The sequence below is a fragment of the Acetobacter sp. P5B1 genome (assembly GCF_018811985.1).
GTDB classification, from domain to species: domain Bacteria; phylum Pseudomonadota; class Alphaproteobacteria; order Acetobacterales; family Acetobacteraceae; genus Acetobacter; species Acetobacter cerevisiae.
In genome coordinates, this window is the sequence record NZ_JACRVS010000010.1 from 1 (window position 1) to 57,671 (window position 57,671).

Consider the following 57,671-nt stretch of genomic DNA (forward strand, 5'->3'; position numbering starts at 1 on the left):
AGTCCATGGCGGCAGATCGTTCGGCATCGCACGCCATGCAATGCCGTAACGGATCACATACCGAAGACCGTTGAACAACTCTCTCAGATTATGGTGTCGCTGGTCCGCATCTTCTTTCATCAAAAGGAGGTATGGAACAATCAGAGACCACTCTTCGTCACTGATATCAGACGGATACGGTTTGCGGGCAGTATTCATCCATCTGTTCTGGAACACTTACGCCAGAAAGTACATAACACCCTCTAGGCTTTTACTCAGCAAGCAACGGATTATGGGCAACGGCGGTTTCAAACCGGGTGAAGTTCTGCTCAAGATCAAGCTGGGTCCGGGCTTTTTCGCTTTGTGCTGTGAAGTCCTGACAGGTTTTGCTTGTCATGTCCTGACAGGCTGGTACCAGATGCCCGTCCGCCCAGAGGCTTTCTCCCGGTATGAAAGAATAGATCAGGCCATTCCGTGAGAGCTCTTTCATTTCCTGATAGCTCAGCGGCCATGTTGTCGCGGCGCGCAGATATTCCTGTGTCAGGTCTCCGCGGGATACGCCCTCATCATCGGTAGACAGCGCAACAGGCACACCGGCCCGTCTATACAGGGCGAAGGGGTGAGATTTTCCCTTAACATTTAGAATAACGTCATTACTCGTCAGGTTGATTTCAACCATGACCTTTTTCTGAGCCATCTCTGCCAACAGGCCTGTTGCATCCTGTTCCCACGCAATATCAATGCCATGCCCAATACGGCGTGCGTTCGCAATTTCCACTGCGGAACGGATGTGATGGGCCAGCCCTTCTGGCGGAACAAGACCGGGAGTGAGCTCACCCGCATGCAGGCTGAGTTTTACATCAGGATATTGAGCGTTGAGCGCCTGAAACATGTGCATATGCTGGTCATAATCCCGCATGGCTATCACGTTATCTTCCGGAGCAACGATATTCACCCCTACAAAACGCGCATCCGCCCGCACAACCTCGTACCCTGCATAAAGCTGAGCAAACACGACAGAAGGCTGAAAAGTGCGTACTGTCTGATATAAATATCGCACTTTTACGCCACAACCCGGATGCGCCTGAGGAGTACCGCACTGTAAAACATGTTGGGCCTGCTGCTCCATTTCATCGGTCTCATGCCGAACGTCTGTCACAAGTTTGGGCAGCAAAGGCTTGAGCGCCTGTTCTGCCTGCGCGTAATCTTCGCCCTTGAGGGGATGCGTCATCCCGGCAGCAATCATTCCGCCCAGACCAGGCGAGATCATCAGTTCAACATACTGCACATGGTCTTGCGCTGCCCGGTCTTTTACTTCTGCCAGACTGTCTCCTGCATGTTTTTGCGTGATGGGGAAAAAGCGACTGAAAGTTGCAAAGAAATGGTCATGCCCTGAGCGGTCATTCGCTGTGGGCACGAAATCACGCATGGAAAGGGCATCAATCATGTTATTTTCCGCATCCGGGTTACCAGCCAAAGCCGCCGCCGGCATTTCCCCTTTATCATGCCCCGTGCAGGCATGAGACAAAATCTGCCCATGATCCAACGCCACACATTCGCCATCCTGCGCAGCCCATTTCAAATAGCTTTCCGCATAAATGGCCCCCACCATGTGGTTATGAAGATCGGCCCCTTTGGGGAATTGACGCAGAAAGAGCGCAAGACGAGCCGGGTCTGATTGCAGTGTTGTAAAAATATGTGCCGTTTTCTGCTCATCTGTCGTTTGCGCCAGGCAAATATGAGCAGAAACCGGCAGAACTGCGCAGGCAAGAAGTAAAGAGCGGAAAAGCATGAAGCACCATTGATGAAAAAATTGACAGGTTTGAGAAAGAGGCCGGAAAAGCCCGATAGAGCGTTCTTAGAGTATAATGATAAAATTACCTCTTGTCGCAACCGTAACTAATGCCTCAGTCATTTTTCTGCGTTGCCCGTCGCTTCGTGCCAGAGCCATTTGCACCGTTTACACAAAGAGGTTCAACAGGCGGCTTCATACGCCTCCAAAATCCGAGTTTTTTTGGATGACCGAATTGAAGCACCTGTAAAGGGGTTTTGAAAATAGCTCATGGCCCTTCTTGCTGCATCAGCCGATCCAGCGTTGAAGGCAGAATGGGCAGGGGTGCATCCTTTTTTTCAGCCCCGGGCTCCCCTACTCCGGTCGCCAGCCATGCGGCAACGGTGCTGTCTCCGCCAGACGGAAGCCAATGTTCCGGCGTGTTTATCCAGCTCAGCATATCCTGCATCACACGAGCGCCCTGCCGATCGCGCAAGAGCAGATGGTGCCCACCGGGAATAAGATCCAGCCGGGTTCCTGTTGGCATGTTTTTCCAGACTGGCACCATAGCAGTGGGCGGGACAAGCTGGTCATGGTCACCATAGATACACAACACAGATCCATGCAGACGTGGGGCTGCTGTTGCAGCCTGCTTCATCAAAGTCACAAGGCCTTGCAGTGCTTTCAGTCGCGTGGCGCGCAGAGTCAGCGGATCATAATACAGACGGGCCAACGCCATTATGTTGTCACTGGCGACAACATGCACGGGGAGTTCCCGTCCGGTGACAAGAGAGTCTGGAAACAGGCGTGCCAGAACACGCAATGGTAAATCTGTCGCCCAGCCAAAATTCCACACAGCCGGAGCAAGCAGGATCGTGCCTGCCACATGCGGAGCATCCGGCTGCGCCATCAGTTGCATCAGCACAGCACCACCCATACTTTCCCCCACCAGATAAAGGGGCGTCTGGGGATAAGCCTGCTGAAGCTGTGCGGCTTCCTCCCGAACATCCTCCACCATCCGAGTGGTTCCGGCCCAGCCGCCCCGCTGGGGAGCCTGCCCGAACCCCCGTTGATCGGGCGCGACAACCGTGACCCCATGAGCCGTGAAAAACGGTGCTGAGGACTCCCATGCATCCCGGCTGTCATTAAACCCATGCAGGGCCAGCAGGATGGCGTGCGGCTGCGCAGAAGCCAGCCAGAGACGAGCCGGGATTTTCGCCCCATCAGAAAGCGTAAAAATCTTTTGTGGCGGCACCAGCAGCCCAAGCTGCGCAAAACGCGCCGGCGGCTTTGGCACAAGAGGCATTGTGGTGCTGCATGCCGGAAGCGCCAGCATTCCACAGGCTGCCAGCCACGACCGCCCTGCCTTTTGGAGCGCAGGAAACAGTGATCTGTTCAGCACCAACCGCAGCATTCTGCTCACGCGGATGGGAAGGAAGAAAGCATGGAAAAGCACATTTCAACCCGCTATCATTCCTCACAGATCCGCGCCAGTCAGGACTGATCCGGACTGTAAGCATGACGCGCTTTTGCGGACACTGCGTCCTGCGTCACCCTCAAGGATATGCCAGCATGCTTCTTCAAATTGCCAACCCTGTTCCCCGCCCCCAATTGGGGCATGTTGAGACGATTGTGGTCGATCATCGTAAAGTAGCGTGTGATGGTGGTCTGGGCGCGCTCGGGCACCCGCGTGTGTGGCTGGCTATTGGCGGGCATCAGACTGTTTGCCCCTACTGCTCCCGCCTGTTTGTTTTGCAGCCCGGTGCATCAGACGCGGGCCAGCATTAAAGAGCAACCACCGCGCTCTCTATTTCACTGTTAATTTATGTGAATTTAATTTTGCACGTATTTAATTGACATTTATCCTGTCCGCTTACTAGATAGGCTTCAGCACATTCGCAGCCTGACGGGCTGTGTGTCGCGCGTCTTCGGGCCGGAAAAGCGGCTTATAGATATTCAGCAAGGATCATTCTGCATGCGTTCTACCGCTTTTTTCCGCACCCTGCTGCTGGCAACCGCCCTGACTGCCCCGGCAGTTATTGGCATGGGGCAGTCTGCTGCGGCACAAAGCACGGTCTCCGGCGCAGCAACGGTGCCTGTGCCTCAGATTGGCGCAGCACCAATTACAGCGGTTGCGCATCCTTATGCAGAACCGGATGGCGCACAGGCCGCGGTCGATGCCGCCTTTGCAGAAGCTCGCAAAACAGGCCGGAAAGTGCTGATTGATTTTGGCGCAAACTGGTGCCCGGACTGTCGCGTTCTGGCAGGGGTTCTGACGCACCCGGCTGTCAGCCCATGGGTTGATCAGACCTTTTCCGTCGTGTCCGTCAATGTCGACCATTTCAACAAGAACATGGACATCGCCAAAAAATTTGGCATTACCATTAAGGCCATTCCGGTCGCTCTAATTGTCACACCGGACGGCAAAGTGCTGAACGGCGATGAAACACTGGCTCTGGGCGATGCCCGCCGCATGTCTGGTCAGGCTGTCGTGGACAAACTGGCGGCGTGGGCCCAACGCTCCTAAGCGGTAATCAGACAGGCGGCAGATACTGCTCAATCTGGTCCAGTTCACGCAAAACTGAGGCAATATCCAGAGGCTGTTCAGACTGAGCAATATGGTCGTCATCCTGTTGGCCTGTGGGCATGAGTTTACCCCAATAGGATAGCCCTGCCTGCATGCCCATCAGAAGATTGCATGGGTTCTGATGATGTTCAGCAACCAGTTCAAACATCACAGTTCCCGGCTGGCACCAGACACAATTGGCCATTCCAGACCCCAGCTGCCCCATAATCAATCTGGCGCGTTTGAAAGTCTGAATTTGTTCAGCCGCCGTCAACTTTTCTGCCCGAACACACAAAAAGCCCCGTGCCTGCAAAGCCGCTGTCAGCTCGGCTTCATTCGGAATTCTGCGGTTACTGGCAGGACCGCGCTCAATGAAAATACGCAGATCTCTGGGACCGGTTGGGGGCTGCGTGGCAGCCAGAGACTCGTACGCCGCCCGGGACAGAGGCGAGACCGAAAAATCAGCCGCTCCGCGGACATAATCCGCATAGAGCACCCGGCGGAACGCATATTGCTTACCATGCTCTGTCGGGATGCCTTTTTGGGCATCAAACCCGGACAGGGCCAGCGTATCAGCCTGCCAGGGGCGCATGCTGGCTGGCAGCATGAGGCGGGCCTCCTGATGTCCGGTGATACGTAAAGCATGCAAGGTGGGCAGCGTATGGGAGAGCCAATGGTAATAATTGCTGTTCCAGTGGTCACAACACACTGCCGCAGGGGCAGCGTGATCGGGTACCGTCACCAGATCGTCCGGCCGCACTGTCAGCGCCGCAACGGCAGCAGGGTCCTGCACATAGGCTGTTTCAAGCAATGGTTTCCCATCCTTGAGAAACACCATCAGGGAACGATCAAGCACAACATCCCGCAGTTCATACAGGCACAGGGTTGCCGGCTCGGAAACCCAGCCCTGGAACACAGAGGTTTCCCCCGCCCCCAGAACACCTCCATTCACCACAGACACGGGTACCGCCGGAACAGTTTCCAAAACCGTCACACTGCTGGCAACGTCTTTCAGGCTCACAGGGCCCGTGTCGCCTGTTCGCCTGAAGAATTTTCTGAAAAAGCCCATTGGTCTCTGCTCTTCCTTCCGCCTGTCCGTCGTGCGTGATCACATTTTCTGTGCGCCTTACCGTATTCTGGTCCGGCTCTGGACACAAATTCCCGCAGTCCTGTTGCAGTGCTGCGTTCTATCCCGCCAACGGACCATGCTATGGTGCGTTACCTTCCTGTCCTGTTGCTCTTTTTATCTGAGATCCTGCATGCCCCGTTTGTATTCTCCCCCTCCGGTTGTTTCTGCCACAGCCGCCACCCGCTCCCCGCGTGCACTGACGCACCGCATGGTGCGCTGCCTGTGGGGGCTCGCCCTGATGTTTACTGTGGGAGCAACCCTGAGTGGGGCCGATCTGGCAAGCGGATGGCAGCAGGCAAATGCAGCAGAAAGCGCGCCGGTTTCCACCACCGGCCACAGCGTTGCCACGCTGATTACGGATACAGACACCACAGACGGAAAGGCGCCGCTGCATGTTGCCCTTCGGCTGAAATTACAGGACGGCTGGCATACTTACTGGCGCAACCCCGGTGATGCCGGAGAAGCACCGGACGTGACCGTAACGGCAGACGGTGCCTTCAGCGGGAAAGCCTCTACTATTGTATGGCCAACGCCGCATCGCATCCCCGATGCCTCGCTGATGTCCTATGCTTATACGGGCGACGTTGTGCTGCCCATGGAGTTGCCTCTCCATCCGGCGGGCGCTCAGGCGTCCGGGCCAACAACACTCAAGGCCCACGCAACCTGGCTGGTGTGTGAAAATGTCTGCGTGCCGGAAGAAGCTGATCTGGCCGTGACTTTACAACCCGGCCCGGCTCATCCCTCCGCAGAGGCGCCCCTGTTTGCCGCCACGGCAGAGGCCACACCTGTTCCGTCCCCTTATGCGGCCACCGTCTCGGCAGATGGCGTGTTGGCCATCAAGGGGGCCGACCTCTCGGCCCGTTCCGTGCAGGATGCATGGTTCATGCCAGACCAGCCGGGCTTGATTGATCAGGCTGCCGCACAGAAGTTTACGGTGCAGGATGGGAATGTCGCCCTGCGCCTGAAGCGCCTGCCAGAATTTGTAGCGACGCAGCCACTCAGTGGCTTGCTGGTGCTGAAAGATGCAGCGGGAAGTGAGCGTGCTTTATCCCTCACGGCCAAACCTGTTCCTGCTCTGGCGGGTGCGCCGTCAGCAAGCGCACAGAACGCGACCTCTTCCCCACTCACCAACACACTGACGCAGGCCGGATTTTTGCAACAGGTGGTGTTTGCCTTTCTGGGCGGCCTGATCCTGAATCTGATGCCATGCGTCTTCCCCATTCTGGCCATGAAGGCTCTTTCTCTGGCACGGCTGGGCAAAGCGGAACGCCGCACGCAGGTCACAAGTGCCGCCTGTTACAGTCTCGGTGTCATGGTGACGTTTCTCGCACTTGGCGGCGTGATGATGGGCCTGCGTGTCGCTGGTGCTGCGGCAGATTGGGGCTTTCAGTTTCAGTCCCCCCTGTTTGTCACGCTGGTGACCTGGCTGCTGTTTGCCATGGCGCTTAACTTGCTGGGCGTGTTTGAATTCATGCCTGTCTCGGCAGGCAGTTCCCTGACGAACCATGCTCATGGCCACTGGCATGATGTCGTCACGGGCATTCTGGCGGTGGTAGTTGCCACGCCCTGCACGGCCCCATTTATGGGTGTCGCCATTGCCGGGGCGCTCTCCGGTCCGCCTGCCATGGGGCTGATTGTTTTTGCCGCCATGGGGCTGGGTCTTGCCGCACCCTATCTGCTGCTGACCACCGTGCCAGGACTGGCCGCGCGCCTGCCAAAACCCGGCGCATGGATGCAGTACCTTCGCCAGTTTCTGGCCTTCCCGCTGCTGGGTTCCTGCGTGTGGCTGCTATGGGTGGCATCATTAGAAGGTGGCGCGTCCGTTGTACTGCTGCTGGCGACAGGACTGGTGCTGCTTGGCTTTGCTGCGTGGATTTATGGCGTGGCGCAGGTGCGGCTTATTCAGCAAGGTCATACGCGCACCAGCACCGCTTTGCATGGGCTGGCTCTGCTGGGGTTGTTGGGGGCGCTGGCGCTGGTTCCCGCCCTTCGCCACCAGAGTGCCGCACCGACTACCAGCGGCAGCCTGACCTCCGGGCTACCCAAAGGAACGGAACCCTTTTCTGAAGCGCGACTGAAAGAACTCCACGCGGCAGGAAAACCCGTTTTTGTGGATATGACCGCAGCGTGGTGCATCACCTGTCTGGTCAATGAGCGGGTGGCACTGGATATTCCCAGCACGCAGGCAGCGTTTGCAGCCCATGGTGTTACGGTGTTGCGGGGAGACTGGACCAATCATGATCCTGCCATCAGCGCGTTTCTGAAAGCACATGGGCGAGACGGCGTACCGTTCTACCTCTATATGCCCGCCAACGGGCCGGAGGTTGTGCTGCCACAAATCCTGACACCGGGACTGGTTGCAAGCACGGTCGCGCAATAGCGTCGTTATCCGGGACGGAAAGCTCCGCCCGGAACGCCTGCCAAACACACGTTATCAGGCCCCCATCAAGAATGGGGGCCTGACCAAAAAGCCTTCTCTCTGAAAAATCAGGCTGACTGTGACAAACGAACGTCTGCTTCGGGGTAGCTCAGCAGATAAGGACCACCTGCCCGCACCTCCAGAAGCAGAAGGCCCATCCTGCCCTGTGTCATATGTTCACACAACGGCAGGGCGGCATTGCCATTTGTCCAGGCGCATGATTCGCCTTCTGCACCATACCATCCGTCCAACGTTTCAGTCTGCACATGCGAGGTTATCTCGTAGCTCTGGCTGTCTGAAACAAAGACGATTTTAGCAACCAGCACCCCAAGATAACGACGGTCATCCACAAAGGGACCAATCACATCTGAAGGCCGGCTGGCACGGGAGACCACACGCACGGACTTTGTATGCGGCGGCAGCATGAAGCTGTAATGCGTGCCATCATACCGCAGTGGGCGCACAGTTCTCCCTGCATCAATCACCAGATGTAAATCCGGATCACCTGTCTGCTCAGCCATTTCAGACACCGGCTGATCCTTACCCAGTGTTTTTGCGCGCTGCTCCAGTTTGCGAAACAACGGCTCCACAACGGCCCGATCCACACAAAGCGGAGCGGCTGCATCTTTTTCCCAGGTGCGGGAAATGCCATAGAGACGCGTTACCTTACCGGTCTGCTGGAAAGAAGGTCCGGAACGGGTATCAAGATAGCTTTCCGTCAGCACATTATCGGCCATGATGACAGAATGCTGCTCCGTTTCCACGTGATAATACGTGTAGGACGTGATGGACTTGTCATAGAAAACAGAGTTCCCGTTGACCAGCATCCGCACGGGTACAAAATTTCCCTCAAAGAACAGGCAATGTTCTGGCGTAATCAGCAGATCCTTAGACGGAACGCCTTCTGCAATGGCATTCTGGCACACACGGACCGGGTAACCCCCCCTATCGTCCGGCAGCGCGCTGTTCACCATAACAAACTGCCGTCCTGCCCAGATAACAGGCCGCGTTACAGTCTGCCCTTCGACATGAGCGACAAGAACATCCCCGACCTGGATATCTTCTACAGCTACGCATCCCTTGCTCGTCTCAATCATAGCCCCGGCAAGGAAGCATGCGCCCGTATCACTCTGCTCACCGAACAGAATATAGCCGTCCCGATAAATAGCTGTGGGAATTGCATTGCCATTCGTGTTTGTGACGAAGTTTTTCAGAGTGACAAGTGTAGTTGTATTGCCATTGACCGTCCCCTGAATAAGCAGATCATTCCCGCTTATGCTGGTTGATAGCGTATTCGAGCTATAATCAGTATAAGACTGAATTTTGATCTGATCCCCGTAGACGAAATTCTGTACATGCAGATCCAGATTGGACAAACTGGAAAGAGACGTATTTTCAATCTTCAGAAGACCGCCGGGGGTATTGTGGAAGTCAATTTTTGCAGTCCCACTGATGTCATCAATGAGATTGTAAAAATAGACAGACCCGCCCCTGATGTTGATCTTGGGCGACATCAGGTTTGAACATTCCAGACCAGCAACAAAAACGCCGCCGCTGTTTACGTTATAAACCCCCTCAAACCCTGTGAAAACATGGTTCACCACCAGCTTGCCATTGGTGATGTTGTAAACACCCGTACGACCGTTAAAGTCGTTACTGATCGAGAGCGTTCCGTTATTGATATTGATTGTGCCGCCAGCAGCATCCTGCAGGATACCGGCAGTATCTGAGTCGTCTCTTACAACCTGAACCGTTGCGCCCTCAGTAATATTGACGGTGCCCGCATTCAGATTGAGATAGCCTTTGATGGTGAGGGTGGCCCCGTTATTGACATTCAGAATGTCACCATTTGTGCCCAGCCCTACTGTGGCATCAGCAGGAGGAGCCTCCCAGCTTAGATTGCCATTGCCAGCCCAACTTCCCATTGACTGGTTTGTCGTAATGTTCGTGATAGACATTTTGATATCTTTCTTGTTTGGAAAATATCAATTTTCTGCATGCGGGTTCGACAGCGCTCTTCCGTGAGGGAAGTCCTGTGGAAGGAGGGAAGACGTAAAAGATATATGCAGAATGTTGATATTATCTCTTTATTTTAGACATCAATCCCCTACCGTAGATGAACTGAAAAGAATACATCAATAAATGTAAAATTCTCGTGAATTTGTTTGTTTTTATATTACTAAAAACATGGATATTTGATGCTTCTTTACAGTATTTTCTGTACTCAATATTTCAACATCACAATGAAGTAGTATGAAGCTTCCGGCGCCAGAGCAGTCTCAACAGGCATAACGCCTACGCTTTACACATGTATTAAATATTTTTTCTAAACATCAAAAAACCTCATATATATAAACACTTTTTAAAAACCAGTTTGAAGAGAAACATAGGCCCCGGTCTGATTTCGGTAGGTCGCAATGGTTCCAAGAGAGACATACGCTGCTGTAATGTTCAGATGCTTATTCACAAAATAGCTGGCATACACATCAAACCAGTTACTTTCAGGCGTAAAATTCTGGTTACGTGGTTTGGTCCGATATTCCACCCCAACAACCAGCCCGGGAATGAAGGATGGCAAATAACCAAGTGAGCCTTCAAACTGCGGATAGTAATTGTCGTTCCGATCACCACCAAAGCCGAGGATGCCCCACTGGTTGCCTTTGGTCAGGCGCATGGTGGTATCGACCAGCAGGCCAAGTTTGGGAAACAGTTTGGTGGCGGCAATATAAACGTCTGCGCCATCGGTATGTTTGGAGCCCACGGCGTGAATGACCTTTGCATCCCCATCATGCTTGTACATAGCCCCCACAGCGACCTGCGGCAAAAGGGTTTTGTCCAGCACATGGCCAAACAGGCGGACCTTGATACCCCCCGTATCCAGATCGAACTGATAACCGTGGCCAATACCCAGCTTGCGCCCTGTCGAGCCAGTGCGGAAGAAGTTATGGGCGTAGGAAATTTCCACGCGGTCATAAAATCCCATAACGGCGCCAACATTCTGGTCCGTATAGTTGGTCAGGCTGACATAGCTGTAATGGAAAGCCATCCCCATGCTTTTCTTGCTGCCATAGCCCCCAATCGTGGCCCAACTGGCAATACCGCCGCCGCTTGAACCTTCCAGAGAACTCAGGCCACTGGTGCCCAGCGTGCGCTGACCGTCAAAAATCTTGTCAAACGTGAGTCCGGCCTCCGGTTCATCAGGGGCTTCTCCAGACGCCCCCTGCACTGCACCCGCGCTGGAAGACGTCGCCTGCGCCCTCCCCGGCGCAAGTGTGACACGCGGGGTGCTGCCCGGGGCTGCACCCGCAGACGAGGCTGTAGAAGACCGCGTTTGCGCTCCGGCATTCTGGGCAGACACAACAAGTGCTGAAGCGGCTAGTGCGGGGGCAAACACCTCACGCAAGGACTTCAGTCTGAGCAGAAATGCTGCGGCTCGTTTCTGCAGAATTGGCAGGAGCTGTTTGGCTCGTTGCGTACGCTGAAAACCCATGTGACCAACCCTGTTTCTCAGCATAGTGCTCCCCTGAATGCTGCTGCCCTGACATCTCTGACCATCGAGACACTCCACACTGGTCTTGAAATGCCTTATGAAAATTTCAAATTTTTGCGATGATTTTCGAAAACCTTTTTTTGGGTCTGCTATTCCGTTCTTCACCGCCCCGTACGGCAACGGACATGCTGGCTATGCATTTTCTGACAAACCCTAAAATCATCCCGCCTTTACAGGACGGTATCCCTGTCTATATTCGTACGGATATAGATATGTAAACAGAACAAGGCCGCTCTTTTCGTGCTGATTTCAGACTATAAGTTATTCATACTCTGCATATTTCAGACGGGTCAGGTCTGATGACCGAGGAGCACAAGACTCGCCGGGATCAGACTAAAGAGGTGACACAACACGCCACTCGTCTTGCAGGCCCCTTCCCCACCCCTGTATGCTAGACAGACAGAGAAGGGGCGCATATGCCCAGACCTTCCATCCGTCTCACCTTTTCCGGCCCTGTCCTGCAAGAGTTTCATGACCAACACAGATACACCCCACCTGGTACTGGTAGATGGCAGCGGTTTTATTTTCCGCGCCTTTCATGCCCTGCCTCCCATGACCAGCCCGGACGGGGTGCCCGTGAACGCGGTTTACGGGTTTACAAACATGCTGGCCCGCCTGCTGCGCGAACATGTGGGCACACATCTGGCAGTCATTTTTGATGCAGGACGACAAACATTCCGGACGGAAATTTACCCACAATATAAAGCGCACCGGCCCGAACCGCCGGAAGATCTGCGCCCCCAGTTTTCCCTGATCCGCGATGCCACGCGGGCCTTCAACGTGCCCGCCATTGAACTGGCCGGGTGGGAAGCGGATGACCTGATTGCCTCCTACGCCACCGCCGTACGGAAGGCAGGGGGCACGTGTACCATTGTCTCGTCCGACAAGGATCTGATGCAGCTGATTGGCCCCGGCGTATGCATGCTGGAACCCATGAAGCAGACCGCCATCAGCACGCCGGAAGTGGAAGCCAAGTTTGGCGTCACACCTGATAAGGTGGTGGACGTGCAGGCGCTGATGGGCGACCCAACGGATAACGTGCCCGGTGTGCCCGGCATTGGCCCCAAAACGGCCTCCGCCCTTGTGAAGGAATACGGCACGCTGGAAGCCGTGCTGGCTGCCGCGCCTGAAATGAAAAAATCCAAGCGCCGCGATATGCTGATTGAGCATGCAGACGCCGCGCGCATCTCCCGCAAACTGGTGGAGCTGGCACGGGATGTGCCGCTGCCTGTGCCGGTCGAGGAACTGGGCGTTCGGGAGCTCGACAAGCTGGTGGTGGCCGACTGGCTGGAGAGCATGGGCTTCCGCTCCGTGCTGAGCCGTCTGGGCGTTGGCCATCCCTCTGGCGCGCATGCTCATCGCACCGCGCGCGCTGCCGCGCATGCGTCCGTTACCGGAGCCACCGCTCCCACCGGAACAGAAACGCCCACCGCTGAGGCTGGTCAGTCCGCCGAAGCCGCGGCCTCCCTCACCGCCGAATACGGCCCGTATGAAACCGTACGCACGGCGGAAGAACTTCAGAAATGGATCAGTGCTGCTCAGGAAGCGGGCATTTGCGCTGTCGATACAGAAACCGACGGGCTGGACCCGCTGCATGCCAACATGGTCGGCATCTCTCTGTCCACCGCCCCCGGCAAAGCCTGCTACATCCCCCTGCGACATGAAGGCACGCTGGAAGAACCAGCCGGTGAGCAGCTCCAGCCTGCCGCAGCACTTGATATTCTGCGCCCCCTGCTGACAGACCCGGCAGTTCTGAAAATTTTCCAGAACGCCAAGTTTGATCTGCTGGTGTTTGACCATGCCGGGCTGGATTTCTCCACCATCGCGCCGGTTGATGACACCATGCTGATTTCCTACGCGCAGTCCGCCGGGCAGCATGGGCAGGGGATGGATGAACTCTCCGCCCTGCATCTGGGCCACACCCCCATCAGTTATGACAGTGTGACTGGCACCGGGCGCAACCGCATTCCGTTTACACACGTCCCGGTCGCGCGCGCCACACCGTATGCGGCAGAAGATGCCGATGTCACGCTGCGGTTATGGTACGTGCTGCACCCCACCCTGCGCACCAATCAGGCGCTGGCGCTGTATGAACAGCTGGAGCGCCCGCTTTCCCCGGTTCTGGCTGGTATGGAAAAGGCTGGCATCGCGGTGGATCGTGCTGAACTGGGTCGTCTTTCTGAAGATTTTGCCAGCCGCATGGCCGTCATGGAAAAAGAAATTCATGCGGCTGCCGGACGCGACTTCAATGTCGGCTCCCCGCGCCAGCTTGGGGAAATACTGTTTGATGAAATGGGCCTGAAGGGCGGCAAGCGCGGTAAGGCAGGCGCATGGAGCACAGATTCTTCCGTGTTGCAGGATCTGGCAGATCAGGGGCATGACCTCCCGGCCCGCGTGCTGGCATGGCGGCAGCTGGCCAAGCTGAAAAGTACCTACACGGATGCCCTGCTACGTCAGGCCACGGTGGATGATCGGGTGCATACATCCTTCCAGATGGCCATTACCTCAACCGGACGCCTCTCTTCTAATGACCCGAATTTGCAGAACATCCCCATCCGCACGGAAGAAGGAGGCCGTATCCGGCAGGCTTTTATTGCGCCGCCCGGTAAAAAGCTGATTTCTGCTGACTATTCCCAGATTGAGCTGCGCCTGCTGGCCGATGTGGCCAATATTCCGGCCCTGCGGGAAGCGTTTGCTCTGGGGCAGGATATTCATGCCCGTACCGCCTCAGAAGTATTCAATATCCCGCTGGAAGGGATGGACAGCCTGACCCGTCGCCGGGCCAAAGCCATCAACTTCGGGATTATTTACGGCATTTCCGCTTTTGGGCTGGGGCGACAGCTTGGCATTCCCGCAGGGGAAGCACGGGCTTATATCGACGCCTATTTTGCCCGTTATCCTGGCATCCGCGACTACATGGAGCGCATGCGTGAGCAGGCCAAAGCCAACGGCTATGTGCTCACGCCCTTCGGGCGGCGCTGCTATGTGCCGGGTATTCATGAAAAGAGCGCGGCGCGCAGACAGTATGCGGAACGGCAGGCCATTAACGCTCCCCTGCAGGGGGGGGCGGCTGACATCATCAAACGCGCCATGGTCAAGTTGCCACGCGCCCTGAAAGATGCGGGGCTTTCCGCCCGGATGCTGCTACAGGTGCATGATGAATTGCTGTTTGAAGCCGACGCTGCAGAGGCCGAGGCTGTCGCCGCTCTGGCGCGCATGGTGATGGAAGCCGCGGCAACACTGTCCGTGCCGCTGGTGGTTGAGACAGGCATTGGCGGAAACTGGGCAGAGGCACATTAAGTCATGACACCAAGTGAAAAACGATTTGCATTGATTGCGGCTGGCGTTCTGGTTGTTGCCAGCGTGACCGGCTATGTGGGCACACGCGTTGCCCTGCGCTATGGCCCGACGCTGGATACGTATGGCAATGAGGTTGGCGGGTCCTTCCGCCTGATGGACGCAACCACCGGCACCATGACGGACCAGACCTTCCGCGGCCGCTGGATGATGGTGCTGTTTGGCGCGACCCATTGTGCAGACGATGCCTGCACTCCGGCACTGACCAACATGTCCGCAGCGCTGGACAAGACTGACCCCGGCAAGCGGAAGGCCGTGATTATTTTTGTCAGCCTTGACCCGGACCGTGATGATGCCGAACGCCTGCGCCTGTATGGTCAGAGCATCAGCCCCCGTGTGGTCGCCGGCACCGCCGCCCCCGGCCCGCTGGCGGATCTGGCTAAGGAATACCACACCACAGTTGAAAAACTGCCCGACCCGGAATGGACGTATGCCATGCGCATGTCCCCTCGCTTTGTGGTGATGGACCCCAACGCCCGCTACGTTGGCACAGTTGACGCCAATCTGAGCGCAGACGCCATGACGGATGCTCTGAAGAAACTCATGAACCCGGGCCAGTAATCTCTCCTATCCAAGAAAGACTGACACCATGAGTGACCATCCAGTTCTGACCGGCCTTCCTGATGACATGAGCGAACAGGCCGCTACAGCGTTCAACACCCTGCGGGGCGGTCCGGACTGGCAGATTTCCTCACACGTTACCGTGCCAGCCCTGAGCAAGGCAGCACTTTTCATTCTGGTTAAAGACGAAGCCGATATGATCGGCCAGAATTTACGCCACCATTACCAATTGGGTTTCCGCCGCTTTTTTATTCTCGATAATAACAGCACAGACGGCACAACAGACATCATCATGCAGTTCCGGAAAGATCACCCGGATGCTGGTGTCTTCTGCGCGCTTGATTATCAGGTCGCCTATTATCAGGCATCAAAAATGAAGGCTCTGGAGCAGTTTATGCTGCTCTATCTGGAACATGATGAAATACCGGTTGAGTGGGTATTTTTTGTTGATGCGGATGAATTAATAACCTGCTGCACCCGGAATGCAGACCAGAGCGCTGAAACATTCAACGCCATGCTGGAAGACCCTACGATTTCCATGCTTGTTTTCCATTGGGCGCAGGCTGCGCTTGTATCCCCAGCGGGCCAGCCTGTTCCGTTTGGCCCGACATTGGGCGACACGCAGGTCGCGGTTTGGCCGACAATGAAAGTGCGGGTCACCAAAGTTGCTTACCGGTTACGGCAAGGGTTAAGTCCGGTTACTGGCAACCACTTTGTGGAACAGTTCAATCAGCCTGCCTCTGCAATCCGCATCATGGTTGCAGCTGGCTTTTGTATTCTGCATTTTCCTATGCGGTCCAAAGAACAGATTCAGAAAAAAATTGTGAATGGCTTTAATGCTTTACAAGCCAGCAAACAGCCTGATTACGTTGGAGAACACTGGCGCACCTACCACTCCTGGTACAAGCAAGGCGGAGATAATGTCCTGATGGGCCTTCTCCGTGATCATATCCGATCCTGCAGCCGCCCTTGAAACAGAGACAGCATGCCACAGTCCCTTTCCATCTTATCTGACCTTGTAAGTCGTTTTTCCAGTCGGGCAGCCACCTCTGACCAATCGGGCGAGATTGCTACGGATAATCTGGCAGACTTGCACAAAGCCGGCCTACTGGCACTGACCGTTTCACCCCGTTATGGCGGCGGAGGGAAGGGACTGGGAGACATACTACCCCTTATCGGCACACTGGCGCAGGGAGACCCATCCACCACCCTTATTCTGGCCATGCAATGCCTGCACCATGCCAGCATTGCGGCAGACCCGCGCTGGCCGGAAGACGTGCGCCGCATGGTCTCGGAAGCCGCTGTGCAGGACGGCGCTCTTCTCAACGCCCTGCGCGTGGAGCCGGACCTTGGCACACCCTCGCGCGGCGGGATTCCGGCCACACGCGTCAGCCAGAAAGACGGGCAGTGGGTGCTGAATGGCTGTAAGATCTACTCCACAGGGTCCACGGCTCTGCGCTGGGGTATTGTGTGGGCCGCGACCGATGAGGAAACCCCGCGCACAGGCCATGTTCTGGTGCCACTGGATGCTCCGGGAGTGCGGATAGAGCGCACATGGGACCAGCTCGGCATGCGGGCTACGGGCAGCCACACTATTCATTTTGAGAATGTGGTGCTGCCGGAAACCTTTCTTGTCGATTTACGGCAGCCGGAAGACTGGCGTGGTGCCGGGCAGGACCTGACGCTCTGGCATGCGCTGCTGATTGCCGCCCTGTATGATGGTGTGGCGCGATCTGCGCGGGACTGGCTTGTCACCTTCCTACATGCTCGTGTGCCAGCCAATCTGGGTAAGCCCCTTGCCTCCCTGCCTCGTTTTCAAATTCTGATGGGTGAGATTGAAGCCTTGCTGTTGTCCAACCGGGCTCTCCTGGCAGACGGGCTGGCACGGTATGAGCAGGGACAATGCAGCGCGACAGACGCCAATCTGATCAAACATGTGGTGACAGACAACGCCATTCGCAGTGTGGAAAAAGGCGTGGCTGCTATCGGTAATCCGGCTCTGAGCCGTTCCAATCCGCTGGAACGGCACTTACGCGACGTTCTCTGCGCCCGCATTCACACACCGCAGGCTGATACTGCCCTGACTGCTGCCGGGCGCGTCAGGCTGGAACAGCCATAAAAAGACTACGAACTCTGAAAAGATCGCAAGATCACATCAAACAAAAACCTGCCATAGACAGATCGTTTATGGCAGGTTTTTTCAACTCTTTTCTAATATGAATCAATCACTTCACCTTAGAAGTGCGCATCAATACGGCCATAATAATATCCGCCGGTCATCGGAACCTGGGCAGAGTTTGCATCATATATACGCGCGCCATAGTTGTTGTTCAGCGGGTTTACCTTACGCGGACGAATATTGAAAATATTGTTGGCACCCACCGCAAAATGCCAGTGCGGGTTGACGCTATATCCTACCTCCAGATCAGTTAGCCAACGCGGCGTATTTTTGAACTGAGCAAAGCAACTGTTGGAATAGCGAAGGGCTTTGCCATTATTTTGGCAAATTGCATTACCGGGCGTCCAGTCCTGATAGCCCAGCATGGTCGTGGTTTCACCATAACGCGTCTGACGCAGGTTTACGTCCCATTTTCCAACGGTCCAGAATGCATTCAGGATCAGTTTGCTGCGCGGATACGCCGTAGTGATGTAACTGGCAGTTGCCGCCGTGAGCAGAGACGTCGGAACACCGTTAACCATGGTCGAGGCCACATGGCTCAAACGCGTGCGGTTCAGGTCCAGCGACGCAGAGAGATTAAGATTGCCGTAGCGATTCATCCTCACCAGATAATCCGCTTTCAGGTCAAAACCCTGCGTACGGGTGCTGGCCCCATTGGCAAAATAGTAGGTGCTGACAGCATTAGGGTCGAGACCGGAAGGCAGCACAAAGCCAAGCTGTTGCAGTGCTGCAATCGCTGTTGAGCCATTGGTAGAGCCACCGGCAATAATACGGTCACGAATATTAATCTGATAGACATCTGCCTCAACATGCAGACCTTTCAGAGGTTCTACAACCAGACCACCACTGGCATTGGTGGAACGTTCCGGCTTAAGGGGCGCCGCCCCGAGCAGGCGGGCCGCGGAAGAACTGACAGGCAACAAACCCGCCACCGTCGTCGCCCCCACGTTAATCGAACTAAAATGCTGTTCTGCAAGCGTGGGTGCACGGAAACCGTTGCTGATGGTACCCCGGATTGCAATGCGTGGCGTAATTTCATACCGAGTGGAGACTTTTCCGTTCTCAGTGTTTCCAACGTCCGTATAATGCTCGAACCGGCCAGCAAAATCGACATCCCAGTTCTTCAGAGGATGGAAATCACCATCCAGATATCCGGCCCAGATATCGCGGCTCCAGTTGCCGGCATTCTGTGGGCTAAGACCAACATAACCAGCCATACCCCCTGCCTCATAAGACGGTGGCGTGCCGGCCTTGATCTGATACGTTTCCAGACGATGCTCGGCTCCAAAGGCAATCGTGGTAGGCGTTGTAAACCCGGTCTTGAAATTCCTTCTGAAATCCAGCGTATTTGTCCACTGCGCCATGCGATAGCTTTCCGCACGAGTGGTGGTGGGAGACCAGCCACATCCATCTGTCGAGACATAAGCGCTGGTACTGGAGGGATTAGTGCTGCGCGGAATACATTTGCTGCTTAGCATACCGGCGTTAACACTGTTCTTATCCCCAATTGCATCTTCATCCGCGCCGTAGGTCGTGCTGAGATCCCAGGAAAAACCGAAGAAATTATCCCCTTTCAGGCCCAGCGTTGCGGCGTAGTCATTTTCCTCAATCGTTTCGAGCGGCGAAAATCCGGACGGATAAATCGTTGGCATCGTATTAGGGGTGCGATAGTTCTGATACGATTCCGCATGCCGGTGAGCATAGGTAATCAATCCGTATCCCTGCACACCTTCTGTTAGCGTTTTACCAAAGGCAATGCTCAGGTTTTCACGGGTTTCTTCTGGTGTACTCATCACTTTATTGGAGTTTTTTGGAACAGAAACCGACCCGGTATAAAGTGCCGTCCCAGCCCCGGCGGGAGCAGACCCCATCAGACGGTGGTCTTCCGTATAGGGCACCATGTGGTCTGTATGGTAAACCTGCCCGCTCAGGTGCAGATAACCATCCCCCCCCAGAGACAGACCGCCATCAATACTGGTCTGATACTGCCATCCATCGCCATTGTACGCATTCGCTCCGGTCTGCGCACTCATATTCAGACCATGGTTGGTTTTGCGCGTGATAATATTAACCACACCTGCAATCGCATCAGAGCCGTAAAGAGCTGCGGCACCATCTTCCAGCACTTCAATATGGTCGATAGACGCAGCAGGAATCATGTTCAGATCTACTGGCGTGGCACCAAATGACGGACCGGCATCCGCATAAATATTGGCGGTCGTATGCCGACGCTTCCCATCGACCAGAACCAGAACCTGATTGGGATTGAGACCACGCATGCGGATTGCAGAGGTCAGAGCTCCAGCATCATTCCCCATGGCGCTGACATTGATAGACGCATAGGTGCGTGTCAGCGCATCTGCCAGATTCATTTGCCCGGACCTGCGCAACGTAGCAGCGGACAGCACGCTGACGGGAGAGGTGCTCTGCCGTGCCTTCCGATTGACCGCATGCGTCCCGGTTACAATCAGAGTTTCTCCGCTATTGGCCCCGGAAGCCTTTTCAGATGCTTGATGATTCGCCGCTTTAGGTCGCTTTGCTGCAACTTTTTTCGCATGCTCGCTGCCCACTGGTTTCTGCTTATCAGCAGCCGTCGCGGCGTTGGAAACTGGCTCCTCAGCCATCAGACCAAACGTCAGAATAGTTGAAACCAGAAACGCTTTTCTGAGTGTCATGCGTGTATCCAGAACATTATCAAAAATGGAAAAATCACGCGTCTGTTATCAAGAGCACCCACTCGAAAAAAGTGAAACTATTATGACATCATCAAACTTATATATTTTCTCTACTTATTTTAATTTATAGATATAAAAATATACGCTAAGAGATCTTACAAACAGCAAAACATTAAATGTAAATCATAATTCATTATTAAAGGGTAACCATGTTCCATCTTCACAGACGCTCTCTGATACAGGCCGGCAGCCTTCTGGCACCGGCTCTCTTGGCTGGGCGCACAAGTCCGCTTCTGGCTGCACAAACAGCCCCGGTAACCCGTGCGCGCCTGAACGTGACAGAAAACCCGTTTGGTCCCTCTCCTGCTGCGCGCAAAGCCATTATGGCCTGCGTACCAGAGGCACCTTATTATGTGGAAGATGAACACACTCTCCGTGATAAAATTGGTCAGAATGAAAATCTTGAGAGAGAAAAAGTCGCTCTATCAAATGGCTCTCTGGATGCACTCTCCCTTCTTTCCAGCGACATTGGCCGCAAAGGACACCTTCTGGCGCCGCAGCCAACCTACGCCACACATCTGAATTACGCTCAGCGCCGGGGTGTGACTGTGCGATATGTGCCTCTCGTCAATCATGCGATTGATCTGGACGCCCTCCGGCAGGCTATCACGCCCGAGACGGCAATGGTTTACCTGTGCAACCCCAACAATCCAACCGGGAACATGCTAGACCATGATAAACTTCTTTCATTTTGCAAAGATGTTTCCAAAAAAGTTCCAGTTGTTGTGGATGAGGCCTATTTTGAACTTTTGCCGTCTGCGGAGCTAATGACCGCCTCATCTCTGGTGCATTCGGGGCATGATGTGATTGTTGCCCGCACATTTTCCAAAGTTTATGGGCTGGCCGGGCTCAGAATTGGCTATATTCTGGCGCAACCCAACCGTGTGAAACAGCTTTACAGCCTTACGACAACGTCTCGTAATCAGGCTGGCTATGCCGCAGCCATGGCATCTCTCGGAGATAAGGCCTATCTGAACGGAGCCATCGCCTACCTCAAATCCTGCCGCAACATGATTTATGATATCTGCCAGAAAAATAGCTTATCTTTCCTTCAAAGTCATGGAACTTTTGTTTACGTCAATACACAGAGACCAGCAGAAAAAATGAAAACAGCTCTGGCACAACGAGGCGTCGATATCCGTGTGTTTGATGCTCCAGCCTATCAGACATGGATCCGTGTTGGGACGGCGACACCTGCAGAGCTGGAGCTGTTCGGACGTGCGCTACCAGCCGCCTTGCAGGATGTTCCCAAAGCCTGAACGAACGGCCTGGTATAAATCAGCTTTTATAAGCCATTCGGCTTTCTGCATTGTGTGACACATCTCGCCCTTTTAAGGTCTCTCCCCAGTGCGTGGAGGTGAAACATGGTACAGAAGCGGTCTTTTTATACGGTGTGCGTGCTGGCTGCTCTGTGCGCAGCTTCTGGTTCACCCTCATTTGCACAAGTCACCCTCACCACAGCGCCGGAGCCGCACTCAGCCGCCCCACCCTCTAATGCCCACACAGGCGGCACCTTGCGGCTGGCGGCACAAAATTCCGGGGGCACGCTGGACCCGCAGGTCTCTTATATTTCTCTCATCAAGGAGCTCGAAACACCTGTTTATGATGGGCTTCTGGCATTCCCAAAATTTGCAGGCTCCACAGCGCAACCCGTCATCGCCAATCTGGCAGAAGCGGTTCCACAGCCAGAAGATGGAGGGCGAACCTATCGGTTTACGCTTCGTCCCAATCTCCATTTTTCCAATGGGCAGGTTGTGAATGTAGAGGATGTTGCAGCGTCTTTCCGGCGTCTCTTCAAAGTCGGCAGCCCGACTGCCGGACCGTATTACAGTCATATCGTTGGGGCGGAGGCCTGCCTGCATGACCCCGCGCACTGCACACTGACTGGCGGCATAGAGACTGATCCGGCGACGCGCACCATCACCTTTCATCTGACGCAACCGGATGCCGAGTTTCTGGACCGTCTGGCCTGGTTTCATGCTGCCATTCTTCCGGCCAGCACACCGCCGCATGATACCGGGAACACGGCCCCTCCGGGCACCGGACCGTATCGGGTGACACGCTATGATCCTGCCACCGGCATGGTGCTGGAACGCAACCCGTATTTCCGGGAATGGGCGCATGATGCGCAGCCCACTGGATATGTGGACGCCATACAGGTCACGTTCGGGCTGGACCCGGAAGGCGAAGTGACCGCCATTGAAAATGGCCAGTATGACTGGATGTATGAAGATGTGCCGCTGGACCGGCTGGGCGAAGTCGGTAGCCGCTATGCCGGACAAGTGCAGATTTATACGCTGCTGCTCTACTATTACGCCGCCCTGAATGTGCGGATACCGCCTTTCAATTCGCTCAAGGCACGGCAGGCGCTGAACTATGCCATCAACCGGCATGCCATGGTGATCTATCATGGGGGTGCTGCCGTTGCGACGCCCCTCTGCCAGCTTCTGCCGCAAGGTGCGCCGGGTTATGCGCCGGGTTGCGCCTACACCAAAGGGGCCTCACCTGCGCATCCGCTCCCACAGTGGCAGGCACCCGACCTCGAGGAAGCCCGCAAACTGGTGCAGGAAAGTGGCACGGCGGGGCAGAAAGTCACGATCATCGCGCCACTGGAAGGGCGCTATGCCGCCATGGCCATGGAATTACGCAGCACACTGGCCAGTCTGGGTTATGAGGCCTCTGTGCGCAGCATGACGCAGACTGTGCAATTTCCTTACGTGCAGAACAGTGACAACCATGTGCAGCTTGCCCTGACAGGATGGAATGCAGATTACCCCTCCGCCTCCACGTTCCTGCACACCCTGTTTGCGTGCGCCAGTTTCCGCCCGCATTCCGACAACTCACCCAACATGTCGGCCTTTTGTAACCCGGACATAGATGCGCTGATGAACAAGGCTTCCGCCGCTGCCCTGACCAGCCCGACTGAGAGCATGCAGCGCTGGACTGAGGCTGACCGCGCCCTGATGGCACAGGCTCCCGCCGTGCCACTGGTGCAGATCAAACGCGTCAGCCTGTTGTCAAAACGCACGCGTAACGCCATCGTAACACTTAATGATGAAATCCTGCTTTCCCAGCTTCAGGTCCGATGACAGCTGAAGCGCCTCCCCCACCCGGCCCCTGGCGGCAGGCGATGCGTGGCCTTGCACGCAACCGCGCGGCCATGGCGGCCCTTGCCGTTCTGGTGCTCATCACCCTGAGTTGCGTGCTGGCTCCGCTTTATGCGCGGGATATTGCTGGTACTGACCCGTTCACCTCCAACGTCGCCGGCAGCATCACGCTGGACGGACACGAGGTGGACATCATGCAGCCGAACGATAATCCGCTGCATCTCGGCCTCAGCCCCATCGGGCCGACCGGCCATGCGGCCTATCTGCTGGGTGCGGACAGTCAGGGGCGGGATGTTGCGGCCCGCATGCTGTATGGCGGGCGGAACTCGCTGCTGATTTCCTCCTGCGCCGCCGTGCTGTGCCTGATACTGGCCGCTGCCACTGGCATTGCTGCCGGTTTTTTTGGTGGGCTGGTGGATGCTGTTCTGTCCCGCCTGATGGATATCATGTGGGCCGTGCCGGTCTATCTGTTTGCAATCTCGCTCTCCATTGTCACGGTCAGTCAGGGGTTAAAGCTGGGGCCGTTTGTCGTGGAAGCGGATAGTCTGCTGATCCCGATTGTCATTATTGCGCTGGTCTATGTGCCGTATGCAGCACGGCCCATCCGCGGACGGGTTCTGGCCTTGCGGCAGGCGGAGTTTGTTACCGCAGCCCGATGCCTTGGCGTGCCGCGCTGGCGCATTGTGCTGTTTGATATTCTGCCGAACGTGACCACCACGCTCGTCGTGCTGGGGCCGTTGCTCATGGCGCTTTCCCTGCTGGCGGAAAGTGCACTTTCTTTTCTCTCTATCGGCGTGCAGGCTCCGGCGGCATCATGGGGCACCATTATTCAGGATGGCGAAGGGCTGATTTACACGCGCCCGATGGTCGCCATTGCTCCCGGCCTCGCCATTGTGCTGGTCGTGCTGGCACTGAATATTCTGGGCGACGGCCTGCGGGATGCGCTTGATGTGCGTGATGCCGCACGGCGGTCTTCATGAGGAGGGCTGACGCATGATGATGGCGCTCCTCCGCCGACTTGGGCAGACCGTGTTTGTTCTGTTCGGAATTTCAGCGCTCGTGTTTCTGGTGTTTTTCGCCACACCGGGCGCGGACCCCACAGCCCGTATTGCCGGGCGGAACGCCTCCCCCCAGACCATGGAAAAAGTACGGCAGGAATATGGGTTCGACCGCCCTCTGCCTGTGCAATACGCCACTATGATGAAGAAGCTGTTCATCACGCAGGACCTCGCCTCTTATGTGGACCGGGGTGAGCTTGTGGTGCCGGAAATTGCCCGTGCGGCTCCGGTTACGGTTTCTCTGGTATGTGGAGCGGCTCTTATCTGGGTGGTGCTGTCCATTGCCATGGGCACCATCGCTGCGGCCCTAAAAGGCACATGGATTGATCGTGGGCTGATGATGCTGGGGTTGATCGGCATTTCCATGCCGGTTTTCTGGCTGGGGCAGGTTGCCAATCTTATCACCCAGAGCCGGTATCATGACACATGGTTGTTCTCATGGGTGCCGGGGCTGGGCTACGTGCCGCTGACGGAAAATTCGTGGGGATGGTTCAAGGCGCTGGTCATTCCGTGGATTGTTCTGGCCGTCATGTTCATCGGGATTTACAGCCGCGTCTTAAGGGCGGATCTGGTGGCACTCTCCGGCGAGGACTTCATGCGCACGGCACGTGCCAAAGGGCTTTCCCCTACCCGTATTCTGCTGCGCCACGGCCTGCGCACCTCGATGGTGACCTTTGTCTCCCTGTTCGGGCTGGATTTTGCGCAGCTTGTGGGCGGCGGCGCTTTGTTGACGGAAGTGGTGTTCGGGCTGCCCGGTGTGGGGCGGCTAACCTATCAGGCACTCACCAATCTGGACCTGCCGCTGATTATGGCCACCGTGATGTATTCCGCCGTGTTTGTGGTGCTGGCCAATGCGGTGGTGGACATCCTCTATCTATTCCTGGACCCGAGGGTACGTGATGCCCGCTGAGACCGCTCCTCCTATGACCGCTCCGCTACTGGATGTGCGAGACCTGTGCGTCAGCTTTCCCTCCCGTGGGCGCATGATCCCGATTGTGGAGCATGTGTCCTTCACGCTGGGTGAGAGGGATATTCTCGGGCTGGTGGGGGAATCCGGCTCAGGCAAATCCGTCACCGCCATGGCGCTGATGGGGTTGATTGACAGCCCCGGCGTGCAGATTACCGGGTCTGCGCTGTTCCGGGGGCAAGAGCTGGTGGGAATGCCACAAAAGCAACTTCGCCGCCTGCGCGGGCGCGAGATTGCCATGATCTTTCAGGACCCGATGACGGCTTTTACGCCGGTTTACACAATCGGCTGGCAGATTGATGAGCAGATCCGCGCGCATGAGCGCCTCTCCCGCAAACAGGCCCGCGCCCGGACGGTTGAACTGTTAGCTGAGATGGGCGTGCCTGACCCGGCCCGTACGGCAGACCGCTACCCGCATCAGCTTTCCGGGGGCCTGCGGCAACGCGCCATGATTGCCATGGCGCTCTCCTGCAATCCGTCCCTGCTAATTGCCGATGAACCCACCACAGCGCTGGACGTAACGGTGCAGGCGCAAATTCTGGACCTGATCCGCTCCCTGCGCAGCACCTACGGTTCCTCCGTGCTGCTGATTACGCATGACATGGGCGTTGTGGCCGAAACCTGTGACACGACACTGGTGCTGTATTCCGGCCGGGTGGCGGAAACCGGCCCGACAGAGGCCCTGTTTGCCCACCCCGGCCATCCTTATACGGCAGCTCTTCTGGCTTCTATCCCGCCGCTGGATGGCCCACGCCCCCACCGACTGCCCGCCATTGCCGGAGCACCGCCAGCCCCGCTGGAACGCCCGGCGGGCTGCGCCTTTGCGCCGCGCTGCACCTATGTGCACGACACCTGCCTGCCCGCTCCACCGCCGCCGCTGGTACCGACGGGATATGATCCCCTTGCTGCTCCGCAGGACGACGCAACCGCACAGGTCTCTGCGGCCGCCCCATCGACCCAACCTGTCCAGTTTGCCGCCTGTGTTCTCCCGGCAGAAGGCACACCTTTGCCTCCACGACTAACGTACAGCGAGCTTTCGGCTGGCGATGAGGCTGATGCGACAGGTTTTCCCCCTTCCTCATTTGCTGCTGGGGAACCTCACTAATGACCACGTCAGCCGCTTTCTCCGCGACTAGCGCGCCCTCCAGCGCGAGTGCCAGACCACTGCTGGAGGTCCGGGACGTGCGCAAGACCTATCACCTGCCGCGCGGGCAAACCCTGAAGGCTGTTGATGGGATTTCGCTCTCTGTCATGCCGGGAGAAGTGCTGGGGCTGGTTGGAGAATCCGGCTGCGGCAAGTCCACGCTGGGCCGGTGCCTGCTGCGCCTGACGGATGTGTCGTCCGGGCAGATCCTGTTTGAAGGACAGGACATTACCCATCTGAGTGAACGCGCTTTGCGCCCGCTCCGCCAGCGGATGCAGATGGTGTTTCAGGACTCTTATGCCTCGCTCAATCCACGCCGTCGTATTGGGGATCTTCTGGCCGAACCGCTGAAGGTTCATCCCGACCCGGACGGTCGGAAACGCTCGCGCGCGACCATCGCAGCCCGCCTGCATGAACTGATGGATCTGGTCAGTCTGCCTGCGGCGGCACTGGACCGTTATGCGCACGAATTTTCCGGCGGCCAGAGGCAGCGTATAAATATTGCCCGTGCGCTGGCGCTCTCGCCTCGGCTGGTGGTGGCGGATGAGCCCGTGTCCGCGCTGGATGTGTCCGTGCAGGCGCAGATTGTTAATCTGTTTGCAGACCTTCAGGCCCGGCTGGGGCTGACCTACGTATTTGTTGCGCATGATCTCGCAGTGGTGCGACAGATTTCCACCCGCGTGGCCGTCATGTATCTTGGCGCCGTAGTGGAACTGGGCGAGACAGATGCCGTACTGCACCGCCCCGCGCACCCTTATTCTGCCGCGCTGACGGCTGCGGTGCCCCGCCCTGTGGTGGGCGCCATCCGGGCTGCGCCGCTGGGTGGCGATATTCCCAGCCCGGTGGCACGGCCTGCAGGCTGCCGCTTTCATACCCGCTGCCCGTTTGTGCAAAACCGCTGCCGGGCAGAAGAGCCTGCCCTGCGCAGGATCGGACCGAGCCATTCTGTCGCGTGTCATTTTCCACTGGCAGAAGGGTGAGCTGGCCAGTATGCAGAAAAGCCCTCACCTTGCAGGGCATCACTCTGACGGATAAAGCCTGAGCCCGCATGTTCCGCCTCTCTGCTTTAAGCGCCTGCGTGCGTTTTTATGCCTCCCTTTTGGGAATTGCCGTGATTTTTCTGGCACTGGATGCCGGAGCTTTTGTGCTGCGAAACCTGCTGCCAGAAGGACCTCGGCGGCGAAAACTCGGCCGCTTCTGGCTCTATCATGTCGCCCGTTTTTCCGTGCGCTTTCTCCACGCCATGGGCATTCTGGACTGTGACCTGCGTGAGCTTGCTGCCATCCGGCAGGAAAGCGGGCTGGTGCTGGTTGCCAACCACCCCTCCCGTCTGGACAGCCTCATTCTGGCTGCGGCCCTGCCCCGGCTGGTATGTGTGACCAAAGCGTCCATCTGGGAACGCCCCACACTCGGTAGCACCCTCCGCACGGCAGGCTATATCCGGCATGATAGCTTGTTAAAGCTCATTGCCCCTGCAACGGACAGCCTGAAAGAAGGCTGTCAGCTTCTGCTATTTCCCGAAGGAACACGCTCCCGTGCAGGCGCAGAACCGGGACCGTTCCAACCAGGCTTTGCCGCCATTGCGCAACGCACCCACTCCGCCGTGCAACCCATTCTGATTGAAACGGACTCCCCTTATCTGTCTCAGGGCTGGCCCTTCCTGCGCCGCCCACCACTCCCCATGCGCTACAAGATCCGTCTTGCCCCACGCCTCCCCGCACCTGCACGCGACGAAGCCAGTGGGCGCATACTGGTGGAAACAACAGAAACCCTGCTGAAACAGGGGCTAACGCAAACAACGTTACGAGAGACGTAACGACTTGCAGATCGAAAATCAGAGCACAGAAGCAGAAAATTTTACCAAACCACCTTTCTGCTTTATGAAAGTGGCCTCTGATAGCCTATTTTTCTTTCTGGATATTTCGTGATGCCTGAAAACGCCGCCTCCGCCGCAGAGCGCCTGCACGCTGTTCTGACCACACTGCGGACCACCATGGATACGCAGATCAGCACTGCGCCTTCCGTGCGGGAAGAACATAGCCATGGCGAGGCGATGAATGCCTCCTGCCTGCCAGCAGCGGTGGTTTTTGCAGAAAGCACGGAGGATGTTTCCGCGGTTCTCCGTGCCTGCCACGCCCAGCGTGTGCCGGTGGTAGCGTTTGGGGCTGGCACATCGGTTGAAGGGCATGTGGTGCCGCCGGAACATGCCATCAGTCTCGACCTCTCCCGAATGACCGGCATTCTTGCCGTCAATGCGGAAGATCTGGATTGCCGCGTTCAGGCCGGGCTGACGCGCCAGAGCTTGAATGCGCAGATCCGCGATACCGGATTGTTCTTTCCGGTCGACCCCGGTGGCGAGGCCACGCTGGGCGGTATGTGCGCAACCCGTGCTTCTGGCACCGCCGCCGTGCGTTACGGCACCATGAAGGAAAACGTGCTGGGTCTGACGGTCGTTCTGGCAACGGGTGAGATTATCCAGACAGGTGGACGTGTACGAAAATCTTCGACAGGGTATGACCTGACCTCTCTGTTTGTTGGGTCAGAGGGCACACTAGGCATTATCACGGAAGTCCAGCTGAAATTGCATGGACGCCCTGAAACATTATCAGCCGCAGTCTGTCAGTTTGAAAATCTGCATGATGCTGTGCAGACCGCCATGGAAATCATTCAGTGCGGTATTCCCATCAACCGCGTGGAACTGATGGACCCTGTGCAGATGCAGGCTTCCATTCAGTTTTCCAAGCTGGAAGGGTATCGTCCTCTCACCACGCTGTTTTTTGAATTTGCCGGTGCCCCCGCCGCAGTGGAAGAACAGGTGAGCGCAACCGAAGCCTTGGTAGAAGCCAATAACGGGCTCGGTTTTGCATGGGCTGAAAGTGCGGAAGATCGCTCCCGCCTCTGGAAAGCCCGGCATGATGCGTTCTGGGCCGCCAAAGCGCTGGACCCGCAGGCGCGCGTCATTTCCACCGACTGCATTGTGCCCATCTCCCGCCTCGGCACTCTGATTGATGGCGTGTATGAGGATATCAAAGCCTCCGGCCTGCGTGCCCCGTTGCTGGGGCATGTGGGGGATGGAAATTTCCATACCCTGATTATTACGGAAGACACGCCGGAAGGGCACGCTCAGGCATGGGAACTGGACAAAAAGATTGTTGCCCGTGCACTGGCTTTGGAAGGCTCCTGCAGTGGGGAACATGGCGTTGGCATGGGTAAGCTCGATTTTCTCGAAACTGAGCATGGCGCTGGCGCACTAAGCGTTATGCGTGCTCTGAAAAACACTATGGATCCGCACCACATTCTCAATCCGGGCAAGCTTCTGCCCACAGGGCCAGTCTATCAGGGATAAGACTGTTCTCGGCCCGCATGGAGAGGAGTTGGAGTCACATAACGCCTCCCTTCTCTTCTCTGAGACCCGGCGAAATGCGTTCAAAATGGGACGATATTGCTCCATGCTTTAATCTGAGGAAGAGCCTATCCACTGCGTTAACGAATGCAATTCCTGCAAAATATACGGAAAAATCTATTTTCATATAATTGGAAAAGTTCTACAAATCAGCACTATTAAGATCATATGTTCCTTTTACGATTTTGAAGATATTGAAAAATAAGGACGCCTAATGATTACAGAAAATACGATTTTTCGTAAATTCTTGATCAAAATCCTTTTGACTATCGAATATTCTCTCAAAAAAGAAAAATTCCCTTCTTTCGATTTTGCGTCTCTTCCGAAGCTTCTGGAAGACTGGGAATATTTACAAAGAGTTCAGCCAGATAATGGGCTGATTACAATAGGAATCGGGACCATACGCCTGCTTCTTGGCATTCCAACAGCCTCCGAACCCTTTGAGTTCATCAAATCAAAATCACAGTCCCGGATCTGCCGTATTTTACTCATTGCAACCCGCCTGCGGTTTTCTCACTACACTCTGGCCTATGAGGACTTTCAGTCTCTCCTCACCAGCTATACAGACCTTGATCTCCCTGCTTTTCAAGTGCTGGCCGATGCGGTGTGTTTTGCCACGAACAAGGCAGGATGGTGCACATTTTCAGGGTCAGGCAAGATCCATCTGACTTTTCGCAGGTCTGTTGATCTGGAAGATATCAGTGTTGTGATAGATGGCATCAGTTATCCTGCCTCCTCCTTTGAAATTCTCTCAAATGATAAAAGAATTTCTATTTTTCTTCTGGAAGACTGGAAGCTTTTAAAACAAATCCATGTCACTATTCGGCAAGACACCTTGCTGGGTGGTCTGTTTGAAATCCCACATTTTCTCAAAACAGAAGGATTTGTTTCCGCTGGTCCAGAAGGCCTTTCTGGCTGGGCGCGTTCCCCAGCCAACCCGGAGGCGGCGGTAAAACTGGTCCTTACGCCCCATGACCCCATCCAGAAGCCCATCCACCTTTTTACCGATACGGTAAAATTCTTTACCCCAGCGAATATTGCCGGAGATACAATCAAACATGCTTTTTCGATAAAAAAAGAAAAACTTGCATCAAAAGCAACTTTGTTCAGTGTTTGCTCTGAGCATGGGAAACCTTTGTATGGAAGCCCCCTCGCTCTTGATCCCTTTGCAGAAAGCGCCAGACAGTATGCGCTGGATATCTCTCGCCTCTTCCCGGCTACCTCCTTAGAAGAAGGCACCTTTTCTCCGGTATCTTTATCAGAAAAACCAACAAAAAAACAAAAATTCCCTTCTGTTGCGATCATCATTCCGGTTTACGATGGTTTTCTAGCCACCAAAAATTGCATTACTCTGTGCCTGAAACACAAAGCACCTCACGTCCGGCTTATTATCGTGAATGATGCCTCTCCAAATCCAGATATTCTAAAATACCTTTTTCACATTAAGAATAAACCTGACGTTTTTATCCTCAACAATGAGAAAAACCTTGGCTTTCCAAAATCTGTTAACCGGGGGCTGCGTCAGAGAAGACCGTATGAAGATGTTGTTTTGCTCAACAGTGATACACTTGTGTGTCGTAACTGGCTGACACAACTCCAGAGGGCTGCCTATGCGCAGACCGACATTGGCACAGCAACGCCTCTTTCAAATAACGCCACTATTTTCAGCTATCCTTCAGAAACCGGGATCAACCCCATTCCTGACGCCAGAGCCTGTCAGGACCTTAGCGCGATTATGAGCAGGATGTGGCACGGAGAAACAGTTGATGTTCCGACAGCTCACGGATTTTGCATGTATGTCAAATCTGCCTGCCTGGAACAAACAGGTTTGCTACGAGAAGATATTTTTGCGCAAGGGTATGGGGAGGAAAATGATTTTTCTTGCCGAGCCACAGCATTAGGGTGGCGTCACGTCGCCTGTCTGGGAACGTTTGTGGGGCACGCAGAAAGCCAGTCTTTCAGTCCCGTCAAGTCGGATCTGATTGCCAGAAACCTCGACATTATGAATGGGCTGCATCCGGGTTACGACCAGCTTATAGCACGCTGGCAGGACCGAGACCCGCTCGCCCCTTACAGAAAGAAACTGGACCTCGCACGACTGCACAACAGCAGACCATTTTTGAAATCTGTTATCCTTATCATGCATGATCGGGAAGGCGGCATTCTGCGCCATGTCGGGCATCGGGCATCGTTTTATGAACAAGCCGGTGTTGCTGCGTTTGTCATGGTGCCTGAAATTCATCGTTCCGGCCGCCCGTTTTGGAGACTGAAATCCCTCCGGGACAAGGATTATCCAAACCTGACCATTCCCCGCAATGCCTTTAGTTTCAGAGCACTTTATAAAGAACTCAACTGTGAAAAATTTGAAATCCACAGCTATATTGGCAGCTCAATTGAAAAGATTTTCAGTCTTTCAGAGCTTGGCTTGCCGTATGACATTTATATTCATGATTATTCATGGTTTTGCCCGCGTATCACGCTGGTGGCTGATGAAAACCATTATTGTGGCGAGCCCGACCTTAAAACCTGCCAGAACTGCGTAAATACCTTTGGCAGCCGGACTGACGATCCTGCACCTTTACAAAAACTCCGATACTGGAGCCGAAGTCTTCTGGACAATGCACAGCACGTCATCTGCCCTTCCCAGGATGCGGCCAATCGTATCCAACGACAGTTCCCCACCATTCAGGCTGATGTTACGCCGTGGGAGCATATTCTGAATGTTGATACGCTTTTCTTTCCGCAAAAAGCACCCCATGAAAAACGCATTATCGGGATTCTGGGCGCAATCAGTATTGAAAAAGGCTATGATATTCTGCTTGATTTAGCGCAGTTCATCAAAACACATCATATTCCCATTCAGCTGGTTATTATTGGCTATAGCTGCAATGACGTGCCACTTCTGGAAACCGGCGTTGTCACCATAACCGGCCGTTATCAGGAATATGAAATACAGCCCCTGACCGAAAAATATGCGATCGACTGGTTTTTTCTACCGTCGCTCTGGCCCGAAACATGGTCGTATGTGTTGACGCATATCTGGACGAGTAACAGAGCCGCTATTGTGTATGATATTGGAGCACCGGCAGAAAGAATAAAGCAATCCGGGGGTGGGCTGGTGATCCCACTGCACACCTCCCTGCCTTCTCTTATTGCCATTCTCATGGCCCCGTATGCCTATCTTGGTGCGTTCAGGACACAGGGAGATGCGCTTGCCGGCCTGTCGGATCCGATAGCTGGATGACTTCATAAAGCCGAATAAAACGATACTGTGGAGAGGGACTCAGTCCGCCATCACGGTCAGTTGCCAGGCCGGGCTGATCTGTTCTTCCGGGGGCTGAATCCATAGCGGGGTGGCGTTAGGCAGCCGGACATTGGCTGGCAGACTCATGGCGGAGCGGAGCGCCCGGAACAGCGCGCCGTGTGCGACAATCAGAGGAATCCCCCCTGCTTCGGTCGCCCGGTTGACCGCGGCCACAGCCCGCGCCCGCAGGGCTGCAAACGGTTCGGCACCGTTGGGGGTGTAATCTCCGGCAATCCAGCTATCGTACCAGTCACCCATCGGCTGGCCTTCCTGCTCACCAAAGCAGACTTCTTCCAGCCCGATATCGGTCGTCAGCGGCAGTGGGGCACATCCCTCCGCCACCAATCCCTGTTGCACAATGGTGGCCGTTTTCAACGCCCGGTCGAGCGGGGAGCTGACAATGTGCGTGATGGGCGCATGGGTTTGAATACCATCCTGAAACAGCTTCGCCGCCGCATCGGCCTGCGCAATCCCCGTCGCGTTCAGGGGCACGTTGGTGCGCCCCTGAGACAGACCTTCACGGTTCCAGTCGGTCTGGCCGTGACGAAGATACCAGTAAGAGCGGGGGTGAAGCTGTGTCATGGATCTCAATCAAACAGGGAGGAGACGGAACTCTCATCAGCAACGGCCCGCATGGCCTGCGCCAGCAGGTTGGAAATGGTCACCTGCCGGATGTTGTGCGCTGCTGTCACACTTTCAGTGGCCATGATGCTATCCGTCAAGGTCAGCATTTCAATCGGGGAGTTTGCGACACGTTCCACAGCCTGCCCGGTCAGCACGCCATGCGTCACGTAGGCACCGACAGACGCTGCACCGTTATTGGCAATGGCCCGTGCTGCGTTGCACAGAGAGCCACCACTATCGACAATATCGTCCACCAGCAGGCAGTGGCGGCCACGCACGTCACCAATCACGTTCATCACTTCAGACACACCAGCGCGTTCACGCCGTTTGTCGATGATAGCGAGGTCGGTATTCAGGCGCTGCGCCAGCTGCCGCGCACGCACCACACCGCCTACGTCCGGGGAGACGATCATCAGGTCACGATCACCGTAACGGCTGAGGATGTCACGGGTAAACAGCGGGGCGGCATACAGGTTATCCACCGGAATGTCGAAGAAGCCCTGAATCTGCATGGCATGCAGGTCCAGCGTCAGAACGCGGTTGGCGCCAGCTTCCACCAGCAGGTTGGCAACCAGCTTGGCGCTGATAGGCGTGCGGGGGCCGGATTTACGATCCTGCCGCGCATAACCAAAATACGGGATGACCGCGGTGATTCGCCGGGCTGACCCACGCCGCAGCGCGTCCAGCATAATCAGCAGTTCCATCAGGTTATCATTTGTCGGGGTGCAGGTGCTCTGGATGACGAACACATCCTCACCACGCACATTTTCATGAATTTCGACAAAGACTTCCATATCCGCAAAGCGGCGGACAGTCACATTACACAGAGGCAGGGACAGTTCCGCGGCAACGGCCTTGGCCAGCGGCAGATTGCTGTTACAGGCGACAATCTTCATGATAAGGAGGGTTCCCGGCTTTTCTACGTTAAGGTGAGACGGCTACAGCGGGGCCGGGTTTAGCAACCACAACGGCTGTTGTCATCCATGAGAGACGCTCGACAGGGCAGACACACACGCAGCGTGGCAAAAAAGCACAATCCAAACGCGCCCCTCTCACCCGTGCTCTTGCACACAGGCACTCTGTTCTCTATCGCCATGGAGTATCATGGACAGCATGCAGACCACCCCCGCAACCGGATATACGCCCTCCCCCAACACGCCGGAGCCGGTGCTTACTCTTCTGCCGGAAAAAGGCACGTCCTACCTTGGCCATGCCTGGCAGGATCTCCTCTCCGGCATGAAGCTGGCGCGGCTGGGGGCTACGCTGGGCTGGCTGGATATCAAGCTGCGCTACCGTGGTTCCATCCTCGGTCCGTTCTGGCTGACAGCCTCAACCGCCGTCATGGTGGCGGCCATGGGGGTGCTGTATGCCTATCTGATGAACATGGATGTGCATAAATACCTGCCCTTCCTGACCCTCTCCCTTGTCCTCTGGGGGTTTGTGGGTAGCACTCTGCAGGATGGCTGCACCACGTTCACCTCTGCTGCGGGGCTGATCCATTCTGCCCGGATGCCCTACAGCCTGCATGTACTGCGCGCCACGGTGCGCAACCTGCTGACGCTGGCGCACAATATCCCCGTGGTTGTGGTGGTTTTCCTGTGGTTCCGGGTGGCCCCATCGTGGTCCTGGAGCATGGGGGCTGCGTGTGCGCTGTGGATTTTTGACAGCTTCATGGCCACGCTGCTGCTCGGCATTCTGGGGGCACGCTTCCGCGATGTGCCGCCCATTGTGGCGAGCACCCTGCAGATCCTGTTTTTTGTGACCCCTATTCTATGGGCCCCGGAACTGATGAAAACCGGGCAGGATTGGCTGCTGCTGGACCCGTTTTTTCCGCTGATGGAAATTGTGCGGACACCGTTTACTGGGGACATTGTCAACACGGCCATCTGGCCCGCAGCCCTTGCGTGGTCGGCGGGACTGACGGTGTTCACCTTCGCACTGTTTGCCCGCATGCGGGCCCGTCTGGCTTATTGGGTGTAACGCATGGTCGGTATTACGGTCCGGGATCTGGAAATCTCCTTCCCGCTTTATCACGGCAACGCCCGCAGCCTTAAAAAGACCATCCGCAACTCTCTGAGTGGCCGGTTTACGCATGATGAGCGCGACCGTGTGGTGGTGCAGGCCCTACGGGATGTCAGCTTCACACTCAACCCTGGTGACAGGCTGGGGCTGGTTGGCGGGAATGGCGCCGGCAAGACCACGCTTTTGCGCGCACTGGCCGGTATTTATGAACCCGTAAACGGCAGCGTGACTGTCAGCGGGCATATTGGCACGCTGCTGGACCCCTCACTGGGGATGAACATGGAACTGACGGGACGCGAGAATATCCGCCTGCGCGGCATGTTCGCGGGACTCTCCCCATCTGACATCCGCACGGTGGAAGAGGACGTGGAAGCCTTTGCCGGGCTTGGCTCCTTTCTGGACCTGCCGGTACAGACCTATAGCTCCGGCATGACCGTACGGCTCTCCTTCGGTCTCGCCACCGCCATCATGCCCGATGTGCTGCTGATGGATGAATGGTTTATGGCGGGAGATGCCTCCTTCCGCCAGCGCGCCCGCAAGCGGCTGGAAACGCTGGTGTCCAAAGCCGATATTCTGGTGCTGTCCAGCCATATGGCGGACGTCATGGCCGACTGGTGCAACAGGCTGATCTGGATGGAGGAAGGCCGTATCCGTATGGATGGCCCGACCCGCGAGGTTCTGGAAGCCTATCTGGGGCACCCGCTGGAAGATCTGGAGGAAAAAGAGGCGGTTCCTGATCCCATTCTTCCCGCAGAAAATGCTGCCGAGCCCCTCATCATCCCCTGACCCTCATACCCTCCTGTCTTCTGCCGTGCGCTCCCGGCAGACAGGGCATTCAGCTTTCCCCATTCGCGCCGGGTAGCAGGCATGACATACTTCCCCGCATCGCGCCGGATTGACACGATACGGCACCCGCACGGTACCAGAACGGAGCATATATGACCCGGCAACCTCCGCCCGGCAGACAGAAGGCCTGTTTTACAACCGGCAGCATCATGCGGCACGTGATTGTCATGGCAGGCACCGGGGCCATTGGCCTGATGGCCGTTTTTGCGGTGGACATGCTCAACATGGTCTATATCGGCCATCTGAATGACCCGGCCCTGACAGCGGCCATCGGGTTTGCCGGTGCCGTGCTTGGCCTGCAGATTGCCGTCTCCATTGGCATGACCATTGGCCTGAGTGCCGCCACCGCGCGGGAGATTGGCGCAGGGCGGCATGAAGAAGCCCGGCATATTGCCTCCTCATCCCTGATTGTCACGCTGGTCGTCGCGTTGCTGCTCGGGCTTATCACCTCGCTTGCTGCGCATCCTGTGCTGCATCTGTTTGGTGCACAGGGCGATGCACTGGAACATGCCACGGCCTATCTGCACGTTGTCAGCCCTTTTCTGCCGCTGATCTGCGTCGGCATGGCGGCATCCTCTCTGATGAGGGTCGTAGGCGACGCCAAAGGCTCCATGCACATTACGCTGCTGGGGGCCGTGGTTGCCGCGGTGCTGGACCCGCTGATGATTTTCGGGCTGCATGAAGGGCTGACCGGGGCAGCTATCAGCACCGTGCTGTCCCGCCTTGTGGTGGCGGCTGCCGGTCTGCGCGGGGCCTTGCGGCATGACATGATTGCCCGCCCTGACCTCTCCCGCATTCTGCCGGATGCCCGGCATGTGGCCGGTGTAGCAATGCCTGCCATTCTGACCAATCTGGCCACACCGGTTGCCGGAGCGTATGTGACCGGAGCCATGGCAAGCTTCGGGCTGGAAGCCGTGGGCGGACAGGCCTCCATCGAACGTATGGTGCCGGTGCTGTTCTCTCTGGTCTTTGCCCTGACAGGCTCGGTCGGCCCTATCATGGCGCAGAATCTGGGGGCCGGGCAGTATGACCGGGTGCGCGAGACGCTAACGGCAGCCCTCAAGCTCGTCATGCTCAGCGTTGGCTCCACATGGGTGCTGCTGGCGGCCTTGCAGGATTACGTGGTGGCCGGGTTCCATGCACAGGGCAATGCTGCTCTGCTCATTCATCTGTTCTGCTCATGGACTATTGGTGCCTTCCTGTTTGTCGGCATGTTGTTTGTAGCCAACGCGGCGTTCAATAATCTGGGCTTTCCGCTCTATTCCACCGCCTTCAACTGGGGGCGAGCTACACTGGGCACCGTTCCTTTTGTCTGGTTTGGCAGCCGTTTCGGTCCGGCCGGGGTACAGCTGGGGCACGCGGCAGGCGGTATTGTTTTTGGATCTCTTGCCGTGATTACCGCGTTCAGAGTCACGCGCACACTCAGCAGCCCATGCCCCGCCCATGTTCCGGCGGGACCGGGAGAAGTGCCGGTTTCAGACGTCCCGACCGTGAGTGCGGAAGCCGCCATGGCGGAACTGGACGAGCTGGAAGCGCCGGCCTTTCGTGAGACGGACAGGAGTGAAGACCATGTCAAAACTGACCACTGAAGAACGTAATGCACTGCCGGACGATGCCTTTGCCCTCCCCGGCCGCCGCTACCCGATTCCAGATGCCACGCACGCGCGGGATGCGCTGGCCCGCGCCAGCGAAATGCTGCACCGGGGTAGCCTGACGCAGGATGAATACGACACCATCCACACCAAAGCCGAAGAAGTTCTGCGCCGCGAGCGCATGTAGCTGCCAGCTGGAGGCCAGAGATAGCCTCTGGCCTGAGACCCAAACGCATGGCATCAAGGCCGGATGACTTTCATTTTAGCATCCGGCCCGTCTTTTCATGCTTAATCGCCTGTATGCCCGCGTGTTACGGCACGCAGCCAGCCCCAATGCCCCCTGGTGGCTGGTGGCTCTGGCCTTTGCGGAAGCCAGCTTTTTCCCGCTTCCGCCGGAAACGCTGCTGGTACCCATGGTTCTTTCCCGCAGGGATAAGGCATGGGTTTATGCCGCCCTCTGCACGGTTGCGAGTGTGATCGGCGGCATTCTGGGCTGGGCAATCGGTGCTTTTCTGCTGGAGCATCTGGCTCTGCCGATTGTACATTTTTATCATGCCGAACATACGCTGACAGCCCTGCAGGACAAATTCCGCCAGTGGGGTGTGTGGATTATCCTGCTCAAGGGGCTAACGCCTATTCCTTACAAATTTGTCACCATTGCCAGCGGCATGGCTCATTTTGCCCTGCTGCCTTTTATTGTGGCCAGTCTGGTGACGCGTGGCGTGCGGTTTTTTCTAGTCGCCGGACTTTTATGGAAATTTGGCGCACCGATTCAGGATTTTCTGGAACGCCGCCTGCCTCTGGTAATGGGCGTTTTTGCCGTCCTGCTGGTAGGCGGACTGCTCGCGCTGCGGTATCTGTGACGCCAGATCTCTGCACGGCTGCCGCGCTGCCTCCTGCCTTGCAGGGCAGCCGGTTCCGGCGCAAGACAGCATAAAGAGCAACCTCTACAAACAGATTGCAGGGAGACGATGAGCATGCCAACGCAGATCGCTGTCATTACCGGTGCCGGAGCAGGCATTGGCCGGGCTGCCGCCCGTGCGCTGGGCCGTGCAGGCTTTGACATCGCCCTGCTGGGCCGGAATGAAGACCGGCTGAAAGACGCAGCGGAAGAACTGGCCGCCCATTCCATTCGCACGCTGGTGATCCCGGTAGATGTGGCGGACGCCGACGCAGTTGAGCAGGCTGCCATCCAGATTGAAGCCGAGCTTGGCCCCATTACTGTCTGGGCCAACTGCGCCGGCGCAACGGTGGTTGGGCAAGTTGCCGTGCTGTCCGCCAAGGACATTCAGCGCGCAACGGAAGTCACCTATCTGGGCAGCGTAAACGGCACGCTGGCGGCTTTGAAGCATATGCGTCGCCGTGGGCATGGGGCCATTATCAATCTGGATCTGGCACCTTCTCTGCGGGGTCTGCCTTTGCAGGCCGCTGAGAATGGGGCCCGCTCTGCCCTGCGTGGTTTTTGTGAAAGCCTGCGCCCGGAGCTGCTGCATGATGCAGACCGGATTCGGGTTGTCATGGTGGACCTGCCCGCTATCAACACCCCCCGCTATGGCTGGACTCGTAACCTGACTGGCAAGCGCCTGAAGCCCGTTGGCCCGGTTTATGAACCGGAAGTCGCGGCAGAAGCCATTTGCCGGGCCGCCTTTACCACCAGCCGCTCCATATCCATTGGCCCCAGCACCACGCTGGCCGCCATCTGGCGCATTCTGGGTCCGGGCTGCCGGGAAGCCCGCATGGCGGAGCATGGCTATAAGGCCCAGCTGGAAAAAACCTGTGCGGACAAGAACGCTGCGGATGATCTGTTCAAATCCGCCCCCGGCGCATTTGCCGCGCATGGTGCGTTTGATGAAAAAGCGCGGCGCGTAGACAGCCCCCTGTCCTTCTTTGTGACGTCCAGCGTGCGAGCTGGCCTGTTTGGCGCGGCATTGGCTGCGGGGCTCACAGGCCTGATCACCCACATCCGTAACGGTCGCCGTTAAGGCGCCCACGGAGCGCGAGACCTTAAAGGCACCGCGCTCCTGCGTCCTGCGAAGCTCCATCGTGGCGCTCCCTCGCGCCAGCCATGCTGGTGCCACAAAATGCAGGACAATTCTTACTCGTAAAACGTGCAACCAGCTTTTCGGAGGCCCTGCTTCCAATCAATCTGGAGCCCGAAGGCTGGTTTTCGCATGACTCTTTTCTGGCCTTAAAACAGGAGGCTCCCTAGCGTGATCCCGTCTTTTCTGCGTCGCTCCCTGCTTGTTGCGACCATTTGCGGCGTAAGTGCTGCCGTTCTCTCACCGCTGTCCGCTGAGGCTGCGACCACCACTCTTCGGGGCAACGTGACGTATCGGGAGCGGATGGCTCTTCCCCCGTCTGTTGTGGAAGTCCGCCTGCTTGATATTTCTTTAGCGGATGCGAAAGCCCCCGTTCTGGCCAGAACATCCCTGCGCGCCACGCGGCAGGTGCCTATTCCCTTCACGCTGAAGTTCAACCGCGCCCTGCTGAAAGCCGGCCACAGCTACGCGCTGGAAGCCACCATTTTTGTGGAAGGCCGGCCGTGGTTTATCACCACCACACAGACGCCGGTGCCAGAAGGCAACACGTCTGGCATCACGCTGGTTCTCAGCCGGGCATCCGCCAGTGCAACAGCCAGCCCGATCGGCACATGGAAAGCCGAACGGCTGGGCGATGCGCCGGTGACGGAAAGCAGCAAAGCGCCCACGGTGAGCATTGCGGAAGACGGCACGGTATCGGGCTTTAGCGGCTGCAACCGGGTGCGCAGCAAAGCCACGCTGGATGGCGCAAATATCACCTTTGGCCCCATGCTGACAACGCGCATGGCGTGTCTGCCTCAGGCCATGGCAACGGAGCAGCTGTTTCTGAAGAATATGGACGCCACGCGCGGCTGGCATCTCGCCCCAACCGGCGATGTGCTGGCGCTGGTCGATGCGCAGGACAAACCGACTATTGTATTCCGCCGCCAGTCTGATGACACAAGCGAGGGTGCCTCTAACACGGCAGCGCCGACTTCGGGCACTCCTGCGACCGACACGCACGCTGCGCCTATTACCCCGACACCGCGCTAACGGCTGTTATCTGGCGTGGGCCAAAGCAGCCCACGCCAGACAGGCCGGTGAAAGTCTCAGATCATTTTAGTTGAGTTTGCCGCGGCTGGCCTTCTGGTCACGCCGCATCTGCTCGTGCAGTTGCAGAGCTTTCCCCAGACGGTCCGCATCCTGCGGCGCCAGCACCAGCCCGACCGGACCGTACGCCGGATGCTGGAAAGCCAGCAAAGAACCATCCGTCCGTGCTTCGGGCTGCAAAGCCCAGCGGGTGCGGGTTACGGGTGTAAAGGTTGCCCCTTCAATCGGCGGGATTTCATGGTCCGCCATCATGGTCTGACGCAACCGCCCCAGCACCGTAATCAGGCTGGTCACTTCATCCAGTGAAAGTGGCACTTCAACCGTCGGCTCGTCACCCTGCCCCGGCAGAGTCATCTGAACAGTGGTGTTGTCTTCAGAGAGAGTCAGGTCAATTTTAGAAGACATAAGGCCCCCCTTTATTATGGACTTCACTTTATCAGAGTTCTGAGCAAAGCGCTTACGGTTCTTTTTTGGCCAGATTTAGACCAGGCCACCACCCCAGACCCACCAGCCGGGTTCCGCCTGCGCCAGACGCGCTGCCGCGGCCTGTGCACTCTGCACGGAGGGGAACAGGCCAAAGCAGGTCGCGCCCGATCCACTCATGCGGGACAGCAGGCACTCAGGCAGTCCCTCAATAGCCGACAAAACGGTTTTGACTGGCGGACACACCACGCAGGCCGGGGCTTCAAGACTGTTATCCAGCCGGGTCAGATCCGCCACCATACTCGCGGCATCCGTCCAGCGGGCGGGCAACGGCGCACGCGGTAAGAACGCGCCATCACGCTTGCGGAACACATCCGGGGTGGAGACAGCCTGACCACAATTCACCAGCACCATGCCGCAGGCCGGCAGAACCGGGGCAGCACTCAATTCCTCGCCAATGCCTTCCATACGGGCACTCTGGCTGGCCAGACAGACCGGCACATCCGCGCCCAGCTTTTCCGCCAGTCGCAGCAGCGTGGCGTGATCCACCTGCGCATTCCATGCACGGTTCAGAAGGCGCAGTGCCGCAGCGGCATCCGCCGAGCCACCGCCAATGCCGGACGCCACGGGCAGGTCTTTCTCCAGCACCAGACGACCGCCGCGCACCTGCGCATCAGGGCCGCACGCAGCTTCCAGCGCAGCAGCGGCTTTCATCACCAGATTATCCGGTCCTGCCGCATCGCTCAGTGCTGTCCCAAAGCGCCCCGCCAGCACAAGATGCAGGGCTTCCGGCCCCGGCTCATACCGCAGGCGGTCCCCGGCTCCTGCAAACACCACCAGACTGTCCAGCAGATGGTAGCCGTCAGACCGTTTGCCAGTGACATGCAGATAAAGGTTGATCTTGGCCGGCGCGGCTTCGGTCAGGGTTTTGGTGGTGGGGTCCATCGTGGCTGACGTCACGGCGTGTGCTTTCCTCCGCTTTTGGCAGGGCCGCTCTCGGCCGGAGGGGCGCTCTGCTGCTGTGTGGCTTTATTAATCCCGGCTGCCGAGGCGCGTGCCAGTGCGGCTCGGATCAGGGCTTCATCCGTTGGTTCGGGGTGCAGACCAAGAGCGACGTTCCACTGGTCCACTGCCTCGCTTTGCCGCCCGGCGCGCCAGTAGGCCTCCCCCAGATGGTAATTAACCTCCGGGTCTTCCGGCGTCTGCTCGGCAGCGCGCTCCAGCAGAGCGGTGCCGCCCGCCAGATCTCCCTGCTCTACCTTAACCCACCCCAGACTATCCCGAATGGCGGCATCCTGCGGGTCGAGATCAGCGGCCTTGCGCAGCAGGGCTTCGGCCTCACCCAGATTCTCTTTGCGCTCCACCATGGAATAACCGAGGAAATTGAGCAGCAGCGGTTCATCCGGGGCCATTTTCAAGGCCTGTTGCAGGTCTGCCTTCGCGCGGGGCCAGTCACCTGCTTCATGATACGCTACGGCCCGCAGGAACAGGAGCGACCAGTCCAGCGTCTTGCTGGCTGTCGCCTGCGTCACGGCCTGATTATAGGCCGTAATGGCGCCCTTCCAGTCCTTCTGAGCAGACAAGGTATTGCCTAAGGCCCGCACGGCCAGTCCTTGCCCGCCCGTATCCTGCGCAAGGTGCGTCAGAATCGTGCGCGCTTCATCCAGATGCCCGGTCGAGCCATCCACCAGCGCCAGACGGAAAGCGGCAACGGGGTAGAGCGGGTCTGTTTGCGGGATACGCAGCAAAGTCTCACGCGCGGCAGTCTGATGGCCTTCATCATCCTGAATTTCCGCCAGCATCAGCCGGGCTTCCGCCAGATGCGGGTCCAGCCCCAACGCAAAACCCAGCATCAGACGAGAGGCTTCATCAAACTGATGATCACTCGGACCGGGATGCTGGCTCCGCCCCTGCTGGCGGCCCTGCTGACGCAGGAGAAACGCCGTCAGAACATACGCGCGGGCAATACCGCTCTGCGCGGACGTGACGGGGAAATGGCTGATAGTCGCCTGCAACTGGGCTCCGGCCAGCGCCAGCACCGGGTCCGCCTGAATCATGCCCCGCATGAGCGTACGCGCCTTGTCCTGCTGCCCCTGCGACCAGAGCCATGCGGCCTGAGACCGCGTGAGCAAAAGGTCATAACCCGGCATTATTTTGGCAGCCTGCGCGAACAGGTCTCCCGCACGCGCGGTCTGGCCAGCCGTCTGCGCGATCATAGCGGCGTGCAGCGTATAAAACGGCACCAGCACAGAACCCTGAATGTGAGTGAGAGACGCAATCGCCTCATCCGCATGATGCTGCGCCTGCTGACACCATGCCTGAAGCAGCGGCATAATAAGGTGCGCCATAGGGTCTGCGCCGGCTTGCTGGTAGAAACGGGCTGCTTCCGTCCAGTCACCCCGTGCTGTGGCATCGTTCCCCAGCACCAGCGAGGAAATGATGCTCTGCCCTTCCGGAAGCTTCGCTGTCACGCGCGCCAGCGGCACGGCCTCAGGGTCTCCGGCCAGCACGCTGCGGATAAAGGCCTGTTTCAGAAGGTCCTGATTGGTGGGGTCTGCGGCGGCGGCGGCCCGAAAGGCCCGGGCTGCGTCCAGATCATCCCCCTGATGCGTGGCCACCACGGCAGTGAGGAACGCCCCCGAATCGATGTGGCCGGCCACTGGCAAGGCTTCACTTTTGGTCTGAAGCGGTGTGCCCGGGGCTTTTTCCGGTGGGGCTGTCTGGCTGGTTTCTGCCCCTTTGGGAGCGGCAGCACACGCGCAGGGGGTCAGAACCGAAGCCGATAGCAGCAGGAAAACCGTAGGCAGAAGGCGACAAAACAGCATAATGACCCTATCCAGGAGCGGCAGAGGCCCTAACAGGCCATTGGATACGCCCCGTTCCGTCAAAGACTGGGGAGACATGACATGAACGGCGGATACTTCTCTACCCTGCCCGCAGCCAACCGCCAAACCGGCCCCTCCTTTTTGTGGCAGTTTATCTGATGGACGCCGCTCTGTCTCTTCTGCGCCTGTACGGGGAATGGGGCGTGGATACCGTGGTGGGCGACTCCCCCGTGGACCAGCGCCTCGCCCGCTTAGGAAAAATGCGTTTCCCCGGTGAAGAGCCCGCAATGCGGCGCGCGCCGGATGGTCGTCTGACCGGTGCTCCGGGTCGCGCTGCGCCGCCTGCCCCCTCCGTTTCTGGCCAGACACCCCCACCGTCCACAGAGACCGCACGCCCTCGGGGTTCGGCGGCACAAAGTGGCCCGGCTTTGCTGGCGCAAACACTGGCACAGGCGCGGGCTCTGGCAGCGGCGGCCACCACGCCGGAGGCCTTGCGCTCGGCTGTCGATGGTTTTTCCGCATGCGCTTTGCGCACAACTGCCATGCATACCCTCTTCCCAACCGGCCCCCTTCAGGCCCCGCTGATGATTATCGGGGAAGCCCCGGATGCGGATGAAGACCGGAGCGGCGCAGTCTTCTCCGGCCTGTGTGGTGACCTGCTGGCCCGCATGCTCACCCCGCTGGGGCTGGACCGCCAGACCTTGCTGCTGGCCACGGCCCTGCCCTGGCGGCCACCGGGCGGACGCGCCCCGACTGAAGCCGAACTGAAGCTGTGTCGTCCCTTCCTGGAACGAGCCATTGCCCTGTTTGCCCCCCAGCGTTTGCTGCTGTGCGGGCGGCTTCCGGCCCGGATGCTGCTGGACGCCAAAATGCCCCTACCCCGCAAAAGCTGGGGGCCTGCGGCCATCCCCGGTCTGGCCTCGCCCCTCCCCACCCTTGTCATGCGTCACCCGCTCCAGCTGCGGGCCAGCGCCACCGCCCGCAAGGAAATCTGGCAGGACCTGATGCTTGTTGCACAAACGCTACGGGGTAGTGGCTGAATCCACGCCAGAGCCGGAGGAACATCCTGAAGTCATAACAATAAAGCCGACTCTATTCAGACGACAATTTCCTTATTAAACACAAGTAGTTCCTCTCCTATTCGCCAGCTATTCACACCTGCGTTTTCCCGTTTTCTCAAGCACTCCTCCTGAGTGCTTACAGAGAGTAAACTTGCTTTTTGGCGCAGAACCTCATAGACCCCGCCAGCCATGCGAGCGATAGGACAGATCCCTCATCAAATCGCGGCAAAGGCCTTTATGGCCGGAGCCGCCCTTTTGGCCGGTGCTTCCGTCGTAGCGACGAAAGCCTATGCCAAGCTCCCCGGGACGGGGCAGGACACGCACAGCGAAGAGCTTGCGATGGTCATGCCACGACAGGCGTTTCCGGAAGGGGATGACATTCCCCTCCCAAAGCCGCTCTCCCCGGAAGTCAGCACACAGATCAAGTCCATCTTCCGCCTCCAGCGACAGGGGGCCTTTGCCGAAGCCATCACCAGCACGACCCGGCTTACAGACGCCACGCTGCTGGGTGATATTGAGGCCGACCGCTATCTCAACCCCTCCTACCATCCGGGTGCGACGGAACTGCGGGCCTGGCTGAAGAAATATGTCTCCTATGCTGACGGTGCCGCCATCTGGGCCCGTCTGGCCGCCCTGCCCCAGCATGGGGGGCCGTTGCCGCCCGTACCGGTCTCCACCCATCTGGCGCCGGACCATACCAGCATCCCGGCTGACCCGCTGACGCTGGACTTTACCCGTAACCCGCTGCTGGATCGCACCCTGCGCGAACGCACCGGCTGGGGCCTGAAGGGCGTGCACAGCGCCCTTCATCTGATTACCGCCACACCGGGCATGACGCCCGCCTACGCCGCCCAGCTTCAGGCAGAAACCGCTCAGGCGATGCTCAATGCCGGGGAAACGGATGTGGCGCTGGAAATCAGCCAGACCGCAGTTGAAGGCTCCCGGAACAAAAATGCTCTGGCAGGCTATGTGGCCGGACTGGCCCTGTGGCAGCAGGGGGATTATGAGCAGGCGGCGCCTTTCTTTGAAAAAGCCTCTCACGCCGCAACCGCTACGCCGGAAATGCGCGCCGCGTGTGCCTTCTGGGCCGCTCGCACGCACGAAAAGCTCGGGCAGGACCATGCCCGCCATACCTGGCTCCAGCATGCGGAGGCTTTTCCCACAACCTTTTACGGGCTTCTGGCCACCCGCATTCTGCATCATGCAAGCGCCAGCCATGAGCATGAGCACGACCATGTGCGGAAAGTCAGCTTCTCCCCGCTGGAACCCTCAGGCAAAGCGCCCTCGGCACAGGTTCTGACGGAAATTGATATTGAAGCGGTGGGGGCGACCGATATCGGGCGGCGGGTGTTTGCTCTGCTGCAGGTCGGGGAGCAGGAACGGGCGGAAAACACCATCCGCCGGGCCTGGCCGGACCTGCATGACGTAACACTTGCCCGGTCCTTCCAGCTGGTGGCGGATGCCGCAGGCCTGCATGACCTCTCTGCCGAGATGTCTGAGGCCCTGCAGGCCCACTCCTCGGCACAGGGGCCGGAGCAGCAAAATCTGCCGCTCCCGCTGCTCAAGCCACGCCACGGGTTTATTATGGACCCGGCGCTGGTCTATGCGCTGACCCGGCTGGAATCGAACTTTGACCCGCAGGCCGTCTCCGGTGCCGGGGCGCATGGCCTGATGCAGATCCGCCCGTTGACGGCTGATTTTGTGACAAGCCCGCCCAATACGCTGAACCACCGGTTTGAAAACGCGACCAGTGACCTGCATGACCCCAGCCTGAATCTGGAAATCGGGCAGCGTTATGTGCAGTATCTGGCCGACCTGACGCGCCATAACGCCCACACGCCTTTGCGTGGTGGCGATATGATCCGCCTTCTGGCCAGCTACAATGCTGGCCCCACGGCGCTGGCCCGGTGGGAAAAAGCGGCCTCCTCCTCGGATGACCCGCTACTGTTCATGGAACTGATCCCCAACACGGAAACGCGGGATTACGTCCATCGGGCGCTCTCATACCTGTGGATCTATGCTGCCAAGCTGAAACTGCCGACCCCCTCCCTCACCGCACTGGCACGGAATGAATGGCCGGATTTTGCGGACGAGCAGGCTCTGGCACACACCATTAATACGCGGGTTCTGCATTAGTCAGACAATGCAGGACTGGGGTTTAGCAGGACCGTAAAGCCTGCGTTTCCCGAATGAGGGTGTGAATAAATGAGAGTTTGTTCACCACACCCTGCGTGAGCACAAACGGGTAAAAATCAGGCAACCCCATGGAGCGGTTCAGGCTGTTGACCGCATAAGTCAGCGGCAGCCATGCCTGCATGATCTCATCAAAAGAGGCCTCCGTATAAGGGTCTCCATGCTGCGGAGACGATGAGGGCTGTGCCCCGGCCAGAGCCGGATTGATCGAGACTCCATAGGCCCATGCTGTCTCAAGTGTTGAGACAATATGGAGGTAATGCGCCCATGTTTCCGCAAAATCTTCCCACGGGTGAGACGTGGCGTAAATGCTGACGTGATGCGTCTGCCAGTCCGTCGGGCGCGGGCTGTCATAATAGGTTTGCAGAGCCTGCTGATAATCGGCCCGGTCATCCCCAAACACCGCACGGCAGGCGTCCAGCCGCCCGGCGTCCCGCACCAGCACATTCCAGTAATAATGCCCGACTTCATGCCGGAAATGCCCCAGAAGCGTGCGGTAATATTCTCCCATTTCCACTCGCATCCGCTCACGGCAGGCATCATCCGCCTCACGCAGCGCGATGGTGATCACACCGTTATTATGGCCGGTCATCACCGCAGAAGAGCCGTCTGGCGGGTCATCCAGAAAGTCAAACACCAGACCCCCCAATGGGTCTTCCAGCCGGGTTTTCATGGGCAGTTTCAGGCGCAACAGCGTGTAGAACAAACGATGCTTTGCGACTTCCAGCTTATGCCAGCGTTCCAGATTTTCCGGCTTATCCAGATTGGGGATGATGCGATTAAACCGGCAGGCAAAACAGAAAGACGGATGCCCGGCTTCATTAGGCATCGTCATCCAGTTGCACACGTCATGTGCATGGTTGGCGCAATAGGCCAGTTCCGCCTGACGGATGCGCGGCTCTAAAGGCCGCCACAGGCCCCCCTCGACAGGCTCCAGTGCAGACAACACGGAAAGCCCCGGCAGATACCCGAGCTGATGTTTGCAATGCTCACAGACTGTATTTTCAAAAAACAGAATCTGCTCACAGGACTGACAGGTAAAAAGCCTCATGCTGATCACTCTCTTGCGTCCGGGATCGTAACGCAAGGAAAACCAGTCAATCAGACGCTGTCTGGCATCACCAGACGATCAGTTTGCATGGAGACATCAAACGTGGCTTTGCACTGGTCCAGCAGGCCCGTAACCGGAGCCGCCTGCTCCGGAGCGGGTGTGGCAGCCAGCGGCAGATGGCCCTGTGCTGTCAGCAGCCCGGAAGTGGTATCAAACCCCACCCAGCCGGCACCAGGCAGAAAGGCTTCAGCCCATGCGTGCAGGTCACAGGTTAGGGCCTCTTCGCCCTCCGCCGTCTGGCTGGACTGGATCAGATATCCCGAGACAAACCGGGCGCCAAAGCCGAGATGCCGCAACAGGGCAATCATCAGCCAGGCACTGTCCCGGCAGGAGCCAACCCCACGGGCCAGCGTTTCTTCCGGGCTCCAGACGCCGGGTTCAAGGCGCAACTGATACCCAATGCGGGCGGCCAGAGCGCGATTGAGTGCCACCAGCATATCCAGCGTATCGCGCGGGGCTTTTTCCACCCAGTCCGTCAGAAACGCGTGCAGATGCGGTCCGGCGGGAGGTGTTGCGCGATACAGGGCCAGTTTGGCCTGTTCTTCCGGTGTGTAAAACTGGTGCGGGCAGGCGGGCAGATCTGTCTCAGCCTGCTGAGACCCCGCGATCGCACACGCCTGCTGCTGTTGCTGCATGGCTTGTTGTTGGTACTGCGCTGGTGCGCTTTCTTCACTCAAGGGCGTGGCAAAAACGACAGGCGGCGTCCAGCGACGCGCCGCAGGAGCAAGCGTGAAATCAAACGGGTTTCTGGGTGTCAGATCAGCTTCAAGCCGCACGGTAATGTCAAAATGCGTCACGCGTTCCGCAAAGACTACTTCCGCAACATGATTGCCGAAACCATCCTGATGCCAGCTCTGTTTGCTCGCGACCGGAGCAACCCGTAGGGCATAGGACCGCACCGGTGTTCTGGCCGTGCCGGAAGGGCGAAGGCGGATGGTCTGTGGTCCCAGAAAAACAGGCCGGTCATACCGATACCGGGTCGTGTGGGTCAGCATGACGTGTGAACTCATGGTGGTACGGCCCTGAACACCCTGCTCATGCTGAAACGCCCTGTTCCTCTCCTGCCACAGGACGGGAGAAACCGCTTATGGCGTATGAATGCGTATACGGTATCAGCATTAATCCATGGCAGACCAGCCCCTTGCACATGATATTCCGTTAAAAGAACAAATTTCTGTTTTGCGGCTTGGCAAACGCCTGAAATCCTGCTCGTCTTAAGTAATTAACCGTAACGAAACGGCATGCAGAGGCGCAGGTTTCCGGACCCGCCAGAGTGTCGGACCTCATATCGGGAGTCAGGGTATGAATGACACGCCACTCCATGCACCCGTTCAGGCGGCTGGTATTTTTGCCGCTTATGATGTTCCGGATTTCTTCTGTGAACTCATGAACCGCAAGGATGGCGTCCCCCCAGCTGTGCAGGCTGTAAAGAACCGTTTGGCCCATTTTACGCTGGCGGACCTGCGGCACCGCACAACAGCGGCAGAGGCCCAGCTGTACCGGCTGGGCATTACCTTCACCGTCTATTCAGACCGCGAGGCGATAGACCGTGTGCTGCCGTTTGATGTCATTCCCCGCGTCATCACCGCCGCGGAATGGGACCATATTGAGCGCGGCGTGCAGCAGCGCGTTCAGGCCATTAATCTGTTCCTGCACGATATCTATCATGACCGTGCCATTCTGCGGGACGGGATTATCCCGGCAGACCTCGTTCTGAATAACCCGAATTACTGTGAGGCCATGGTCGGGCTGAACGTGCCCGGTGGCGTGTATGTGCATATTAACGGTACAGACTTAATCCGTGACCAGAACGGGCGTTTTCTGATTCTGGAAGATAATGCCCGGACCCCCTCCGGTGTGTCTTACGTTATTGAAAACCGGCATATGATGTTGCGGCTTATGCCGGATCTGGTTGCCGGTCTGCCGCTCCGCTCCGTAGATGAATATGGGTTGAAACTGCACCAGAGCCTGTGCGAAGTCTCGCCGGAAGGTGTGCTGGACCCGCAGGTCGTTCTGCTTTCTCCCGGTATTTATAATTCCGCGTATTTTGAGCATGTTTTTCTGGCGCGCGAGATGGGCGTGCCACTGGTGGAAGGTAAGGATCTGGTGGTGGAAAACCACCGTGTGTTCATGCGCACCGTAGCGGGACTGCGGCCTGTCCATGCTATTTATCGCCGCCTGAATGATGAATTTCTGGACCCTCTGGCTTTCAATCCGGATAGCATGCTGGGCGTGCCGGGGCTGGTCGAAGCCTATCGCCGCGGGAATGTCACCATTGCCAATGCACTGGGCACGGGAGTCGCGGATGATAAAGCCGTTTATGCCTATATGCCGCGCATTATCCGCTATTATCTCAATCAGGACCCCATTCTGGACAGTGTCGATACCCATATCTGCGCAGAACCCGAGGGGCTGGCCTATACGCTGGCCAATATAGACAAGCTGGTGATCAAACCCGTTGGTGAGTCCGGTGGCTATGGCCTGCTGATTGGCCCGCATGCCACGCAGGACGAACTGGATGAATTCCGCCGCAGGCTGAAAGAAAACCCCGGCAATTACATTAGCCAGCCGGTCGTCAATCTTTCCGTCTCCCCCACCCTTTGCCCCAACGGTGTGGAAGCACGCCATGTGGACCTGCGCCCCTTTGCGCTGACGGGCCGCTCCACGTGGGTTCTGCCGGGAGGCCTTTCCCGCGTGGCGCTGCGGAAAGGCTCACTCGTCGTCAATTCGTCACAGGGGGGTGGCTCCAAAGATACGTGGGTGCTGGCATCATGAGTGAAATTTCCACAGGCCTTTTCCATATGCAGCCGGGGCTGAACAATCTGCTCTCGCGCTACGGCGAGTGCATGATGTGGCTGGCACGCTACATGGAGCGTATTGAAAATCTGGCCCGGCTTCTGGAAGTAACGGAAAGCTTTGTGCGCGGGCCGGATGGTCAGCCGGGGTGGGATACCATTCTGCAGATCCATTCTGATGAGGATTGTTTTTACGCCCGCCATCAGACTGTCACGGAACAGGATGTCATTGCCTTTTACGTGACGGAAAAGGAAAACCCGAACTCCATCAAGGCCATGGCCCATTCCGTGCGGGAAAATGCACGTGCTGTCCGTCCGTTGATTTCAACGGAAATGTGGATGCAGCTCAACGTCTTTACCCGCTGGGTGCTGGACCTGCAGCCCTCCGATATCCGGATGAACAGCCTTTCCGGCCTGTGCAACCGGCTGAAGCAGGAATGCCAAACCCATTTTGGCGTCACCGAAGGTACCTTGTATCGGGATCAGGCATGGCTGTTCTATCTGCTGGGCAAACATCTGGAGCGTAGTGACCAGATTACCCGCCTGATTGATATCCGCTACCATACGCTTCTGCCGGGCCATGAGGCAGTCGGGTCTGAAATTGACATTACCCAATGGGCGTCCATCCTGCGCTCCGCTGCAGCGTATCATGCCTTCCGGCGTTTACAGCCGGTGATGACAACACCTGCCAATGTTGTGGGATTTTTGCTGAAAAATGATGCTTTCCCCCGCTCTTTGACAACAAGCCTGCGCCTGCTGGACAGCACCCTCAGCACCCTTGCCGGGCATGGCAGTCTGCGCCGCCTCTGCTCCCCTATTCAGGAGCGCGTCGCGGAACTGCGCGTCACACTGGCAGACCAGACAGTGGACGACATCATCATCCGTGGGCTGCACGAATATATGCAGTGGATTCAAACCCAGATTTCAAAAATGCAGCAGGAAACTGCGCAGGCCTTCTGGCCTGTTACACCCCATTGCGGCACGCCCCCTGTGCAGGTTCAGCAATAGCCCTCTAAGGTCCGACCGCCGCGTGCTCCACATCAAAATGGCCTGACAGATCCCTCTGTTCAGGCCGTTTGTTCGATAGATTTTTGGTCCTCAGTTTTCGGCCAGAACCTGCCGGCTGGCCCGCACGCGGGAGACGCGGCGGCCTTCCATTTCCAGCACTTCAAACAGCCAGCCGGAATAGACCACCTTATCCCCAATGGCGGGCACGCGACGGAGCAGAGCCAGAATCAGGCCGCCCAGCGTGTGGTAGCTGCCTTCATCCGGCAGGCTCCGCAGGCCGAGGCGGTCTTTCACTTCATCAGCAGACTCCGTGCCGTCCATCAGCAGGACATCATCCTGTGTGGGCGCGTGATGGGCTGCGGTGGTCTGAGAGGCGTCATGACCGCCCTCACCCACAATGGCGTCAAACAGGTCAGACGCTGTCACGACCCCTTCAAACGAGCCGTATTCATCAAACACAAACGCCATGCCCAGAGAAATACTACGCATCCGCTCCAGCATATCCAGCGCTGAAATGCTGTCCGGCACCACCACCATCTGCCGCAGGCCTGCTTCTATGGAGACCGGCATGCCATCCAGCATACGGTCCAGCATGTCCTTGGCCAGAACAACCCCGACCGGGTTATCCACGCCGCCTTCACACACCACCAGACGGGCATAGGTTGTCTGCTTGAGCGCCTTGATCAGCGCGTCACGCCCGGCATGGCGATCAATCCAGTACAACTCATTACGCGGCGTCATGATGGCGCGCACCGGCCTGTCTGCCAGACGTAGCAGGCGCTCGATCATCGTGCGCTCTTCATGCTCCAGCACACCGGAGCGAGCCCCTTCGGCGATATAGGCCTTGAGTTCTTCTTCCGTCAGCGTCTGGCTCACGGCATCGCCAGCCCCCATCAGCTTGAGCACGATGTTGGAAGACTGTCGCAGCACCCACACCACCGGGCGCGTGGCGTGCGCCAGAATTTCCAGCGGCATAGCCAGACGGGCCGCCATTTTTTCGGGCTCACGCAACGCCAGCTGTTTGGGCACCAGTTCACCCAGCACCAGCATGAGAGCCGTAATGGCGATAACCACCAGCACCATGGAGACCTGAGCCGCCACAGGCCGAAGAAAATCGATCTTTTCCAACAGGGGCGTGAGATGCGCTTCAACCTGCACCCCACCGAATGTCCCTTCCAGAATGGACACCAGCGTCATACCGACCTGCACTGTGGGCAGGAAAATCTGCGGGTCTTCCGCCAGACGCATGGCACGGTCTGCGCCCCGCATGCCCTGCTCCCGCAAAATGGCCAGACGCGGCATTCTGACCGAAATCAGAGCCAGTTCCCCCATGGCAAAAACGGCGTTCAGAATAACCAGTAAAAAAATGATAAGAATGGAAGCAGTCATGAAATGCGGTGGCCCTGCGTGACGAAGGAAAATGCACGATAGGGGATGATGGCCCCTGAGGCCAGTACGCGCTGGCCATGCCTGCCAGCGCACATCCCTATGCGGAAAACGAGCTTACACCCCACCTCTTATGCAGGCAGCGTATGCCAGCCAGAGAGACAAATCAGGGGAAAAACAGCCTCAACACCTCGGAGCACCGTACAAAAAAAGAGCGGCCCCTGTGCGGGAGCCGCTCCTTTCATGGAGTCGCAAACTGAGGAAAGACTCAGTCGGCGGCAGTTGCTTCCACCGGCGCTGCTTTGGCCGGAGCTGCGTCGGCATTGGCTGCATCCGTGCGGATCACCTTCACACGCGGTGCCTTGGCAGGCTTGCGGGCGGCGATTTCTTCCATCTGCTCTTCCACCTGCTTGGAGAAGACGTACTGAGCAGGACGCTGGTTGGCGAGGGAGATTTCCGGAGCCATCGGCTTTTCGGTTTCCGGGCCGAACAGAGCGACTTTTGCAATGTGCCAGGGGCGGCGCACGGCATCCATCACAGCGGTGGATTCGTAACCGGAGTGCACCATGCAGTCAGCGCACTTTTCATAGTTGCCGGTGCCGTAATCGTCCCACTTGGTGTCTTCCATCAGCTCATTGAAAGACTTGGCATAACCTTCACCCAGCAGATAACACGGACGCTGCCAGCCAAAGACGTTACGCAGCGGCTTGCCCCAGGGGGTGCAGTGATACTGCTCATTGCCCGCCAGGAAGTTCAGGAACAGCGGAGACTGCGTAAACCGCCATTTCTTGCCCTTGCCCAGACGGAAGATGTCACGGAAGAGCTGCTTGGTTTTCTGACGGTTGAGGAAGTGTTCCTGGTCAGGCGCACGTTCATACGCATAACCCGGAGCCGTCATGATTCCGTCCACGCCCATCGCCATCACTTCATCAAAGAAGGATGCCACGCGCTTGGGGTCTGCCCCGTCAAACAGGGTGCAGTTGATGGAGAGACGGAAGCCGCGTGCCTTGGCCTTTTTGATGGCCGCAACAGCGCGTTCATACACCCCGTCCTGACAGACGGAGGAATCGTGCATGGACTTGTCGCCATCCAGATGCACGTCCCATGAGAAGAACGGAGAGGGTTCATACTCATCCATCTTCTTTTCAAGCAGAAGGGCATTCGTGCACAGATAGACGTATTTTTTCCGGGCGATCAGGCCACGGACAATCTCCGGCATCTCCTTGTGCAGCAGGGGTTCACCCCCGGCCACGGCGATGACGGGTGCGCCTGCTTCCGCATCCGCATCCAGACATTCCTGCACGGTCATGCGCTGGTTGAGAATGGCTGCGGGATAATCGATCTTACCACACCCGGCACATGCCAGATTGCAGCGGAAAAGCGGTTCAAGCATCAGAACCAGCGGATAGCGCTTGCGCCCGGTGATGTGCTGTTTGACGACATAACTGCCGACCCTGACGGCCTGCATTATAGGTACGGCCATAAACCCCCGCTTTGGCGCATCTGAGACGCCTGCATCATAACTGAGTGAGACACTTCATAATCTGTCAAAACGTGACCATGCCGGGCAACCAGCCCCTGCATACCGTGTAACGGCCACCACAGGTGCTGCGCACATAATCACGTATGGAACTGTTCGCCTGCATATAGGTTGGCTCGTTTGTCAAGCTCAAGCCTTTTTCAAAACATGTGGCAAAAAAGACACAATATGTACTTACTTTTAATTGCAGGCTTGCGTTCAGGCCAGAAACATTAAACCAAAACGGCTGATATCGCGATGTGTGAAAATATTTCGCGCGACGTTAAGACACACTGACGGCAACGAAATCCCGCCCAGCCTCCCCGGACGGCATTCCGCTTCCTACAAGAAAAGAAGATGGAAACGATCGCATGGACAGTTCTCACGACAAAAATGCAAAGCCTCGGATTCCCACCCTTGGCCGTTTTCCTGCTCTGGACCGGGTGACCTACCCGTCTGACATGCGGAACCTTTCGGTCGAGCAGCTCAAGCAGATTGCGGACGAGCTGCGGGCCGAGACCATTGACGCCGTCTCCACCACCGGTGGCCATCTGGGCGCCTCTCTGGGCGTGGTGGAACTGACCGTGGCCCTGCATGCGGTGTTCGATACCCCGGCTGACAAGGTGATCTGGGATGTGGGCCATCAGGCCTACCCGTGGCGCATCACCTGCGCGCGGAAGAAGACCCGTCCTACCATGAGCGCAGCGTCATCGCCGTGATCGGGGATGGCTCCATCTCCGCCGGTATGGCGTATGAGGCCATGAACAACGCCGCCGTGGCTGGCCCGGGTGCGGAACGGCTGATCGTCATCCTCAACGATAACGAGATGTCCATCGCCCCGCCGGTCGGCGCGATGTCCAACTACCTCTCCCGCCTGATGTCCTCCCGCAAGTTCATGGGCCTGCGCGAACTGGCCGGGAAAGTCGTCAAGAAGCTGCCTGCCCCGGTGGAACGCACCGCCCGCAAGGCGGATGAGTATGCCCGCGGCATGATTACCGGCGGCACGCTGTTTGAAGAGCTGGGCTTCTATTACGTCGGCCCCGTGGACGGGCATGACCTGCCGCAGCTGGTCGCCATCCTGCGCAACCTGCGCGATACGGATAACGGCCCCATCCTGCTGCATGTGATGACCGAAAAAGGTCACGGCTATCAGCCCGCCGAGAAGGCCGGGGACAAGTATCACGCCGTCGCCAAGTTCAACGTCGTCACCGGTGAGCAGAAAAAAGGCCCTGCCGGACCGCCGTCCTACACCTCCGTGTTTGCTCGCGAACTGGTGCGCCGGGCTGCAACCGACAACAAGATTGCCGCCATCACCGCCGCCATGCCGTCCGGCACCGGGCTGGATGCGTTCGCGAAGAACTATCCTGACCGCTTCTTTGACGTTGGCATTGCCGAGCAGCATGCCGTGACCTTTGCCGCAGGTATGGCGACCGAAGGCCTTCGCCCGTTCTGCGCCATCTACTCCTCCTTCCTGCAGCGCGCCTATGATCAGGTGATGCATGACGTGGTGCTGCAGAAGCTACCCGTCCGCTTCGCCATTGACCGCGCCGGTCTGGTCGGGGCCGACGGAGCGACCCATGCCGGCTCCTTCGACATCGCCTATCTGGGCTGCCTGCCCGGCATGAGCATCATGGCCCCGTCTGACGAAGTCGAGCTGTTGCACATGACGGCAACGGCCACCGAGTTTGATGAAGGCCCGATTGCCCTGCGCTATCCGCGTGGTGGCGGCCTGGGTCTGGAACTGCCGGCAGAAGGTCAGGTTCTGGAAATCGGCAAGGGCCGGATCATCCGGGAGATGGGCCGTCAGGCTGGCGGCGAGAAAGGCGGCATTGCCATCCTCTCGCTCGGCCCAAGGCTGAAGGAAGCCCTGAAAGCGGCCGATCTGCTCACAGCGCAGGGCCTGCCCCCC

Annotated in this window: 43 protein-coding genes and 1 pseudogene (1 of these 44 running past the window's edge); 28 read left to right on the top strand and 16 right to left on the bottom strand. The window is 57.5% G+C overall.

Features of this window, described 5'->3' with window-relative positions; all coding sequences use genetic code 11:
• The 3 genes from KP703_RS08260 to KP703_RS08270 form a co-directional block, all read right to left on the bottom strand.
• The coding region (locus KP703_RS08260; RefSeq protein ID WP_215754477.1) for a transposase at positions 1–198 on the bottom strand (198 nt) is incomplete at its 3' end.
• A 52-nt stretch (positions 199–250) separates the two neighbouring features.
• Positions 251–1,771 carry an adenosine deaminase gene (locus KP703_RS08265; protein WP_215754478.1) on the bottom strand — a complete coding sequence of 507 codons (1,521 nt, stop codon included), beginning with the start codon at positions 1,769–1,771 and terminating at the stop codon, positions 251–253.
• A gap of 268 nt (positions 1,772–2,039) precedes the next feature.
• Entirely contained in the window at positions 2,040–3,164 is a 1,125-nt protein-coding gene (locus KP703_RS08270) for an alpha/beta fold hydrolase (protein WP_215754529.1), read from the bottom strand.
• 158 nt (positions 3,165–3,322) lie between these two features.
• Here KP703_RS08270 and KP703_RS08275 point away from each other — a divergent pair, with 158 nt between their 5' ends.
• Together KP703_RS08275 and KP703_RS08280 are read left to right on the top strand one after the other, a co-directional pair.
• Positions 3,323–3,538: a zinc-finger domain-containing protein gene (locus KP703_RS08275; RefSeq protein ID WP_062247480.1), complete on the top strand. Its 216-nt coding sequence runs from the start codon at positions 3,323–3,325 to the stop codon at positions 3,536–3,538.
• A 187-nt stretch (positions 3,539–3,725) separates the two neighbouring features.
• Entirely contained in the window at positions 3,726–4,277 is a 552-nt protein-coding gene (locus KP703_RS08280; protein ID WP_062247478.1) for a co-chaperone YbbN, read from the top strand.
• Between the two features lie 7 nt (positions 4,278–4,284).
• Here the strand turns inward: KP703_RS08280 and KP703_RS08285 are convergent, their stop codons facing one another.
• The gene (locus KP703_RS08285; RefSeq protein WP_215754479.1) at positions 4,285–5,337 is read right to left on the bottom strand and encodes a glycosyltransferase family 61 protein; all 1,053 of its coding nucleotides are present in this window, start codon (positions 5,335–5,337) and stop codon (positions 4,285–4,287) included.
• A gap of 346 nt (positions 5,338–5,683) precedes the next feature.
• On the opposite strand from KP703_RS08285, the gene KP703_RS08290 reads away from it, so the two are divergent.
• Complete coding sequence (locus tag KP703_RS08290) at positions 5,684–7,825, top strand: protein-disulfide reductase DsbD (RefSeq protein WP_252353951.1); 2,142 nt, start codon at positions 5,684–5,686, stop codon at positions 7,823–7,825.
• Positions 7,826–7,932: 107 nt separating this feature from the next.
• Here KP703_RS08290 and KP703_RS08295 read toward each other — a convergent pair whose 3' ends face one another.
• Together KP703_RS08295 and KP703_RS08300 are read right to left on the bottom strand one after the other, a co-directional pair.
• Positions 7,933–9,822: a Hint domain-containing protein gene (locus KP703_RS08295; protein WP_252353945.1), complete on the bottom strand. Its 1,890-nt coding sequence runs from the start codon at positions 9,820–9,822 to the stop codon at positions 7,933–7,935.
• A gap of 404 nt (positions 9,823–10,226) precedes the next feature.
• The gene (locus tag KP703_RS08300) at positions 10,227–11,354 is read right to left on the bottom strand and encodes a DUF3034 family protein (protein ID WP_252353946.1); all 1,128 of its coding nucleotides are present in this window, start codon (positions 11,352–11,354) and stop codon (positions 10,227–10,229) included.
• Between the two features lie 531 nt (positions 11,355–11,885).
• Here KP703_RS08300 and polA point away from each other — a divergent pair.
• Genes polA through KP703_RS08320 form a run of 4 tightly spaced genes read left to right on the top strand, consistent with a single transcriptional unit; the run spans position 11,886 to position 17,451 of the window.
• Entirely contained in the window at positions 11,886–14,714 is a 2,829-nt protein-coding gene (gene polA / locus KP703_RS08305) for a DNA polymerase I (protein WP_215754480.1), read from the top strand.
• Between the two features lie 3 nt (positions 14,715–14,717).
• Positions 14,718–15,332, top strand: a complete 615-nt coding sequence (locus tag KP703_RS08310; protein ID WP_215754481.1) for an SCO family protein — start codon at positions 14,718–14,720, stop codon at positions 15,330–15,332.
• 28 nt (positions 15,333–15,360) lie between these two features.
• Positions 15,361–16,305 carry a glycosyltransferase family 2 protein gene (locus tag KP703_RS08315; RefSeq protein WP_215754482.1) on the top strand — a complete coding sequence of 315 codons (945 nt, stop codon included), beginning with the start codon at positions 15,361–15,363 and terminating at the stop codon, positions 16,303–16,305.
• Positions 16,306–16,317: 12 nt separating this feature from the next.
• Entirely contained in the window at positions 16,318–17,451 is a 1,134-nt protein-coding gene (locus tag KP703_RS08320) for an acyl-CoA dehydrogenase family protein (protein WP_215754483.1), read from the top strand.
• 116 nt (positions 17,452–17,567) lie between these two features.
• On the opposite strand, the gene KP703_RS08325 is transcribed toward KP703_RS08320, so the two are convergent.
• The gene (locus tag KP703_RS08325) at positions 17,568–20,186 is read right to left on the bottom strand and encodes a TonB-dependent siderophore receptor (RefSeq protein WP_215754484.1); all 2,619 of its coding nucleotides are present in this window, start codon (positions 20,184–20,186) and stop codon (positions 17,568–17,570) included.
• Between the two features lie 209 nt (positions 20,187–20,395).
• On the opposite strand from KP703_RS08325, the gene KP703_RS08330 reads away from it, so the two are divergent.
• The 9 genes from KP703_RS08330 (at position 20,396) to KP703_RS08370 (ending at position 33,169) form a co-directional block, all read left to right on the top strand.
• Complete coding sequence (locus KP703_RS08330; RefSeq protein ID WP_215754485.1) at positions 20,396–21,505, top strand: histidinol-phosphate transaminase; 1,110 nt, start codon at positions 20,396–20,398, stop codon at positions 21,503–21,505.
• Between the two features lie 105 nt (positions 21,506–21,610).
• Positions 21,611–23,335 carry an ABC transporter substrate-binding protein gene (locus KP703_RS08335; protein ID WP_215754486.1) on the top strand — a complete coding sequence of 575 codons (1,725 nt, stop codon included), beginning with the start codon at positions 21,611–21,613 and terminating at the stop codon, positions 23,333–23,335.
• Complete coding sequence (locus KP703_RS08340) at positions 23,332–24,333, top strand: ABC transporter permease (RefSeq protein WP_062249224.1); 1,002 nt, start codon at positions 23,332–23,334, stop codon at positions 24,331–24,333. The genes KP703_RS08335 and KP703_RS08340 overlap by 4 nt, the downstream gene beginning before the upstream one ends.
• Before the next feature lie 13 nt (positions 24,334–24,346).
• Complete coding sequence (locus tag KP703_RS08345; RefSeq protein ID WP_215754487.1) at positions 24,347–25,321, top strand: ABC transporter permease; 975 nt, start codon at positions 24,347–24,349, stop codon at positions 25,319–25,321.
• Positions 25,311–26,483, top strand: coding sequence for an ABC transporter ATP-binding protein (locus KP703_RS08350; RefSeq protein ID WP_215754488.1), 1,173 nt, complete (start codon positions 25,311–25,313; stop codon positions 26,481–26,483). Before KP703_RS08345 ends, KP703_RS08350 begins: the two co-directional genes overlap by 11 nt.
• A complete protein-coding gene (locus KP703_RS08355; protein WP_215754489.1) occupies positions 26,483–27,502 on the top strand; it encodes an ABC transporter ATP-binding protein in 1,020 nt (339 codons plus the stop codon). The genes KP703_RS08350 and KP703_RS08355 overlap by 1 nt, the downstream gene beginning before the upstream one ends.
• Before the next feature lie 68 nt (positions 27,503–27,570).
• Positions 27,571–28,338: a 1-acyl-sn-glycerol-3-phosphate acyltransferase gene (locus KP703_RS08360; RefSeq protein ID WP_215754490.1), complete on the top strand. Its 768-nt coding sequence runs from the start codon at positions 27,571–27,573 to the stop codon at positions 28,336–28,338.
• A gap of 111 nt (positions 28,339–28,449) precedes the next feature.
• Positions 28,450–29,868 (top strand): FAD-binding oxidoreductase, encoded by a 1,419-nt coding sequence (locus tag KP703_RS08365; protein ID WP_215754491.1) that lies wholly within the window; start codon positions 28,450–28,452, stop codon positions 29,866–29,868.
• A gap of 271 nt (positions 29,869–30,139) precedes the next feature.
• Complete coding sequence (locus tag KP703_RS08370; RefSeq protein ID WP_215754492.1) at positions 30,140–33,169, top strand: glycosyltransferase; 3,030 nt, start codon at positions 30,140–30,142, stop codon at positions 33,167–33,169.
• A gap of 39 nt (positions 33,170–33,208) precedes the next feature.
• Here KP703_RS08370 and KP703_RS08375 read toward each other — a convergent pair whose 3' ends face one another.
• Both KP703_RS08375 and KP703_RS08380 read right to left on the bottom strand, forming a co-directional pair.
• On the bottom strand, positions 33,209–33,811 hold the full coding sequence (locus KP703_RS08375; RefSeq protein WP_215754493.1) for a histidine phosphatase family protein: 603 nt from the start codon (positions 33,809–33,811) through the stop codon (positions 33,209–33,211).
• Between the two features lie 5 nt (positions 33,812–33,816).
• Positions 33,817–34,749, bottom strand: a complete 933-nt coding sequence (locus KP703_RS08380; RefSeq protein WP_062142141.1) for a ribose-phosphate pyrophosphokinase — start codon at positions 34,747–34,749, stop codon at positions 33,817–33,819.
• 208 nt (positions 34,750–34,957) lie between these two features.
• On the opposite strand from KP703_RS08380, the gene KP703_RS08385 reads away from it, so the two are divergent.
• The 7 genes from KP703_RS08385 to KP703_RS08415 all read left to right on the top strand — a co-directional run bounded on the left by KP703_RS08385 (position 34,958) and on the right by KP703_RS08415 (position 41,384).
• The gene (locus KP703_RS08385; protein WP_215754494.1) at positions 34,958–35,833 is read left to right on the top strand and encodes an ABC transporter permease; all 876 of its coding nucleotides are present in this window, start codon (positions 34,958–34,960) and stop codon (positions 35,831–35,833) included.
• Between the two features lie 3 nt (positions 35,834–35,836).
• Positions 35,837–36,661, top strand: a complete 825-nt coding sequence (locus tag KP703_RS08390) for an ABC transporter ATP-binding protein (protein WP_215754495.1) — start codon at positions 35,837–35,839, stop codon at positions 36,659–36,661.
• A 152-nt stretch (positions 36,662–36,813) separates the two neighbouring features.
• Positions 36,814–38,310: an MATE family efflux transporter gene (locus KP703_RS08395; RefSeq protein ID WP_062249208.1), complete on the top strand. Its 1,497-nt coding sequence runs from the start codon at positions 36,814–36,816 to the stop codon at positions 38,308–38,310.
• Positions 38,291–38,500: a hypothetical protein gene (locus KP703_RS08400; protein WP_043551466.1), complete on the top strand. Its 210-nt coding sequence runs from the start codon at positions 38,291–38,293 to the stop codon at positions 38,498–38,500. Before KP703_RS08395 ends, KP703_RS08400 begins: the two co-directional genes overlap by 20 nt.
• A 97-nt stretch (positions 38,501–38,597) precedes the next feature.
• Positions 38,598–39,176 carry a YqaA family protein gene (locus KP703_RS08405; protein WP_062142137.1) on the top strand — a complete coding sequence of 193 codons (579 nt, stop codon included), beginning with the start codon at positions 38,598–38,600 and terminating at the stop codon, positions 39,174–39,176.
• A 114-nt stretch (positions 39,177–39,290) separates the two neighbouring features.
• Positions 39,291–40,295 (top strand): SDR family oxidoreductase, encoded by a 1,005-nt coding sequence (locus tag KP703_RS08410; RefSeq protein WP_062249247.1) that lies wholly within the window; start codon positions 39,291–39,293, stop codon positions 40,293–40,295.
• Between the two features lie 228 nt (positions 40,296–40,523).
• Positions 40,524–41,384, top strand: a complete 861-nt coding sequence (locus KP703_RS08415) for a YbaY family lipoprotein (protein WP_215754496.1) — start codon at positions 40,524–40,526, stop codon at positions 41,382–41,384.
• Positions 41,385–41,450: 66 nt separating this feature from the next.
• On the opposite strand, the gene KP703_RS08420 is transcribed toward KP703_RS08415, so the two are convergent.
• The 3 genes from KP703_RS08420 to KP703_RS08430 all read right to left on the bottom strand — a co-directional run bounded on the left by KP703_RS08420 (position 41,451) and on the right by KP703_RS08430 (position 44,689).
• A complete protein-coding gene (locus KP703_RS08420; protein WP_043551558.1) occupies positions 41,451–41,846 on the bottom strand; it encodes a hypothetical protein in 396 nt (131 codons plus the stop codon).
• Positions 41,847–41,921: 75 nt separating this feature from the next.
• On the bottom strand, positions 41,922–42,809 hold the full coding sequence (locus tag KP703_RS08425; RefSeq protein WP_215754532.1) for a 4-(cytidine 5'-diphospho)-2-C-methyl-D-erythritol kinase: 888 nt from the start codon (positions 42,807–42,809) through the stop codon (positions 41,922–41,924).
• 11 nt (positions 42,810–42,820) lie between these two features.
• Positions 42,821–44,689 (bottom strand): tetratricopeptide repeat protein, encoded by a 1,869-nt coding sequence (locus tag KP703_RS08430; RefSeq protein WP_215754497.1) that lies wholly within the window; start codon positions 44,687–44,689, stop codon positions 42,821–42,823.
• A 143-nt stretch (positions 44,690–44,832) separates the two neighbouring features.
• Between KP703_RS08430 and KP703_RS08435 the strand changes: the two genes are divergently transcribed.
• Positions 44,833–45,729, top strand: a complete 897-nt coding sequence (locus KP703_RS08435; RefSeq protein WP_231874900.1) for a uracil-DNA glycosylase family protein — start codon at positions 44,833–44,835, stop codon at positions 45,727–45,729.
• A gap of 210 nt (positions 45,730–45,939) precedes the next feature.
• The gene (locus KP703_RS08440) at positions 45,940–47,886 is read left to right on the top strand and encodes a lytic transglycosylase domain-containing protein (protein WP_215754498.1); all 1,947 of its coding nucleotides are present in this window, start codon (positions 45,940–45,942) and stop codon (positions 47,884–47,886) included.
• Between the two features lie 22 nt (positions 47,887–47,908).
• Here KP703_RS08440 and KP703_RS08445 read toward each other — a convergent pair whose 3' ends face one another.
• Complete coding sequence (locus KP703_RS08445) at positions 47,909–48,994, bottom strand: putative zinc-binding metallopeptidase (protein ID WP_215754499.1); 1,086 nt, start codon at positions 48,992–48,994, stop codon at positions 47,909–47,911.
• A 50-nt stretch (positions 48,995–49,044) separates the two neighbouring features.
• Entirely contained in the window at positions 49,045–50,064 is a 1,020-nt protein-coding gene (locus KP703_RS08450) for a transglutaminase family protein (RefSeq protein ID WP_252353948.1), read from the bottom strand.
• Between the two features lie 292 nt (positions 50,065–50,356).
• Between KP703_RS08450 and KP703_RS08455 the strand changes: the two genes are divergently transcribed.
• Both KP703_RS08455 and KP703_RS08460 read left to right on the top strand, forming a co-directional pair.
• Positions 50,357–51,829: a circularly permuted type 2 ATP-grasp protein gene (locus KP703_RS08455; RefSeq protein ID WP_215754500.1), complete on the top strand. Its 1,473-nt coding sequence runs from the start codon at positions 50,357–50,359 to the stop codon at positions 51,827–51,829.
• Between the two features lie 26 nt (positions 51,830–51,855).
• Positions 51,856–52,857, top strand: coding sequence for an alpha-E domain-containing protein (locus KP703_RS08460; protein WP_062142154.1), 1,002 nt, complete (start codon positions 51,856–51,858; stop codon positions 52,855–52,857).
• Between the two features lie 90 nt (positions 52,858–52,947).
• Here KP703_RS08460 and KP703_RS08465 read toward each other — a convergent pair whose 3' ends face one another.
• On the bottom strand, positions 52,948–54,246 hold the full coding sequence (locus KP703_RS08465; RefSeq protein ID WP_062142131.1) for a hemolysin family protein: 1,299 nt from the start codon (positions 54,244–54,246) through the stop codon (positions 52,948–52,950).
• Between the two features lie 265 nt (positions 54,247–54,511).
• Entirely contained in the window at positions 54,512–55,726 is a 1,215-nt protein-coding gene (hpnH, locus tag KP703_RS08470; RefSeq protein ID WP_062142130.1) for an adenosyl-hopene transferase HpnH, read from the bottom strand.
• Positions 55,727–56,133: 407 nt separating this feature from the next.
• Between hpnH and dxs the strand changes: the two are divergent.
• Positions 56,134–57,671: pseudogene (dxs, locus tag KP703_RS08475) on the top strand (1-deoxy-D-xylulose-5-phosphate synthase) (its annotated part continues 303 nt past the right edge of the window); the annotation flags it as partial.

Bases quoted from the DNA above. Each gene is read 5' to 3' on its own strand.
- KP703_RS08265 (WP_215754478.1), bottom strand. From the start codon at position 1,771: ATGCTTTTCCGCTCTTTACTTCTTGCCTGCGCAGTTCTGCCGGTTTCT.
- KP703_RS08270 (WP_215754529.1), bottom strand. From the start codon at position 3,164: ATGCTGCGGTTGGTGCTGAACAGATCACTGTTTCCTGCGCTCCAAAAG.
- KP703_RS08275 (WP_062247480.1), top strand. From the start codon at position 3,323: ATGCTTCTTCAAATTGCCAACCCTGTTCCCCGCCCCCAATTGGGGCAT.
- KP703_RS08280 (WP_062247478.1), top strand. From the start codon at position 3,726: ATGCGTTCTACCGCTTTTTTCCGCACCCTGCTGCTGGCAACCGCCCTG.
- KP703_RS08290 (WP_252353951.1), top strand. From the start codon at position 5,684: ATGTTTACTGTGGGAGCAACCCTGAGTGGGGCCGATCTGGCAAGCGGA.
- KP703_RS08295 (WP_252353945.1), bottom strand. From the start codon at position 9,822: ATGTCTATCACGAACATTACGACAAACCAGTCAATGGGAAGTTGGGCT.
- KP703_RS08300 (WP_252353946.1), bottom strand. From the start codon at position 11,354: ATGGGTTTTCAGCGTACGCAACGAGCCAAACAGCTCCTGCCAATTCTG.
- polA (WP_215754480.1), top strand. From the start codon at position 11,886: ATGACCAACACAGATACACCCCACCTGGTACTGGTAGATGGCAGCGGT.
- KP703_RS08310 (WP_215754481.1), top strand. From the start codon at position 14,718: ATGACACCAAGTGAAAAACGATTTGCATTGATTGCGGCTGGCGTTCTG.
- KP703_RS08315 (WP_215754482.1), top strand. From the start codon at position 15,361: ATGAGTGACCATCCAGTTCTGACCGGCCTTCCTGATGACATGAGCGAA.
- KP703_RS08320 (WP_215754483.1), top strand. From the start codon at position 16,318: ATGCCACAGTCCCTTTCCATCTTATCTGACCTTGTAAGTCGTTTTTCC.
- KP703_RS08325 (WP_215754484.1), bottom strand. From the start codon at position 20,186: ATGACACTCAGAAAAGCGTTTCTGGTTTCAACTATTCTGACGTTTGGT.
- KP703_RS08330 (WP_215754485.1), top strand. From the start codon at position 20,396: ATGTTCCATCTTCACAGACGCTCTCTGATACAGGCCGGCAGCCTTCTG.
- KP703_RS08335 (WP_215754486.1), top strand. From the start codon at position 21,611: ATGGTACAGAAGCGGTCTTTTTATACGGTGTGCGTGCTGGCTGCTCTG.
- KP703_RS08340 (WP_062249224.1), top strand. From the start codon at position 23,332: ATGACAGCTGAAGCGCCTCCCCCACCCGGCCCCTGGCGGCAGGCGATG.
- KP703_RS08345 (WP_215754487.1), top strand. From the start codon at position 24,347: ATGATGATGGCGCTCCTCCGCCGACTTGGGCAGACCGTGTTTGTTCTG.
- KP703_RS08350 (WP_215754488.1), top strand. From the start codon at position 25,311: ATGCCCGCTGAGACCGCTCCTCCTATGACCGCTCCGCTACTGGATGTG.
- KP703_RS08355 (WP_215754489.1), top strand. From the start codon at position 26,483: ATGACCACGTCAGCCGCTTTCTCCGCGACTAGCGCGCCCTCCAGCGCG.
- KP703_RS08360 (WP_215754490.1), top strand. From the start codon at position 27,571: ATGTTCCGCCTCTCTGCTTTAAGCGCCTGCGTGCGTTTTTATGCCTCC.
- KP703_RS08365 (WP_215754491.1), top strand. From the start codon at position 28,450: ATGCCTGAAAACGCCGCCTCCGCCGCAGAGCGCCTGCACGCTGTTCTG.
- KP703_RS08370 (WP_215754492.1), top strand. From the start codon at position 30,140: ATGATTACAGAAAATACGATTTTTCGTAAATTCTTGATCAAAATCCTT.
- KP703_RS08375 (WP_215754493.1), bottom strand. From the start codon at position 33,811: ATGACACAGCTTCACCCCCGCTCTTACTGGTATCTTCGTCACGGCCAG.
- KP703_RS08380 (WP_062142141.1), bottom strand. From the start codon at position 34,749: ATGAAGATTGTCGCCTGTAACAGCAATCTGCCGCTGGCCAAGGCCGTT.
- KP703_RS08385 (WP_215754494.1), top strand. From the start codon at position 34,958: ATGGACAGCATGCAGACCACCCCCGCAACCGGATATACGCCCTCCCCC.
- KP703_RS08390 (WP_215754495.1), top strand. From the start codon at position 35,837: ATGGTCGGTATTACGGTCCGGGATCTGGAAATCTCCTTCCCGCTTTAT.
- KP703_RS08395 (WP_062249208.1), top strand. From the start codon at position 36,814: ATGACCCGGCAACCTCCGCCCGGCAGACAGAAGGCCTGTTTTACAACC.
- KP703_RS08400 (WP_043551466.1), top strand. From the start codon at position 38,291: ATGTCAAAACTGACCACTGAAGAACGTAATGCACTGCCGGACGATGCC.
- KP703_RS08405 (WP_062142137.1), top strand. From the start codon at position 38,598: ATGCTTAATCGCCTGTATGCCCGCGTGTTACGGCACGCAGCCAGCCCC.
- KP703_RS08410 (WP_062249247.1), top strand. From the start codon at position 39,291: ATGCCAACGCAGATCGCTGTCATTACCGGTGCCGGAGCAGGCATTGGC.
- KP703_RS08420 (WP_043551558.1), bottom strand. From the start codon at position 41,846: ATGTCTTCTAAAATTGACCTGACTCTCTCTGAAGACAACACCACTGTT.
- KP703_RS08425 (WP_215754532.1), bottom strand. From the start codon at position 42,809: ATGGACCCCACCACCAAAACCCTGACCGAAGCCGCGCCGGCCAAGATC.
- KP703_RS08430 (WP_215754497.1), bottom strand. From the start codon at position 44,689: ATGCTGTTTTGTCGCCTTCTGCCTACGGTTTTCCTGCTGCTATCGGCT.
- KP703_RS08440 (WP_215754498.1), top strand. From the start codon at position 45,940: ATGCGAGCGATAGGACAGATCCCTCATCAAATCGCGGCAAAGGCCTTT.
- KP703_RS08445 (WP_215754499.1), bottom strand. From the start codon at position 48,994: ATGAGGCTTTTTACCTGTCAGTCCTGTGAGCAGATTCTGTTTTTTGAA.
- KP703_RS08450 (WP_252353948.1), bottom strand. From the start codon at position 50,064: ATGAGTTCACACGTCATGCTGACCCACACGACCCGGTATCGGTATGAC.
- KP703_RS08455 (WP_215754500.1), top strand. From the start codon at position 50,357: ATGAATGACACGCCACTCCATGCACCCGTTCAGGCGGCTGGTATTTTT.
- KP703_RS08460 (WP_062142154.1), top strand. From the start codon at position 51,856: ATGCAGCCGGGGCTGAACAATCTGCTCTCGCGCTACGGCGAGTGCATG.
- KP703_RS08465 (WP_062142131.1), bottom strand. From the start codon at position 54,246: ATGACTGCTTCCATTCTTATCATTTTTTTACTGGTTATTCTGAACGCC.
- hpnH (WP_062142130.1), bottom strand. From the start codon at position 55,726: ATGGCCGTACCTATAATGCAGGCCGTCAGGGTCGGCAGTTATGTCGTC.